The sequence below is a fragment of the Oligoflexus sp. genome, from assembly GCF_035712445.1.
Lineage (GTDB): Bacteria > Bdellovibrionota_B > Oligoflexia > Oligoflexales > Oligoflexaceae > Oligoflexus.
This window is the reverse complement of sequence record NZ_DASTAT010000002.1, coordinates 1-57,249: the sequence shown is the minus strand read 5'-3', so window position 1 is coordinate 57,249 and position 57,249 is coordinate 1. Positions and strand designations below refer to the sequence as shown.

General features: G+C 54.9%; 52 protein-coding genes (1 of these 52 only partly in view). 28 read left to right on the top strand and 24 right to left on the bottom strand.

What is annotated here, in order from left to right; translation table 11 throughout:
* Positions 1-190, top strand: the 3' portion of a protein-coding gene (locus tag VFO10_RS00395; RefSeq protein WP_325136676.1) for a hypothetical protein. 77 nt of this gene lie to the left of the window's left edge; the window shows 190 of its 267 coding nt (coding positions 78-267); its start codon lies off the left edge, out of view; the stop codon is at positions 188-190.
* Here the strand turns inward: VFO10_RS00395 and VFO10_RS00390 are convergent, their stop codons facing one another.
* The 3 genes from VFO10_RS00390 to VFO10_RS00380 all read right to left on the bottom strand — a co-directional run bounded on the left by VFO10_RS00390 (position 191) and on the right by VFO10_RS00380 (position 2,754).
* Positions 191-1,360, bottom strand: coding sequence for an HD-GYP domain-containing protein (locus VFO10_RS00390; RefSeq protein ID WP_325136675.1), 1,170 nt, complete (start codon positions 1,358-1,360; stop codon positions 191-193). It lies immediately after the preceding gene.
* 200 nt (positions 1,361-1,560) lie between these two features.
* Complete coding sequence (locus tag VFO10_RS00385; RefSeq protein WP_325136674.1) at positions 1,561-1,995, bottom strand: hypothetical protein; 435 nt, start codon at positions 1,993-1,995, stop codon at positions 1,561-1,563.
* A 216-nt stretch (positions 1,996-2,211) separates the two neighbouring features.
* Complete coding sequence (locus VFO10_RS00380; protein ID WP_325136673.1) at positions 2,212-2,754, bottom strand: hypothetical protein; 543 nt, start codon at positions 2,752-2,754, stop codon at positions 2,212-2,214.
* A 207-nt stretch (positions 2,755-2,961) separates the two neighbouring features.
* Between VFO10_RS00380 and VFO10_RS00375 the strand changes: the two genes are divergently transcribed.
* Both VFO10_RS00375 and VFO10_RS00370 read left to right on the top strand, forming a co-directional pair.
* A complete protein-coding gene (locus tag VFO10_RS00375) occupies positions 2,962-3,408 on the top strand; it encodes a hypothetical protein (RefSeq protein WP_325136672.1) in 447 nt (148 codons plus the stop codon).
* 127 nt (positions 3,409-3,535) lie between these two features.
* Positions 3,536-5,197 (top strand): TldD/PmbA family protein, encoded by a 1,662-nt coding sequence (locus VFO10_RS00370; RefSeq protein WP_325136671.1) that lies wholly within the window; start codon positions 3,536-3,538, stop codon positions 5,195-5,197.
* Positions 5,198-5,206: 9 nt separating this feature from the next.
* Here VFO10_RS00370 and VFO10_RS00365 read toward each other — a convergent pair whose 3' ends face one another.
* From VFO10_RS00365 to VFO10_RS00355, 3 genes are read right to left on the bottom strand one after another with little or no spacing between them, the layout of a single operon-like run.
* Positions 5,207-5,989 (bottom strand): ABC-2 family transporter protein, encoded by a 783-nt coding sequence (locus tag VFO10_RS00365; RefSeq protein ID WP_325136670.1) that lies wholly within the window; start codon positions 5,987-5,989, stop codon positions 5,207-5,209.
* Positions 5,990-6,778: a hypothetical protein gene (locus VFO10_RS00360; RefSeq protein WP_325136669.1), complete on the bottom strand. Its 789-nt coding sequence runs from the start codon at positions 6,776-6,778 to the stop codon at positions 5,990-5,992.
* Positions 6,765-7,706: an ABC transporter ATP-binding protein gene (locus VFO10_RS00355; RefSeq protein ID WP_325136668.1), complete on the bottom strand. Its 942-nt coding sequence runs from the start codon at positions 7,704-7,706 to the stop codon at positions 6,765-6,767. The genes VFO10_RS00360 and VFO10_RS00355 overlap by 14 nt, the downstream gene beginning before the upstream one ends.
* A gap of 256 nt (positions 7,707-7,962) precedes the next feature.
* Here VFO10_RS00355 and VFO10_RS00350 point away from each other — a divergent pair, with 256 nt between their 5' ends.
* The 3 genes from VFO10_RS00350 (at position 7,963) to VFO10_RS00340 (ending at position 11,407) form a co-directional block, all read left to right on the top strand.
* The gene (locus VFO10_RS00350; RefSeq protein WP_325136667.1) at positions 7,963-8,430 is read left to right on the top strand and encodes a hypothetical protein; all 468 of its coding nucleotides are present in this window, start codon (positions 7,963-7,965) and stop codon (positions 8,428-8,430) included.
* A 17-nt stretch (positions 8,431-8,447) separates the two neighbouring features.
* A complete protein-coding gene (locus tag VFO10_RS00345; protein ID WP_325136666.1) occupies positions 8,448-9,437 on the top strand; it encodes a lytic transglycosylase domain-containing protein in 990 nt (329 codons plus the stop codon).
* Positions 9,438-9,550: 113 nt separating this feature from the next.
* Positions 9,551-11,407 carry a hypothetical protein gene (locus VFO10_RS00340; RefSeq protein WP_325136665.1) on the top strand — a complete coding sequence of 619 codons (1,857 nt, stop codon included), beginning with the start codon at positions 9,551-9,553 and terminating at the stop codon, positions 11,405-11,407.
* Positions 11,408-11,443: 36 nt separating this feature from the next.
* Here the strand turns inward: VFO10_RS00340 and VFO10_RS00335 are convergent, their stop codons facing one another.
* The 4 genes from VFO10_RS00335 to VFO10_RS00320 all read right to left on the bottom strand — a co-directional run bounded on the left by VFO10_RS00335 (position 11,444) and on the right by VFO10_RS00320 (position 15,077).
* A complete protein-coding gene (locus tag VFO10_RS00335) occupies positions 11,444-12,025 on the bottom strand; it encodes a YigZ family protein (protein ID WP_325136664.1) in 582 nt (193 codons plus the stop codon).
* A 27-nt stretch (positions 12,026-12,052) separates the two neighbouring features.
* Complete coding sequence (rpsU, locus tag VFO10_RS00330) at positions 12,053-12,253, bottom strand: 30S ribosomal protein S21 (protein WP_141736758.1); 201 nt, start codon at positions 12,251-12,253, stop codon at positions 12,053-12,055.
* Positions 12,254-12,384: 131 nt separating this feature from the next.
* A complete protein-coding gene (gene aat / locus VFO10_RS00325; RefSeq protein ID WP_325136663.1) occupies positions 12,385-13,005 on the bottom strand; it encodes a leucyl/phenylalanyl-tRNA--protein transferase in 621 nt (206 codons plus the stop codon).
* Positions 13,006-13,046: 41 nt separating this feature from the next.
* Positions 13,047-15,077 carry an HD domain-containing phosphohydrolase gene (locus VFO10_RS00320; RefSeq protein ID WP_325136662.1) on the bottom strand — a complete coding sequence of 677 codons (2,031 nt, stop codon included), beginning with the start codon at positions 15,075-15,077 and terminating at the stop codon, positions 13,047-13,049.
* 122 nt (positions 15,078-15,199) lie between these two features.
* On the opposite strand from VFO10_RS00320, the gene VFO10_RS00315 reads away from it, so the two are divergent.
* Positions 15,200-15,925, top strand: a complete 726-nt coding sequence (locus tag VFO10_RS00315) for a 3'-5' exonuclease (RefSeq protein WP_325136661.1) — start codon at positions 15,200-15,202, stop codon at positions 15,923-15,925.
* A 44-nt stretch (positions 15,926-15,969) separates the two neighbouring features.
* Here VFO10_RS00315 and VFO10_RS00310 read toward each other — a convergent pair whose 3' ends face one another.
* The 3 genes from VFO10_RS00310 to VFO10_RS00300 all read right to left on the bottom strand — a co-directional run bounded on the left by VFO10_RS00310 (position 15,970) and on the right by VFO10_RS00300 (position 19,450).
* The gene (locus VFO10_RS00310; RefSeq protein WP_325136660.1) at positions 15,970-16,251 is read right to left on the bottom strand and encodes an HU family DNA-binding protein; all 282 of its coding nucleotides are present in this window, start codon (positions 16,249-16,251) and stop codon (positions 15,970-15,972) included.
* A gap of 97 nt (positions 16,252-16,348) precedes the next feature.
* Positions 16,349-17,266, bottom strand: coding sequence for a metallophosphoesterase (locus VFO10_RS00305; protein ID WP_325136659.1), 918 nt, complete (start codon positions 17,264-17,266; stop codon positions 16,349-16,351).
* A 63-nt stretch (positions 17,267-17,329) separates the two neighbouring features.
* On the bottom strand, positions 17,330-19,450 hold the full coding sequence (locus VFO10_RS00300; protein WP_325136658.1) for a lytic transglycosylase domain-containing protein: 2,121 nt from the start codon (positions 19,448-19,450) through the stop codon (positions 17,330-17,332).
* 285 nt (positions 19,451-19,735) lie between these two features.
* On the opposite strand from VFO10_RS00300, the gene VFO10_RS00295 reads away from it, so the two are divergent.
* The 6 genes from VFO10_RS00295 to VFO10_RS00270 all read left to right on the top strand — a co-directional run bounded on the left by VFO10_RS00295 (position 19,736) and on the right by VFO10_RS00270 (position 26,269).
* Positions 19,736-20,596, top strand: coding sequence for a hypothetical protein (locus VFO10_RS00295; protein ID WP_325136657.1), 861 nt, complete (start codon positions 19,736-19,738; stop codon positions 20,594-20,596).
* Between the two features lie 173 nt (positions 20,597-20,769).
* Positions 20,770-21,507: a hypothetical protein gene (locus tag VFO10_RS00290; protein WP_325136656.1), complete on the top strand. Its 738-nt coding sequence runs from the start codon at positions 20,770-20,772 to the stop codon at positions 21,505-21,507.
* Between the two features lie 404 nt (positions 21,508-21,911).
* Positions 21,912-23,294, top strand: coding sequence for a TldD/PmbA family protein (locus VFO10_RS00285; RefSeq protein ID WP_325136655.1), 1,383 nt, complete (start codon positions 21,912-21,914; stop codon positions 23,292-23,294).
* The gene (locus VFO10_RS00280; RefSeq protein WP_325136654.1) at positions 23,294-24,643 is read left to right on the top strand and encodes a TldD/PmbA family protein; all 1,350 of its coding nucleotides are present in this window, start codon (positions 23,294-23,296) and stop codon (positions 24,641-24,643) included. Before VFO10_RS00285 ends, VFO10_RS00280 begins: the two co-directional genes overlap by 1 nt.
* An 18-nt stretch (positions 24,644-24,661) precedes the next feature.
* The gene (gene bcp / locus VFO10_RS00275; protein WP_325136653.1) at positions 24,662-25,138 is read left to right on the top strand and encodes a thioredoxin-dependent thiol peroxidase; all 477 of its coding nucleotides are present in this window, start codon (positions 24,662-24,664) and stop codon (positions 25,136-25,138) included.
* Between the two features lie 120 nt (positions 25,139-25,258).
* Entirely contained in the window at positions 25,259-26,269 is a 1,011-nt protein-coding gene (locus tag VFO10_RS00270) for a hypothetical protein (protein WP_325136652.1), read from the top strand.
* A gap of 4 nt (positions 26,270-26,273) precedes the next feature.
* On the opposite strand, the gene VFO10_RS00265 is transcribed toward VFO10_RS00270, so the two are convergent.
* The 3 genes from VFO10_RS00265 to VFO10_RS00255 form a co-directional block, all read right to left on the bottom strand.
* Entirely contained in the window at positions 26,274-26,726 is a 453-nt protein-coding gene (locus tag VFO10_RS00265) for a YbaN family protein (protein ID WP_325136651.1), read from the bottom strand.
* A gap of 11 nt (positions 26,727-26,737) precedes the next feature.
* Positions 26,738-28,615, bottom strand: coding sequence for an alpha/beta hydrolase family protein (locus VFO10_RS00260; RefSeq protein ID WP_325136650.1), 1,878 nt, complete (start codon positions 28,613-28,615; stop codon positions 26,738-26,740).
* A 209-nt stretch (positions 28,616-28,824) separates the two neighbouring features.
* Positions 28,825-29,328: a hypothetical protein gene (locus VFO10_RS00255; RefSeq protein ID WP_325136649.1), complete on the bottom strand. Its 504-nt coding sequence runs from the start codon at positions 29,326-29,328 to the stop codon at positions 28,825-28,827.
* Between the two features lie 302 nt (positions 29,329-29,630).
* Here VFO10_RS00255 and VFO10_RS00250 point away from each other — a divergent pair, with 302 nt between their 5' ends.
* From VFO10_RS00250 to VFO10_RS00235, 4 genes are all read left to right on the top strand, one after another.
* Positions 29,631-30,449: a TIGR02147 family protein gene (locus VFO10_RS00250; RefSeq protein WP_325136648.1), complete on the top strand. Its 819-nt coding sequence runs from the start codon at positions 29,631-29,633 to the stop codon at positions 30,447-30,449.
* A complete protein-coding gene (locus tag VFO10_RS00245; protein WP_325136647.1) occupies positions 30,446-32,137 on the top strand; it encodes a Kelch repeat-containing protein in 1,692 nt (563 codons plus the stop codon). Before VFO10_RS00250 ends, VFO10_RS00245 begins: the two co-directional genes overlap by 4 nt.
* Positions 32,138-32,293: 156 nt before the next feature.
* A complete protein-coding gene (locus VFO10_RS00240) occupies positions 32,294-33,838 on the top strand; it encodes an ATP-binding protein (RefSeq protein ID WP_325136646.1) in 1,545 nt (514 codons plus the stop codon).
* Between the two features lie 19 nt (positions 33,839-33,857).
* The gene (locus VFO10_RS00235) at positions 33,858-34,817 is read left to right on the top strand and encodes an alpha/beta hydrolase (RefSeq protein ID WP_325136709.1); all 960 of its coding nucleotides are present in this window, start codon (positions 33,858-33,860) and stop codon (positions 34,815-34,817) included.
* Positions 34,818-34,893: 76 nt separating this feature from the next.
* Here the strand turns inward: VFO10_RS00235 and VFO10_RS00230 are convergent, their stop codons facing one another.
* A complete protein-coding gene (locus tag VFO10_RS00230) occupies positions 34,894-35,307 on the bottom strand; it encodes a hypothetical protein (protein ID WP_325136645.1) in 414 nt (137 codons plus the stop codon).
* Positions 35,308-35,499: 192 nt separating this feature from the next.
* Complete coding sequence (locus VFO10_RS00225; RefSeq protein ID WP_325136644.1) at positions 35,500-36,207, bottom strand: energy transducer TonB; 708 nt, start codon at positions 36,205-36,207, stop codon at positions 35,500-35,502.
* Between the two features lie 112 nt (positions 36,208-36,319).
* Here VFO10_RS00225 and VFO10_RS00220 point away from each other — a divergent pair, with 112 nt between their 5' ends.
* The 3 genes from VFO10_RS00220 to VFO10_RS00210 all read left to right on the top strand — a co-directional run bounded on the left by VFO10_RS00220 (position 36,320) and on the right by VFO10_RS00210 (position 40,320).
* Positions 36,320-38,557: a TonB-dependent receptor plug domain-containing protein gene (locus VFO10_RS00220; RefSeq protein ID WP_325136643.1), complete on the top strand. Its 2,238-nt coding sequence runs from the start codon at positions 36,320-36,322 to the stop codon at positions 38,555-38,557.
* A complete protein-coding gene (locus VFO10_RS00215) occupies positions 38,557-39,348 on the top strand; it encodes a hypothetical protein (RefSeq protein WP_325136642.1) in 792 nt (263 codons plus the stop codon). Before VFO10_RS00220 ends, VFO10_RS00215 begins: the two co-directional genes overlap by 1 nt.
* Positions 39,349-39,438: 90 nt before the next feature.
* Positions 39,439-40,320, top strand: coding sequence for an Hsp33 family molecular chaperone HslO (locus tag VFO10_RS00210; protein WP_325136641.1), 882 nt, complete (start codon positions 39,439-39,441; stop codon positions 40,318-40,320).
* Between the two features lie 134 nt (positions 40,321-40,454).
* Here VFO10_RS00210 and VFO10_RS00205 read toward each other — a convergent pair whose 3' ends face one another.
* Positions 40,455-40,628 carry a twin-arginine translocase TatA/TatE family subunit gene (locus tag VFO10_RS00205; RefSeq protein WP_325136640.1) on the bottom strand — a complete coding sequence of 58 codons (174 nt, stop codon included), beginning with the start codon at positions 40,626-40,628 and terminating at the stop codon, positions 40,455-40,457.
* A 253-nt stretch (positions 40,629-40,881) separates the two neighbouring features.
* Between VFO10_RS00205 and VFO10_RS00200 the strand changes: the two genes are divergently transcribed.
* Positions 40,882-41,967, top strand: coding sequence for an L-threonylcarbamoyladenylate synthase (locus VFO10_RS00200; protein WP_325136639.1), 1,086 nt, complete (start codon positions 40,882-40,884; stop codon positions 41,965-41,967).
* A 2-nt stretch (positions 41,968-41,969) separates the two neighbouring features.
* Here VFO10_RS00200 and hflX read toward each other — a convergent pair whose 3' ends face one another.
* The 3 genes from hflX to VFO10_RS00185 all read right to left on the bottom strand — a co-directional run bounded on the left by hflX (position 41,970) and on the right by VFO10_RS00185 (position 45,111).
* Positions 41,970-43,319 carry a GTPase HflX gene (gene hflX, locus VFO10_RS00195; protein WP_325136638.1) on the bottom strand — a complete coding sequence of 450 codons (1,350 nt, stop codon included), beginning with the start codon at positions 43,317-43,319 and terminating at the stop codon, positions 41,970-41,972.
* A gap of 143 nt (positions 43,320-43,462) precedes the next feature.
* Positions 43,463-44,155, bottom strand: coding sequence for a hypothetical protein (locus VFO10_RS00190; protein ID WP_325136637.1), 693 nt, complete (start codon positions 44,153-44,155; stop codon positions 43,463-43,465).
* Positions 44,156-44,211: 56 nt separating this feature from the next.
* Positions 44,212-45,111, bottom strand: coding sequence for a LysR family transcriptional regulator (locus VFO10_RS00185; RefSeq protein WP_325136636.1), 900 nt, complete (start codon positions 45,109-45,111; stop codon positions 44,212-44,214).
* Positions 45,112-45,482: 371 nt separating this feature from the next.
* Between VFO10_RS00185 and VFO10_RS00180 the strand changes: the two genes are divergently transcribed.
* The 7 genes from VFO10_RS00180 to VFO10_RS00150 all read left to right on the top strand — a co-directional run bounded on the left by VFO10_RS00180 (position 45,483) and on the right by VFO10_RS00150 (position 55,299).
* Positions 45,483-49,415, top strand: coding sequence for a S8 family serine peptidase (locus VFO10_RS00180; RefSeq protein WP_325136635.1), 3,933 nt, complete (start codon positions 45,483-45,485; stop codon positions 49,413-49,415).
* A 164-nt stretch (positions 49,416-49,579) separates the two neighbouring features.
* Entirely contained in the window at positions 49,580-50,797 is a 1,218-nt protein-coding gene (locus tag VFO10_RS00175; protein ID WP_325136634.1) for an acyl-CoA dehydrogenase family protein, read from the top strand.
* Positions 50,798-50,817: 20 nt separating this feature from the next.
* Complete coding sequence (locus VFO10_RS00170) at positions 50,818-51,654, top strand: SDR family oxidoreductase (protein WP_325136633.1); 837 nt, start codon at positions 50,818-50,820, stop codon at positions 51,652-51,654.
* Positions 51,651-52,706, top strand: a complete 1,056-nt coding sequence (locus tag VFO10_RS00165; protein ID WP_325136632.1) for a phosphotransferase family protein — start codon at positions 51,651-51,653, stop codon at positions 52,704-52,706. Before VFO10_RS00170 ends, VFO10_RS00165 begins: the two co-directional genes overlap by 4 nt.
* Positions 52,707-52,708: 2 nt before the next feature.
* Positions 52,709-53,401 (top strand): histidine phosphatase family protein, encoded by a 693-nt coding sequence (locus tag VFO10_RS00160; RefSeq protein ID WP_325136631.1) that lies wholly within the window; start codon positions 52,709-52,711, stop codon positions 53,399-53,401.
* 9 nt (positions 53,402-53,410) lie between these two features.
* Positions 53,411-54,181 (top strand): SDR family oxidoreductase, encoded by a 771-nt coding sequence (locus tag VFO10_RS00155; protein WP_325136630.1) that lies wholly within the window; start codon positions 53,411-53,413, stop codon positions 54,179-54,181.
* A gap of 173 nt (positions 54,182-54,354) precedes the next feature.
* Complete coding sequence (locus VFO10_RS00150) at positions 54,355-55,299, top strand: Tim44 domain-containing protein (protein WP_325136629.1); 945 nt, start codon at positions 54,355-54,357, stop codon at positions 55,297-55,299.
* Between the two features lie 63 nt (positions 55,300-55,362).
* On the opposite strand, the gene VFO10_RS00145 is transcribed toward VFO10_RS00150, so the two are convergent.
* A complete protein-coding gene (locus VFO10_RS00145) occupies positions 55,363-56,655 on the bottom strand; it encodes a hemolysin family protein (RefSeq protein ID WP_325136628.1) in 1,293 nt (430 codons plus the stop codon).
* A gap of 147 nt (positions 56,656-56,802) precedes the next feature.
* Complete coding sequence (locus VFO10_RS00140) at positions 56,803-57,156, bottom strand: hypothetical protein (protein ID WP_325136627.1); 354 nt, start codon at positions 57,154-57,156, stop codon at positions 56,803-56,805.
* Between the last annotated feature and the right edge of the window lie 93 nt (positions 57,157-57,249).

Below are 57,249 nucleotides of genomic sequence, written 5' to 3'. Positions count from 1 at the left end.
GCTGGTCGGCTGGCGCCTCTTTGTGCCGATGCTGGTGATCACGGTCGTTTATTTCATCGTTCGCCAGATCATTCAGAATAAAAAGCTCGCAAAAAAACCGGATCCCGATACGCTCGGATCCGGTCAACCCATTGCGATCTGTCCTGACTGTCACAAGCCGCGGGGATCCTGCCCCAAATGCAAAGACTGATCAGGCGCTGGTTTTGCGGATGCGCGTGCCGATGCCAGGATCGACAATGATGATCTTGCCGTTCGGCTGCTTTTTCTCCAAAGCCTCAAAGCGCACCAAAGTCTTCTGAACATTCTTCTCAAAATTTCTGAAAATGATCGGGTCGTAGTCCGCGGCCGAGTCCTGCATGATCTTGAGGGCGTCGCGGGCGTCATAAGCTTCCTTATAGACCCGCTTCATCAGAAGCGCGGAATACACATCCGCAATGGACACCACGCGCGAGAAGAGATGAATGCCGTCTTCCTGCTCTTCGGCACGGCCCTTGCGGCCGAAGGGGTAGCCCAGACCATTGAATTTCTCATGATGCTCCAGCGCCACCCGCGCGACGTTGCGATCTATGACCGAGCCCTGATCGATGGCCCGGCAGATCTCTTCATAACCCAGGGTGGTGTGGGATTTCATGCGTTCATATTCATCGGGCGTGAAACGGCCCGGCTTATTCAAAAGTGAATGCGGCACACAGGTTTTGCCCACATCGTGATAAAGGCCGCCCTGAGTGATCAGGACGGAATCCTCGCGACTCCTGCCGAGCATGGTGCGTGCGATCACGCCGGATAGCATGGCAACCGAGGCGCTGTGATCATACAGTGTGGGATCAGCCCGAACCATGCGGCTCAGGGTTCCGACCGCGACCTCGCATTCCATCAGATTGTTGACGAGTACGCCCGCCGCTTCGCGCGCCTGCGCGGCCACCACGGGGCTAAGACCGCCTCGCACCATCATCTGGCTGGCGCGACTCAGGTTCACGAAGGAGCGGATCACCTGGGCATCCAAAAGGGGATCGCGCCGCAGCAAAAGATCAATCTTCTTCTCACGCACGTCACTGATCAGGGCCTCGAAGCGCTTGAAGTCCTTCTGGGCCACGCAGATATCGACGTTATGATAATCGCGGTTGCGGGCGGCAATGATCTGATGAACCAGCTGATGAGAGAAGGAGGCGGCATCTATGAATTCGATCATTTCATCATCGACTCGGAAGTAGATGGTGAAATCTATACTTTTGATCTCAAGGAGGTAATGAAAGAGTTCGAGGCTTATGCTCTGGAATTGATGCATATCCGCCTGCGAAACATGGAAAATGCGGCATCGGGTTCTTGTCTCTTTCGAGATGGTATACCGCTTCATTTTCATCACCATCATCCTTTTTCGATGTGTGATCAAAGGATCGGATGGGGCCCTTTCATCTTGAGTATCCGGCCAGTCAGGTGATTTTCATCAGCTCTTCCCAAGGGATCAGGAATCGTGACGAGCGGTAAAATTTTGCGCGAGTCCGCAGAGAATCGGGAAAAACTAAAAAGCCTCCCCGGGAAGGGAGGCTTCTGACCTGAAGCTTATTTATGCTGGACGGGATCATCGTTCTGACCCGCGTCATCATTCTGATGTGGGCAGTCCTTGCCGCTGTCATCATGATTTTGGCTGGGGTTTTGACCCGGCTCATCATCACAATCATCGTGGGGCGGAACCACCGGACAGTCCTTGCTTCCACCTTTGCAGTCATCCTTGGGAGGGACTGGAGTCGTGGTCGGCGTTGGCGTTGGTGTTGTCGTCGGGTTCGGTGTTGGGCAATTCGCATCGCCTTCCTTGCAGTTCGGATCAGGAACCACGCAGGTCTCACCTGGTTTGCAGGTTACAGGCGGCTCGACGACGACGACGTCGGCTTGCTTTTTGTCCTTTTTCTTGCCTTTGCCGTTAAACTTGGCATTGCCGCAGGCACTGCTCATGAAAACGAGGGCCAGCAAAAGGCTGTGAATCAGTGGTTTACGCATCTTAAAACCTCATAGGGTCGAGAGTGATTCAGTTCTGTGTGAAGACGCCTTTTAGACGTGCCGTACTTCTAGCACAAAAACCGGGCAAGTCAACTAAATTTGACCAGCCTAAAGGAGGCGGAACCCAGCCGGCGCAGCGTTTTGCGCCTTATGCCGGCCTGGGGGCCGCGGAAATCAGCCGACTGCCGGGAAGGTCCCGATCAGTTGTGACTTTGCTTAGTGTTGACCTGGGTCATCGTTCTGACCTGGATCATCGTTCTGACCTGGATCATCATTTTGTCCTGGATCATCAGGACCTTGGCCGGGGCAATTGATGCCATACCATGTGCATTCATCAGGAATCGGCGGCTGGCAGGTACCCTTCTTGCCACAATTGGGATCCGTAGGGGTCCCAGGGGTTCCTGGGGTGCCAGGGTTTCCTGGAGTGCCAGGACCGGGCGTGCCCGGGGTTCCTGGGGTGCCGGGCGTTTCGGGATTGCCAGGATTGTCAGGAATCTCGCTGCCTGGGTCGTCAGTGCCGGGCGTGGTTCCAGGGTTTGTGCCTGGAGTTTCGGTTCCGGGTGTTGTACCAGGATTTGTAGGATCGGGAGTTGTTCCAGGAGTTTGGCCTGGATTTTCACCCGGAGCGGTTTCCGTGGGAGCCTCGTTCTGGTCACCGTTCAGACCACTTTTTCCAGTGAATTTCGCGGTGTTACAGGCGGTCGAAAGAGTCAAAAGAGCGATCAAAGCTAAAGAGCAGGGGAAACTGGGCAACTTCATAATCCACCTCAAGATAAACAGCAACAGCTTCAGGTCTAAATTGCGCAACGTCAGTTCGACGTTATGAGGTAGATACCCTAGCCCCGCCATGAAGTCAACATCATTTTGACATGCTTTGAAGATAAAGATAAAAGTAAAAGCAAAACAAATGGTTAGGGAAAATTTTTCCCGGTATGATAAGTAACCTTCGTGAAATGGGAGTTTGGAATGAAACGCATCACCCTTATAGGAATCATCATCGTGGCCCTGGTGGCCATTATCGCCATCAGTGTTGCTATCAATACTGGTGAAAAATCGCCTATTTACGTCGCCGGAACCGTCGAGCTTCCCAGTGAAATGCGGGCCGAAGCCGAGGGCATTCAGACCATGTTTGTCACCGTGTTTGATGAAGAATCCCCAATGCCTATGCCCTATGGCGCGATGAAGGAAAGGCTGCCGGCTGACCTCACGAAGCCCATTGAATTCTCGCTGACCAAGGAAAAAATGCAGATCATGAACCCCGATTCCCGTATGCCTCGCTATATGCGCGTCAAAGTTCGCTTTGATAAGGACGGCATGGGGGGCGCCGATCAGCCGGGTGATTTGGTAGGCATAGTCGAGCACGTTCAGTTTGGCGCTGATAACGTTCGTCTCAAGATTCAGCAGAAGATCTAAAACCTAATCCTTTTATCCCTCCTTATGACGGGTCATGATGGCGTCCAAACGGCCGCTTGCGACCCGTGGTCCCCTCGGGTAGAAACGAATACCTTGGCCACCAACTCCTTGATGGGAGTGTCCCAAAATGATGCGCAAAATGGCTCTCAAACTTGTCGACGCAATGGACGTGGAACTCAGGCGCTCCATGGAGCAACTGCGGGCTCCGCGGCATCCGCGTCCCTACTATATGAGCTACCTTGTCCGTGATATCGAAAACTACACGGTCTGGGCCCGCTATGGTTCTCTTTACCAGGATAAACGTGATCACAAGCGCGTGTGCTATGCCGATGTCCGCGTGGGCAGTTATCGATACGATAACACCAGCAAGGGCGGGCTCAGTGATAACAATGAAGAGAGCGAAACCAACTATGAAGTTACGGAACTGCCGATCGAGAATGATCTCGACAGTTTCCGCTTCAGTCTCTGGCGTTTGACCGACGCCAAATTCCGCGATGCGGTGAGCAAATTTCACGGGAAAAAATCCCGCGACGTGAGTTTCCTCGACCAGAATCGCAGTCTGCCGTCCTTTCAAAAACTCGCGACCGAGACCAGCATTGCGAAACTGCGAAGCTTCGAAGTGGATCAGGAGCATTGGAAGCAGTTCGTGAAAAAGGCGAGCGTCGTCTTTAAGAAATTCCCCGAGATCAAAAATTCCTATGTGGAATTCAGCACAGACCTCGTCACCAAGATCTTCGTGAGTTCCGAAGGCGTGCAGCGCGTCTGGCAGGAACCGCTCTTCAGCCTGACCGCCTATTTCTGGTACCACACCAAGGAACTGGACCAGGATTACAGCATAGTCCGGCATGTGGCGCGCATGAACGAGCTGCCGGATCTGAATACCTTTAAAAAGGCCATTGAAGACAAGGTCGCGCAGTTCCGCGACGTGGCCGGTGGCGATGAGATGACGTCCTATGCCGGGCCTGTGCTCATGGCCCCCAAGGCCGCAGGCCTTTTCCTGCATGAAGTCGTGGGCCATCGTTTGGAAGGCAGCCGCCTTCTTTCCGAAAGTGAAGGCCGCACCTTCCGTGATAAGGTCAACCGCCGCATCATGCATCCGGATCTGACCCTGATCGATGATCCCGGAATCGCGGCGGTGGGTTCACAGTCGCTGATCGCTCATTATCCTTTTGATGATGAAGGTGCTCCGGCGCGTCCGGCGAGCCTGGTGGAAAAGGGTGTGCTGAAAGGCTTTCTGACCACCCGCAGTCCTTTGCAAAAGCGCGGGCATCAATCCAATGGCCATGCTCGGAATCATGGCGACGAGCGTCCGATCAGCCGCATGGCGAACCTTGTGGTGCGAAGTCACAGCCAGCACAGCTGGAATGATCTGAAAAATATGCTGATCGCCGAAATCAAACGCAGAAAACTGCCCTACGGCATCATCCTGCTCGACGTCGAAGGCGGGGAAACCGAGACGGAAGCCTATAATTTCCAGGCTTTTTTGGGTCAGATCGCGGTTGCGGTGAAGATCTATCCCACTGGCAAGGAACGCTATGTGCGGGGCGTTGATTTCGTCGGCACACCGCTCAGCAGCCTGAACGATATCATCGCTGTCGGCCGCGACCTTGTCGTCGACAATGGCTTCTGCGGCGCGGAATCCGGGACCATTCCCGTTTCCACCGTGGCACCGGCCATGCTGCTCTCGAACCTTGAACTCCAGGCCAAAAACCCGTCGAAGGTCACGCAGTACGCGATGGATCTGCCCTGGTTTGATAAAAAGCTCGCCCGCAAAAAATCGCGGGGCTGAGCCCTTCGTTCAGTTCTGCACACCGACCAGGTTCAACGCCTGGTAACGTTTCACTCCATAGCGATAGACGCCCAGAGCCAAAAGCCAAAGCACGAAAACACCCGCAGCGGCCTGGGCGAAGTCGATCACAGTGCCGGTTTCAATCCAGCTCATGGGCATGAGGGAGATGGCGGCGACGGGGCTTAAAAGGATCAGCGTGCGACCGATGCCGGTCGGAAAGATTTTGCCGACGGGATAGCCGCAGAGAATGATGGCCAGATTATTAAGGAGATGAGCCATCGCATTCCCACGCGGCAGGAAGAAGGCGAGACTGCCGGAGAGAACGAACAGGGAATAATAGGCGAAAATAGCCAGAATACTGGCGAAAAAAGACCGAATGGCGATCCCGGTTTCGCCCATGCCGATGAGCAGGCCGATACCAGCCAGACCCAGAATCAAATCGCCGAGAGCGGACGGATGCAGGGCGTGCGTGCCCACCAAAAGCAAAGGATGCCGTGGTGTGGCGAGCTTGGATTCAAAATGCCCATTGACGATCAGATCGCCCATTTCAATCCAGCCGCCAAAGAAAAAGCAGAGCACACCATAGGACAGCATCATCAGAACATTCAGGGCTATGTAGTAATGCAGAAGGTCCTGATTCTGTTCTTTTCCCGCAAAGAGCATGCCCCACATGCCCAAAAGAAAGATGCCGTTATTCAGCACCATGCCTATGGTCGCCGCCAGGAGGTTCGGAACATTCGAGATATGGGCGCTCATGTTGTAGCGCAGGGCTTTTCCAAGAAAGCGGAGCATTCATCCTCCCCAGCTCTGGTGGCGTTTGCGCGCATAATGAAAGAACAGGATATTGCTCACGAAAAAGATCAGCATCCAGACAAGGACCCTGGTCAGCCAGGCTGCAGGGCTTAGCTGATAGAACTCGCCTTTCAGACAGTAATGCCCCACCTGAAAGAATAGATCGGAGGCCGGACTCTGCAGAAAAATGCTGCGTCCCGGTTCGCCATAATCCGCCAGCGGGCAGAAGACTCCACCCAAAGCTAGGAATATTTTCGTGATGGGCAGAACCAGATAACGGGTTTCCTGCCACAGGAGCTGCGCAGACGCGAGTATGCTGGCCATCAAAGCTTCCATCACTCCCAGCAGCGGAAGAAGAAACAAAAGACGCAGAAACGCCTCCCAAACCAGCCGCGGGGGTACATCCATCAGCAGAAGGGCAGGGACCGCGCAGACGCAGTAGATGAGGCGTCCACCCAAGGTCGCCCCGAATTGCCCGGCGAAGGTCAAGCCCAGCCAGGAGCGTGGGCGCGCGAGGCCCATGGAAAAATCCGCCTGCGATCTTTGCAAAAAAGCCGAACGCAGGAAAGTCAGGAACAAAAGCTCGGCGATCGCGATATAGACGTAAATCTCGGCGCGCGTGTAGTTACCCTGATAGGCGTTGAATTTATTCCACATCGCCGTCAGAACGAGGATCAAAAGGGGGTAAAGCAAAAGATAGGACAGCGATTGCCCCAGATCGGAGAAACGCTCCTTGAGCTGGAAAAAACCATAGCGGCCATAGAAGTTCAAGGTTCTAAGGACGGGCATAGCGGGCTCCCAGAACCTCTTCCAATGTCACCTCACTGATGCTGATGTCCTGGAGCGATTCCCCATAATGCTGCGACAGCGCGAAAAGGCTTTCGGACATGGGCTGCTCATGAGTCAGGACTTCATAAACATGCGAGAAGGGATTGTCGGCTTTCTGCAGGCGAAAGCGTGAGCCTTCGGTCAGTATGGGTTTATGCGCATCGTTGGTCGTCACGCGGATGCGCCGCAGATTCTGCAGCGGGCCTTTCAGCGCTGTCAACGGTCCATCGAAGACCTTGGTCCCATGGTCGATGAGTATGGCCCTTTCGCAAAGAGCCTCGACATCCGAAAGATCGTGGCTCGTCAGCATGAAGGTGGTTTTCTCATATTTCTGCCAGTTGCGAATGATCTGCCGCAAACTGTTCTTGGCCACGATATCAAGGCCGATGGTGGGTTCATCCGCGAGCAGGACCTGCGGCTTATGCAAAAGGGCGGCAGCGATTTCGCAGCGCATTCTTTCGCCCAGACTCAAAGAACGAACCCGACGCTTGACGTAAGGCTCCAGAGCGAAGGCCTCGACCATCTCGCTCAGCCGCTGCTGCTTGAAAGGGCCGCTCAGAAAATAAATCTCGGCGGAAAGATCCAGACATTGTTCCACCGTCATGTGTTGATAGAGCTGCGAACGCGTACCAAAGACGAGCCCGAGTTTTTGGTTGGCTTCCTGGCTGCCGGCGTTGAAGCCCAGAATGCGCGCTGAACCGCTGCTGGGGCTCAGGATGCCACAGAGCATTTTGATGGTTGTGCTTTTACCCGCCCCGTTGGGTCCCAGGAACGCCACTGTTTCGCCGGGCTCAATCGAAAACGTGAGCGAGTCCACCGAAGGCGTCTGGCTTTTGGGAAAGGTTTTTGTGAGTTGAAGCGCTTCGATAGCAACGCTGGCAGCAGACATGAGCGGCTTTCCTTCTCGGCAGAACAGGATGGGACGCATCTTCTATCCTGACTTGGATTCCGGCCCCTAGCAATCCTTAAATCCAGGCGTCGTCCTCACTTTTGATCTGTACCTTGGGAGTTCCATGCTGCATGATTTTAGCTGCATGTGGTTCCTCCAGTAGACAGTGGTCAGGACTGCAATTCCCCTTCCCATTTGCCTGGGATTCGGTTAATCAGAACTTGATAGAGGCCGCGTAGCCAACGGAGAAACACCTATGCTGGACCGGGAACCTCCCATTTTCAGCCCTTATGACCCTATGAGCGCCGGCCGAATGGCCCCTGCGCCTGCTCCCAAACGTTCCTGGCTGTCCATGGCAGCCCTGACCCTTCTGGCCATTTGCATGACCTTTGCTGGTTTAATTTTAGGCTTTGTTGTGGGTGATTCCTTCGGTCGGCGTAATGCTCAGTACGACAATCCTGACTTGCGCGAATACTATGCAGGCAAGTGCTACGATTACTGGGAAACTCAGCTGAAACAGACCCTGACCTCGACTCTGCAGCAGGATGCAGTGGAGCGCAAAGGTCAGGATCAGAAGCTGGATGAGATTTTTACTAAAATGCAGGATCTGGAGCACGCCATGGCTGAATTCACAGCCGGACGTGGTCTGAGCCAGCAGCAGACAGTGGAAGCTGAGAAAAGCTCAGTTGCAGCCACGAAGGCGGCAACACCCAGAAAAATGTGAAAGGGAGGTCCTATGCCATGGCTACGAAACTGCGTGGTCTTTCGTCTTCGCTCCGCCATCTCCTCGTCTTCGGCAGTTTCCTTTCAACCCCGATCGCCTGGGCTGAAGCCCGTCCGAAAGAGCTGTTCCCAAGCTCTCCCGTAATTCAACGCCAGGTTGATTTCTGGGAACGCATTTTCACCGAATTCAAAAGCAACGAATTCGTCCTCCATGATCGCGATAATCTTGCTGTGATCATCGGTTCCATCAAGGTCCCGTATGATATCAATGCCAAGGCGCGGAATATGGATCTGCCTATTATTTCACCTGATGATGAGATCGAATCCTACAGACAGGCGTTGCGACGCTTCGTAAGCGAAGGACCCAGCGCGCGTTTGAAAGGCAAGCGTGAGCAGGAAATCTGGAACGCTTATGTTAAGAAAAACGCGCACAGAAGTCTTCTGACCGGCAAAGCTGTGCTGCGGGTGCAGGGCGGACTCGCCGATACATTCTACGCGGCATCTCAGCGTGCGGAACTTTATCTCCCACTTATGGAGAAGATCTTCCGTCAGGCACGATTGCCAACGGATTTAACGCGCATCGTGTTCGTGGAATCCATGTTCAATTTAAAGGCACGGTCCAAAGTCGGAGCGTCCGGATTCTGGCAACTCATGCCAGGAACTGCCCGGGATTACATCAAGGTAACGCGTACGCGTGATGAACGGAACTCTCCCCTCATTGCAACCCGGGCTGCAGCCGGGGTCCTGCGCAGCAACTATAATGCTCTGGAGGCGTGGCCTTTGGCCGTGACGGCTTATAACCACGGACCGGGCGGTATGAAACGTGCAATGGCCAAATTGAAAACAAAGGATTTGTCGGAGATCATACTGCTGTATGACTCTCCCAGCTTTGGATTCGCGAGCAGGAATTTCTATTCGGAATTCCTCGCTGCCACGAAAGTGCATCGCGAGCTGGTGGAACAGCCCGCACTTTCCAGAGTGGCAGGAGAAAATCCGGATAAAGGCTGACCTCATGTTCAGCAGTTGACATAAGCCCTGCAAATTATTACTAACATCCGATCGGGAACGAAAGGCACTTCGCTCCCGATCTTCATTCACACACTCTTTGAGTTGGGAATTCCATGGACGGATTACACAAGCTCAAGACCCCTGGCCTTTTTGCGTCTTTGTTCTTCCAGGTAACGTCGATCTACCTCCTGTTTCAGGCCACGGGCCTGCGCAGCACCACACTTGCTGATGAAGGCATGTCGCGCCGCATTCGCGAAGGACAGGTGTCCACTGAAAGTGTGAGCCGCCTTCAGGAAGTGCAGTGCAGCCAAGGCATTGCCGGGTATCAGTGGGGCGCGATGGGGAGCCTCCTTCTGTCGATCGGTTGCCTGAGTCCTTTGGTTATGCTCCGTCGTCCGGAAGAAAAGGAGACGAAGCAGGACGAGAAGAAAGCGGTGCTTCCACGCGAACCGGAAATCCCGTATCGCCCGGAACCCGAGGTGTCTGAGTCGCTGGTCGCTACCACCGGCATGTACAAGAATCTGAAAAAGGGTCTTGATGAGCTGGAAAACTGCCTGAAAAACCAGCCTGTGACGGTCGTGGGCGATGGCATGCTGGTGAAAACCGTTCATGAAAACGTCCGACTGCTGGAGAATCGCAACCGCGCGACCTACGAGAGTCTGATCGCCGGTCATGACGAAATTCAAAAAGCCGCGACCCGTCTGCAAAGACTCATGGAGCAGTGCCGCGAAAGCGCCAACTACTCGGCGACCAACAGGGTGGATTGGAAGAAGAACAAGCTCATAGATATTCTGAGCCAGATGCGTCAGAACCTGGACATCGTCGTCGATCTCTCGAAGAACATCAACAGCGTGCATGCCTCCACGCTGCGCCTCCTCGGTGAGTCGCTGCATGGTGAGAACATTCTGAATGACAAGATCACGCGCGCCCAGGAGCATCTGGAAAAAATCCAGAACAGCGCTCATGGCGGCAACAAGATTCACGACACCATCATCTCCATCATCGGCGAATCGCGTGATAACATCACCGGCGCCAGCAAGTTCGTGGGCTCCTTGAATCAGAAGTGGGATTCCCTGGTGCACATGACCGAGCAGATCGATGAGGTGGCGGAAAAAATCAACGCGCAGTCCCTGGCCGCGTCCTTGGAACTCGTTCGCGGACAGACCAACAGCCAGGGCGTCACCGACCTCTTCCCACTGGGCACGGAACTACGGGGCCTCGCGGCCAAGTTCCATACCTACGCGCGGCACATCAAGGATGCGATCCACGATGTGCGGGATGAAGTGAGCAAGACGGCGACTTATTTGTCCCAGGCGGGAGCCAAGGCGGATCAGGCCTTTGTCTCGGTGAATCAGTGCGGTGAATACTATCGCAGCAGCGTGGCGGCCGTGAAGCACAGCGCTTCGGAACTGGTGCTTTTGCAGCAGGAAGTGAATATTCACATGAAAAAGCTGCAGGAAACCCGGGTGATGGGCATGACGTCCGCGGATCTTCTGGGCCAGATGGATCGCAATCTTCAGGGTCAGAACGGATTCGGCATCAAGATCATGGAAGAGACGAGCCAGATCACGGTGCATTCCGAGAAGATCTCGACGCTGCTTGCCAAGCAGTACCATGAACTCAATCACTGCCAGAAGATTCTGGCGAGCAGCGCCCCGATGCTGAGCGATACGATTCGCTTCACCACGGAGACCAAGCAGACGATCTCCACGCTGGCCGCTTGTCTGGAGCGCGTGCAGACCGCCGACGACGTTCGCGACAACGGTCCGCGCACGGATGAAGTGCTGGTCGCCAAGATCGAGGATTTCAAGCAGCTGATTGCCAGTATGAAAGATAACGCCGAACCTTCACAGTCGAGCCCTGTGATGCGGCCCCAACCGCCGCAGCCGCAAGGCTATCCCGCTCCGCAGCGGACACTGGCTGTGCAGCAGCAGCAACGAACACCTGCGACATGGCGGGTTATGAACTGATCGCCCATGCGGGCCAGGTCGCTCCCAGCGGCCTGGCTATTTTTTTAGATAGGGCGTGAGGCCTTCCAAAAAGCCGATTTTCTCCGCTTCCGGCATCTCCAGCTCGACTTTAAGATCCTCGGCGAATTCACGATGCAGAATCGCAGCTTTATGCTTGCGAGCCAGATAATCGAGACGATTCTGTTCGGAATAGGGCAGGTTGATTGCAAGCGTGATCAGCGGAATATGCTCCGCCGTCTCGGCTTCCAGAATCAGCTGCTTCGCAGTATTTCCATAGGCCCGCACCAGGCCGCCGGCGCCGAGCTTCACGCCCCCGAAATAGCGAACGACGAAGACCACGACATCCATCAGGCCCTGACCTTCGATATGCATCAGTATGGGTTTGCCGGCCGTCCCGGATGGTTCCCCGGCATCGGAGAATCTCTGCTGCAGCTGACCCTGTTCGAAGAATTTATAGGCAAAGGTGATGTGAGACGCATCTGGAAATTCCTTTTCCAGATCCGCCTTGTGACGCTTAAACGCATCGAGGGATTGGCACGGAAAGCCAATCCCAATGAATCGCGAGTGCTTTTCTATGAGTTCAATGCGATGAGGTCTGAGTAGGACGCGCTGAGGCACACCTTCAACTTATCGTTGCAGGGGAAATCAGGCCAGACCCAGTTTTCTCAACTGCTTCATCAGACGCTTGCGAGCAGCAGCCTGCTTCTTCTTGCGCTTGATGGAGGGTTTTTCATAGTGCTGGCGTTTTTTGAGCTCCGAAATAGTTCCGGCTTTTTCGACTTGCTTTTTCAAAGCTTTCAAAGCTCTTTCGACGCTGTCACCCTCTTTAAGTCTTACTCCTGGCATAAACTCCCCAAGATATATAGCATTCAACATTCCTCGACCCTGTAGGCAGAGGGAAATTTGGAGCCCAATCCTAAACAATATTACTGGCGATTTCCAGGAAATATTTACCCCATAGCATGTTTTTCGCCCTTTTAAGGGTCATGGTCGGGCTTAAGGTCAGGCAGCACGAGGGGTTCGAAGCTGACTGACTGACGCACGGCACGCTGCAAACGCTGTTCGTAGTCGCGAGCCGGTATCTGAATGGCGCCTAATGTGCGTAAATGAGGCGTGATGAACTGCACCTCAAGGAGGCTAAAGCCCTTGGCGCGCAGATGTTCGACCAGAAAATAGAGGGCGGCCTTGGACGCATCGGTCACACGATGGAATTTGGACTCAGCGAAAAAGGCTCCGCCAATAGCCACGCCATAGGTTCCAGCAACGAGTTCGTCATTCTGCCATATTTCAAGCGAGTGCGCGTCGCCGTGCCGATGAAGCCTTTCATAGGCCTCGGTGATTTCCTCGTTGATCCAGGTTTCCGGACGCTCAGCACAGCCGGCCATCACGCCAGAAAAATCCTTGTCGATGGTCACTGTGAAATTGCCGCGACGAATAGACCGTCTGAGGGAGCGCGAGCAATGAAAGCCATCCAGGGGAATAACGGCCCGCGGATCCGGATTGAACCAGATGATCTCCTCGGTTTCCGGATGCGGCATTGGAAAATAACCGTGTCGATAGGCGGCAAGCAGGAGTTCAGGAGTCAGTATGGGTTGCATCAGCGGCCTTTGTCTCGGAACATGGGGGAGTTCCTTCAGTCTTAAGATGCCTGCTGATTTTTATCAATAACAGCCTGATAAACCTGGGATTCGACGAAGACTTTGAAAAGGTCCGAATCGACTTTGCCGGCCTTCACTTCCATCTCGATGATCTCGATAGCGCGAGGCACCGGAACCGCTTTTTTATAGGGTCGATCGGAAGCCGTCAGAGCATCGAAGATATCGGCGATGGTCATCATCCGCGTCTGCACCGGGATTTCCTCGTCATGCGAACCACCGGGATAACCCGTGCCGTCGAGTTTTTCATGGTGCTTGGCGGCGATCTGCGGGACGTTCGGGAAGGAACGGCCCCAGGGGATTTTTCTTAAAAATTCGTAGGTGTGGACCACATGGCTTTGGATTTCCGCAAATTCCTCGCGGGTCAACGATCCACGGGACACGGAAAGGGCTTCAAGCTCCCGATAGTTCAGGAAGGGGCGCGTGCGCTGACGGCCGTCTTTGAAGGACATATTGGCAATATCCTTCAGCCGTTCGAAGCCACCCTGTTCCAAAACGGTCGGTTCGTTGGACTTCAGAATGAACTGCAGGAAGTCCTCCAGCTCATTGATGCGATTTTCATAATGCGCACGGAAGGTCTCGGGACCAAAACCGGGCGCGATGGTGGTCTTGCCACTCAGAAACCCGATGTATTCCCGCAGATACTCGATCTCGAAGCGGGAGCGGATGTGCTCGAAGCGTTCCAGGAGCAGATCGAGTTCCCAAGGGTAGAGCTTCTTGGCTTTGATTAGAACCTGTTCGCGCACGCCCAGCTTGCCGAAGTCATGCAGGAGCGAGGCGTATTCGATCTCTTTCAGCTGCTTTTTATCGAAGCGAATGTCCTTGAAGCGGCCATTGTCGATCTTATTGATGATCTCGGCCAGCCCCACCGTGAGCTTCGCGACCCGATGCGAGTGACCGCTGGTGGTCGGATCCCGCTGTTCGATCGCGGTGACGGCGGCGTGCACGAAGCCTTCGAAGAGCTGCTCTTTTTCCAGAGTCAGCATCGCGTTTTCAAGGGCGATACCGGCCTGCTGGGCGACGATTTCCGCGTATTCGACATCGGTGTCATCAAAGGGCAGCACGTATTCCGTGAAATCCTTGATGCCCTTCAGATTCTTCGTATTCGGGCGCTTTCGGTTGATCAGCTGGATGACGCCGATCACGCGGTAGCTGATATCATACATGGGAATGGTCAGCATCGAACGGCACTGATAGCCCGTGCGCAGATCGAAGGTCTTATCATGCTTGGCGTGATAAGGATTTTTGTTCGGATCCTCATCCAGATGATAAAGGTCGGGGATATTGATGGCCTTCTGATAGATCACGGCGCTGCCGACCATGGAATGCTCGCTCACGGGAATGACGAATTCCTCAAGCTCCTGGAAGACGGACTCGTTCTGCGTGACCTTGAAGATGATCTTGCTGTCGGATTCACGCTGATCATTCCAGTCCACGGTATAAATGGACCCGGCATCGGCATTGGTGATTTCCCGGGCTTTCTGCAAAATGAGCGAGAGCAGCTTTTTGCTGTCACGGACCCCGTTCAGTTCACGGGACACGCGCAGAACATATTTGACGTGCTCGTTGGTTTCCTTGACGTTCTTATTGGTCCGCTCCGAGCGGAGCACCATGGACTGCAGACGATGGAAGTTCTGCACATCTATAACGAGCTGGCGAATCCGGCAGGGTAGGGCCAGCGAGCGAAAATTGGCGCTCTCAAGGGCCGCGGGCAGATTTTCGAGGTCCTCATCGGTTCCGGTGCAAATAAAGCAGAGGCCTGAATCGTTGGCTTTTGATAGAAAGACACTGACAGACGCAGCGTCCTGCCAGGCACGATCTTCAAAAAAGATCAGAGTAATGTCATCCTTTTGCAGGCTGACCACTCCATCCATGGGAACTTCAAATTGAAATCCCGCCAATTCCGGAGCCTGGTTCAATGCGGCCGTAAGTTCAACAAAACTGCCGACCTGGATCGGGGCTGCTGTCTTGCTGCTTTTGCCGTGGGGCTTATGCTCTTTGGCTTTTGAAGTCATGGGTGCTCGCTATAAGATGAGATCCCCAAAAAGGGCCGGCGGCCGGGATCGTCCTCATGCCTTTATTTTACATCAACCTGACGGTGCTAGCAAAAGAGGCAAAAACAGCCTAGGAGTTAGAGATGGATTACGGTGTGGTTTTGGATTTGGAAACGACGGGAATTAATTGCGAAACCGATCGCATTATCGAAATAGGCCTGATCGAGTTCGGCGTGGGCGAGACGGGTAAGCCGGCAATCACGACCATGTACAGTGGGCTCGAAGATCCCGAGCAGCCCCTGACGCCCGAGGTGCAGAAAATCACCGGACTGACGGATGAGATGCTGAAGGGGCAGGCTATCGACTGGGCCATGGTGCGCCGGATTCTGGAACGGGCTTCGATCGTGGTCGCGCATAATGCGGAATTCGATCGTAGTTTTATGCAAAAAAGAAGCGAGTATTCCGGCCTTGACCTGCACTGGGCCTGCAGCCTTAAGCATATCGACTGGGAGCAAAAAGGCTATCGCACCCGCGCCCTGAATTATCTGGCCGCGGATCATGGTTTCGTGAACCCCTTCGCCCACCGCGCGCTCTTTGATTGCGCGACGACCTTCCGCATCATGGAGCCTTATTTCGCCGAACTCGTTCAAAGAAGTTACTACCGCGAGGTGAGAGTCTTTGCCACCCGTGCGCCTTTTGAAACGAAGGATAAGCTCCGGAACAATCGCTATCGCTGGGATAATGAGAAACGCGTCTGGTTCAAGGATGTGCTGGAGGATCAGCTGCCGGTGGAACGCGAGTTTTTGAAAACAGACGTCTATACCGGGATGCAGGACTTCCATCAGGAAGAAAATCTCGGCGGCTGCTAAAGGCTATGCGTTCCCGCGAATGGGCGGGAACGCTTAGATCTGGCTCATTTCGCTGTGTTGACGGCTTGCTTGAGCAAGGCGCCTGGACGGAAAACGGGAACCGTGCGGGCGGGAATCTGAATCTCTTCGCCCGACTGTGGATTGCGGCCCAGACGGGCTTTGCGCTTCGAGATCGAGAACGTGCCGAAGCCGACCAGTTTCACACCTTCTTTTCTCTTAATGTTTTTTTCAACAATCGAAGTGAAGGCATTCAGAAAGCGGTCTGTATCAGCTTTTGTAGCTCCAGTTTGCTTCGCCATGGCGTCAATCAGCTCGGAACGGTTCATTGAGAACTTCCTCCAAAACTAGCAGAGAGTGATAATTTTCCCTGAAGGTAGCCTGATTGAACGGGCGAGGCAAGTGTTTTGCGCTTATTGAATAAATTTAGCGGTCGGGAAACGAGTACAGCTGCTTCAGATCACTATCGAAGAAGGTGAATGCGCTACCGGCCTTGCTGACCTTGACGCTCAGGAATCCATGGTTCGATTGCACGAAACGCGTCCCGGGATCATCTTTTCTGACTTCATAGAGCGATGCGCCGCCGCCACCGGCGATAAACAGTTCCAGCGCACAATCCGCGTCCTGGCGATGCTCAAGATGATGGGAATGTCCCGCGATGTAAATGGCCCCCGTTTTGCACATGAAGGATCGCAAAATCCGTCCAAGGATTGTGGTGCCGTACTTTCCGCTGGAACTCAGGATCGGATGATGACCGATCACGATGCGGAAGGGGATGCTGGAATCCTGCAAAGATGTACGCAAAAAATCCAGAACGCAGTGCTCCGAGAAGCCACAGATATCGGCGACGTTGGTATCGAGCGCAATTATTTTTGCCAAATCACCAAATTGCACGCTGTAGAAGCGATGGGGCATGCGCCATTGTTTTTGCTTGGCCGTATAGGCGATTTGCGCGGCAGGATGGCCTTTATAGTCGTGATTGCCGAGGATGGGATAAAAAGGAAGCTGGCTCAGGCATGGCGTTCCATAGGCGTCGTGGAATTTGGTTTGCCACTGGGGATCATCGACCGATTGCACGCCCACCGGATAGAAGTTGTCCCCTAACATGAACACAGCTCGTATGGGATGAGTCAGGCAGTAACGCTCCAGGGCCTCGGCGAGTTTGAACTGCGCGGGCAGCCCGCTGCCATTGTCACCAAAGAAGATGAACTCCATCACGTCGGCGCCGGGTTCTTTCAAGACTATGGGATTTTCTTGGCGAAGGGGAGCGCGGAGCCGCCAGGTCAGGAAACCAACCAGAATAGAGGCGAAAAGAAGCAAAAAGAAGAGCGGGACACGGCGCATGTCAAAGATCCTCGTGACGTCGGAATTCTTACGAGGATAACAGCGCCGCGCCTGACTTGAAAATCAAAAGATTTGCGTGTCCGGGAACTCAGTGGGCAGCTCTTTATACAGGTAATTGGGCTCGCTCTGCGGCTCGGCCTGATAGTAGCTGCTGTAGGTGTTCAGTACTTTTTTGACGTAATTTCTGGTCTCCGCGTAGGGAATGAATTCCACAAAGGCATCGACTGGACAGTTCTGGCATTCGCGCAGCCACTTGTTGACCACCTGGGGTCCTGCGTTATACGCGGCGACAGCAGGCACTTCGTGACCATTATAGTAGTTCAGAAGCAGGGCCAGGTAGAGGCTGCCATAAAGAAGATTGGTATCGGCCGCCTGCAGCTGATCCAGGCGGAAATCCTGGTCATCGAGCAGTCGGGCGAGGCGCACGGCGGTATAGGGCATCAGCTGCATGAGGCCCTGGGCTCCGGCGGTGGAAAGAGCCCGCGAATTGAAGGCGCTTTCCGATTTGATGATGCTCAGGATCAGATAGGGATCCATCGCCGTGACTTTGGCAATCTCATAAACATAATTGGCAAAGGGAATGGATTCGTTCTTCGCGCCACTGGCCGGAACGGTGACCGCGGCTTTGATATCCTGCGAATCCAGGCGATCCATCGGCTTGAATGCCGCAAGCAAGGCCTTGGGCGACACGCTCTCATCATTCAGCGGCGCGGCTTCTTCTTCAGAATCGGCCACAGCGGCCTTATTTTTTTCCGCCAGTTTACGGCCTTGCGCCAGCGCGCTCTTGGCCAGCATTCCGTAATACCCGGGCTGCTGACGTTCAGTCAGATTCTTAAAGAGCTGCTGCGCTTCTTCCAGCTGACCGCCGCTGATGGCCGCGCGTCCACGCCAGTAAAGGGAGGCGTCGCGACGGAATTCCGTTTCATTGAAAACCTGCTCGCCTTTGCTGCTCATGAAACGACGTGCGGTATCGAGGTTGCCACCGGCCAGGGAGTTCCAGAAGTAATACCAGCGGTAGCGCGGATGATCCTTGCGCTTCATCAGCTGGCTATAGATCTGGGCCGCCTGCGGAAACTGCCGCGAACTCATCAGGCTTTTGGCCTGGGATTCCTGGAAGAGGACTTCGATCGCGCTCGCATTTTTGTTGAGCGTGGGGAAACGGGTCAGAGCCGTCTGGTGATCGCCCTTTTCAGAAAGGATGAAGGCGTTCCAGTTGGTCAGTTCATCCCGCAGTTTTTGGGGGATGTTCGGCTGGCTCAGACCGGCCTGCGCCAGGGTCAAAGCTTCATCGTAGAGTTGAAGATAGGCATAAAGGCGAATCTGATCGATGATTTCCAGTTTTTGAGGCTGATCCTTGGCCGTGCGACGCATCGGGGTCGCGACCAGGCTCAGGATGCGTTTTTGCTGCTCGGGCTCCGCCGACGAATTGCGATAGACCTTCTTCAGAAGGGGGAAGGTGAAGGCATACGACGGCTGCTTTTTACCCTGGGCATGTTCAATCAGGCGATCCAGGCTGGCCTTCGCTTCTTCGCTGATTGGATATTGGTCCAAAAGACCTTCGAGCTGATGAAAGTAAGCAGCATGCTCGCCCTGAGCATAGTAAATGTCAGCCGCTTTACGCAGGAAACGATCACGGCGCACCGTGCGCGGATAGCCCGTGTAGTATCGCTTATAGGCCGCAATGAAGTCCGCGTTCAGTTTCAGGGCATCATCCGTGTCGAGCAGCATTTCCACAAGGGAAAGGCGCAGCGGCTCGGGAGGATTCGCTTTCAGCTGATTTTCCAGCTCGCGCTTGGTATCCAAATCCAAAAGCGCCGCATGGCGGAAACGAACCTTCATGTGGTCGATTTCCGCATCGAAGCGGCTCAGTTCGGGAACGGTGGGATTCCGTAATGATTCCGCGATGCCGAGGTAAGTACGCGAAAGCCGGTAGTTGCTGTCCCAGTAAAATGCGGCCAGCATGATCGCGGCCTGCAGGCGCTTGGCCGGCTCCATATCGCTCTGAACCTGTTCCGCCAGGGCATTCAGGGCGTTACGGGATTTTTCCTGCTGCTGTTCCTTCAGGGTATTAAGGGCCTTCTTCAGGGTTTGGTCATATCCTGAATCGGCGAAAACTTTCGATGAGTTACCCGGTGTTGCAAGGGTTGTTGCGAGCAGCAGAATGTGGGTCAGGTAACGGCGCATCAATTGGGACTCCTCGAGGAAGGGCTCAATAAAGTATCGGAAGCTTATGGACATGACTTTATCCAAGCTTCTTGAAGCCAGTTATTGTGGGGCGTTAAAGGGTGACATTGGATCAACCCTTATTTTACGGCAAGAATCTGACTTAGGAAAATTTTTCTCACTTCGAAGACCGTGGTTTTTTTCGTTAAGAAACTCTTAGAAAATGTCGAAAAGATAGGGATAAGAATCCATGCGATTAGGATGGGAGACTGGGCCTTGACAAGCTTATGGACGAAATCTGCAGCTATGGCTCTGCTTTCATTGACGTTTGCTTGCTCGGAAGAGGCGGTCAACCGTCGAGGGGAAGTCGCGGCTTCCATTCCTTTGCCGGCTTCACCGGATCAGAGCGATGGTGATGTGAAAACCGATAGCGGGAAGCCAACCGATTACGTTGGGCCGAACCTGACCGAGGCCAAAAACAATGCGGGCCTGACGCCTGAATTCAAAGCCAATATCAATCTGGTGAACAAGGTCTCCACGACCCAGATCGTGCTCTTTGGTAAAGATGGCAAATCCTGGCTCTATAATGCGGCCGCCGACGCGCCGCCGGCCCAGATGGATGCCGCGATCGTTCAGCCTTCGGGTTACAGCCTTTTCACCCTGCCCGATGGCAAATTCTGGCTCGTGGGCCCCCAGACCCTGGGGCGCAGGAAGGCCGGTGAAGCTGCCGGCGGTACGGTCCCGGTGGAAAACTTCAACACCTCGAGCATCAAAGGCGACTGGACGAAGGCTCGGGTTCTTTATGCTGCGGTCGACACCATCATTCTTCATCTTGATACCAACATCGCGATTCTGGCGATTCGCAACGGTACCCCTTCCGTGAGCCAATTCAGTAGCGCTCTGCCGGTTTCCTTGGAAGGAGGCATCATCGCGGCCGGGGAAACGGAATCGGGCGGCTATTGGTTCGCGGGCAAGGAAACGGTCGCGCTGCTGGAAATGTCTGGCCTCAGCCTCGCCTGGTCGCGGGCCAAGGTTCCCCTCACCGGACATGAAGACTACACGCAGCTCGCGATGCGCGTGGATTCAGGAAAGAAGGAAGTCAGCGGCGATGTGCTTGTTTTCCAAGGTGATAAGTACTGGTCTGTGACCGGCGCCGCGATCCAGTGACTGCGGGAGCCCGAGTACGGATCCCCCTTATGAGTTTTACACCCTGTCACGTTCCCGAATAGGCCTGTGGTCCTTCAAGGCTACAGGTCACGGCAAACCACCCTTTCAGCTTCGGCCGCTCCCTTCCCGATAAGTGTTCAAACCTGAAGATCACTTCTCTGAAGGGAAAGTTCATGACTAAGTTTTATTTGGCTATTCCAGTCCTTCTGTTGGCAGCCTGCGGCATTCCCAAAAATTCCCCGCAAAATACGGCCGATCAAAACAAGGCGAAGGTCCTGGGTGATAGCGGCGTTACAATTTCGCGCGAGGCTGAGTCATCGGATCAGCGCGATCTGACCGTCAACGTTGGAGACAAGACCATCGACATCAGCTACGGCGATGACGGTTACAAGACCTTCGATAGTCACGGGGCAACGCTGAACGATGAGGACAAGGCAGCCCTGAAAAAAGCTGCGGACGCTTTCGCGCAAGCCAATCAGCTGAGCGAGGCCTCGCCTGCGGATGATCAGATCACATATAAGATCCTCGATTACCTGTCGTATGCTCCTGCCAACTACACCTTCGAAAGCGAGCGCTATAACAGAGGTCTTTCTTTGACCAATGACGGCATCACCTGCATCAAGAAAAACACGACCGTGAAAGCGGAGTGGAGTACGCAGGCCGCCGGTTACGTCAGCGAGAATATTCTGGTCGGTACCAACTGGCCCAGCGGATACGGCTGCATGGGACGCTGCGGATCGGACTGCGGCGGCTGGCTGCCTTCATCATGGACCAAGGACTGCATGGATCATGACGCCTGCTCGTACCGCAACTCGGCAAGCGGTGGTGCTTCGGATCGGAACTGCGGTGATGAGTTCAACGAAGCCGCCGATGACTGGACCTTCGGTGTGATTCGCGGCTGTCGCGGTTGAAATAAAAAACAACAGGGCTCTCGCTGCGGCGAAAGCCCTGTATCACCATCTTCCTATAAGGTCTTGAGGAACTTCTTCAGATCCGCTTGCGCGACTCCGAATACATCTCCTGTCCGTCCTTCAAGAAACTCTTTTTTACTATCAACATTGCGAATGTCATAAGTGCCATGATAGCGCCCATGGATGCCATTGAAAAGATTTTGTCGTACATCGGGGCTGGGACGTCAGAGCGAGCCAGCACGAACGCAAGGCCCCGGGCCTCTGCAACCGTGCAAAGGCACGGGTCTGTCCGCATTTTTCGTTGCGACTTAATGACTGTGGCCAAAAGCGCCCGGACTGGTTAAACTCAGGGCTGAAGAGTGCTCAGTCTCATTGTGCCACTCACGATGGAGTAAAGCCAAACTATGTTAGATGTTCAGATAGCTCAGGAATTGATTCAAGAGGGGCTTTCTTTTGGTGCTGATTTCGTCGACGTTTATGTCGAGCAAACGGTCCACAGCGTCATCGCCATCAAAGATCAAAAAGTCAAAGATATAAAAACCGGAACTGATTTCGGCATCGGTATTCGCGCGCTGTTCGGCGATAAATCCGTTTATGGCTACACCAACATCGCCGAGCGCGAGGAGCTGCTGCGGATTGTGGCGCTCATCTGCGGCCTTGATCGAAAACCGGGGCAGGGCAAAGCCCGCAATCTTAAAGTGCAGCGTTCCGCCGATCGGCAGCCCGCCCAACGCGGTCTGGATCGTGACGCGGCGTATGAAGAGAAGATCGCCTATCTTCTGAAGGTGGATGAATACGCCCGCAAAAATCCGAAGATCGTGCAGATGGATATCGGCAGCCTTCAAAAATGGCAAACCGTGCAGGTCTTTGATTCGGAAGGCCTCGCGATGGAAGATCAAAGGCACTACACGCGACTGCCCCTGACGGCGATCGCGGCCGATGGCAGCAAGCAAGCCCGCGCCTTCCACGGTCCTGGCGGCGCGCGCGGCTGGGAATTGACCCGCGATCTGGACCCCCAGGAAATGGCGGATTTGCTCGTGAAAAGGGCTTTGACCGTTCTGCATGCCGATCCCTGTCCCGCGGGAAAAATGCCGGTCATTATTGATAATGGCTTTGGCGGCGTGATTTTTCATGAGGCCTGCGGCCATCTTCTGGAAACGACTTCGGTCGAGAAAAAAGCCTCGGTCTTTCACGACAAGATGGGCGAGATGATCGCACATGAAGCCGTCAGCGCCGTGGATGATGGAACCATCCCAGGTCTTTGGGGTTCCATCAACATGGATGATGAAGGCATGCCCACGCAGAAAACCCAGCTGATTCGCAATGGTCGCCTGGAATCCTTCCTGGTGGATCGACTGGGTCACATGAAAACAGGCTATGCCCGCACCGGGTCCGGCCGGCGTCAGTCCTATAAATTCGCACCGGCCTCGCGCATGCGGAACACCTATATCGAAGCCGGTCCGCATTCCGTGGAAGCGATGCTGTCCACTGTGAAAGAAGGCCTTTTCGCCAAAGTCATGGGCGGCGGAAGCGTGACGCCGGGCACGGGTGATTTCAACTTTGCAGTCGAGGAAGCATATCTGATCAAAGACGGCAAGATTGATAGACCTGTCCGGGGTGCGACTCTGATCGGTTCAGGCCCCGAGGTCTTGAGAAAAATTTCCATGGTCGGTCAGAACCTGGAGCTGTCTCCAGGCATGTGCGGATCGGTGAGCGGCTCCATTCCCGTGACCGTGGGACAGCCAGCTTTGAAGGTGGACGAAATTCTGGTGGGAGGGGAAGCCTGATGGAATGGAAACAAGGACGAGACATTTGTTTCAAAGTCCTCGACATGGCCCGCGATCTGGGTGTGCAGCAGTGTGATGTGATCCTGGAACGCGGTAAATCCTTCTCTTTGAATGCCCAGCAGGGGCGCATCGATAAATCCAAGGTGACAAGCACCCAGGTCATCGGCATTCGCGTGCTGCAGGATCAAAGGGCGGGAATCGCCGCCAGTGAATCCCTGGAAGACCCGGCCCTGAGGCTGCTCGTCAAGCAGGCTCTTGAAACCTCGCGTTATTCGAGCCCCGATCCCTACCAGGCGATCGAACAGAAAAATCCCAAGGACCTGATTGAAATCCAGCCGGGCATGAATCAACCCGATGATGCCTCGGTGAAGGAAAAAGTCGACCTGGCCCTGCGCCTCGAAAATGAAGTCCTGACGCGGGACCAACGCATACGCAATGCGCCGTATAACGGCTATGCCGATGGTGAGGGCGAGCATTTCTATGCGAATCACCTCGGGACCTTTTGCTATCAGAAGGAGCGCAGTTTTTCCTGCTACACCTCGGCTCTGGCCAGCGAAGGCTCGACGCAGTCGATGTATTCGGGTTCCAGCGTCAGTCGCACGTTCCAAGGACTGGATCCCGTCTACTGCGTGAAGCAGAGCGCGGAAACAGCCCTGAACCTTTTGAGCGCGAAAGCCGTCCCTACCGGGCGCTATGATGTGATCTTCGATATTGATGAATGGCAGAGCCTCATGGGGGCATTCCTGGGGGCCTTTTCCGCCAAGGCCGCGATGGAGGGCACCGCCTATTACCGTGAAAAGCTGGGGCAGAGCATTGCCTCAAGTGAGATCACGATTCGCGACTGTCCTCAGTATAAGGATGGTTTTTCTTATAGCGGCTTCGATGATGAAGGCGTGATTCGCAAAGACCTCGTGCTGGTGGAAAAGGGCGTGATGAAGAGCATGTTCCACAACAGCGCCACCGCCCGCTATTTCAAAAAGCCGAACACCGGACATGGGGCCCGCGGTCCCCGTGGATCGCTCGGCACGAGCAGCACGCAGCTGGTCCTCGATCCCGGTCGCACGGGAGTCAAAGACCTTTACGGCGGCACCGTCCTTAAGGTGATTTCCCTGAAAGGCCTTCATTCGGGAACCAACGCCATCTCGGGTTATTTCTCCCTTGCGGTGGAAGGTCTTCTGATGCGGGGAGGCAAAACCGAGCAGTACGTGAAGGATGTGACGCTCTCGGGTAACTTCTATGAAATCCTGCAGCAGATCCAGGCCGTCGGTGACAAGGTGGAACCCAGCTCGTCGTGGAGTTTCTTCAGTCCCGAGATCCGTTTTGGTGGACTCAGCGTCGCAGGCAGTTAACACAGGAAAGGATGTTGGATGAGCAGTTTCCTAGAAGTCGGAACCAAAGCCCCCGCTTTTTCGCTCCAGAATCAGGATGGAGACACCATCAGTCTGAAAGATTACAAGGGCGATAAGATCGTGGTGCTTTATTTCTATCCCAAAGCCATGACGCCGGGCTGCACGACCCAGGCCTGCGGTATTCGGGACAGCAAGCGCAGATTCAGCAGCAAAGGCATCGCGGTGCTGGGCGTCAGCCCGGATACACCCGACAAGCTGGATAAGTTTCGCGTCAAGGAAAAGCTCAACTTCGACCTTCTCTCTGATCCTGATCATGCCGTGGCCGAGGCCTATGGGGCCTGGGGCCTGAAAAAGAATTATGGGAAGGAATACATGGGCGTGATCCGCTCCACCTTCATCATTGGCAAGGATGGCAAGATCCTGCACGTGATGCCGAAGGTGAATACCAAAACGCATCACGATGATGTGCTGGATTGGATCCAGGAAAACGCCTGACAAATCCTCAAGCCCGCGGAACCTCGCGGGCTTTTTCATCCCCCGAGCTATGCAAAAATAAACTAAATTTTTTGTAAAAAATGCCGATAACGCTTCAACTCTACTGCGATTGAGGGGTGTATGAACTCTTCCAAGTTAACGCTTTGCCTGGTATTTTGCCTCGCATTAGGCGCCTGCAATAAGTCCGGCTTTCGCGGAAAATCGAGCACTGACGGCGGATCGGGTGACGTGAATGGTGCCGTCGATGCAGCCGCATCCGGTCCCAATGCTGTGACCGATACCATCACGATTTCCAAAAATGTGGACCTCGTCATTGCCCTGGATTCGAGCGGCAGTATGGATGAGGAGCGCGCTGCGGTATCGGTGAATCTGAACAAGCTGATCCTCGCATTGCAAAAAGGCAGTCTCGACCCCCGCATCCATCTGATCGCGGGCCGTGAGGAGGATGATGACGAGGCCCCCGTGACCGGACCCGTCTTCAGCTTCCCACCGGACGTGGACGCCGGCAAGGTTGCTCTGATCGTTCAGGAGATCGGCAGTCATGATGCGCTCGGGCATGTGAGCCAGACCCTTTCCGGGGCCTATGCCGCACGCTATCAAAACGTCAAAGGCATGGTGATGAATCCGCCGCTCGCCTTTCGTCCCGAGGCGAAACTCGAAGTCCTCGTGATATCCGATGACAATGGAATCAACGGTCAGGGCGCTGCAAATACCATGGGCGGAAATACGGCCAAGGACTTTGACCCCATGAATAAATGGAAGGCCACAGTCAGTGGAGTGATTGGAACGCCAACGTCCATGCAGGCTGCAGGGCTTTGTCAAATTGCAGCCGTGGGGCAGGAATATATAACGCTGGCCGCGCAGACGGGCGGCAGCATCCTCGATATCTGTTCCCCGGACTGGAGCATGATCATAGATCGCTTTACCAAGGACGTTCTGAAGCGCAGCCAGTCCATTCTCTTATCGCGGGAGCCCTTGAATCCGGATAAACTCCTCGTCACTCTAGGCGGCAAGGTTTTGTCGCAGGATGCCTGGGTTTACGATGCCGCCACACGACTTGTCACCTTGAGCGCCAAGGTCGCTGTCACTGCCGGGCTTGAATTGAAGGTGAATTACGAGGCGAAGCCGTAAACGTTCAAGGGTCCAGAGGCTGACCGTTCACCCGATCCGGATCCGGACGGGTGGCAATGAAGGCGGCCACGCAAAGGCCGATGACCGTCATCAGAATCTTGACGCCCATGATGGGAATGATGAAGACCACGGTGGGCGTCATGGAGAAACCGAGAAGACTGATGGCCAGTATTTTATTTTTCCGACGAATGCCGCCGGTGGTCTTCCAATCCCTGAGCGAAGGACCGAACCACTGGTGATTCATGAGCCAGTTGTAAAAGCGGGGAGAACTGCGGGCGAAGCAGACGGCTGATAAAAGCACGAAAGGCATCGTCGGCATGATCGGAGTGAAAACGCCGATGAACCCGAGCAGCAGAAAAAACATGGCAAGACCGATCATCGCATAGCGGCCGGTGCGGGACTGAATCAGCCGCACCTCGTGACTATAGTCGATCTCTTCCCGCTCTTTCTCGCCCAAAAAGGCCGTCCTTAAATGGATTGATAGGGTTGTTCGCGCTGACCATATTGCAGGGCGATGGAGCGGGAATCGCTTTCCATCAGACTCTTCACAAAAAAGTCCGTGACGCGCCGCGCATAATCATAGCGGGTGGTTTCGTGCTTCCAGCCATGACCTTCATGTTCGTAAATTTTCAGCTGCACCGCGGTGCCCTGTTTTTCCAAGAGGTTCTGCAGCTGCTGCATCTGCTCCACAGGCACCAGTTTATCCTGGGCGCCATGGAAAAGAGCCAAGGGCGTCTTGATGCGGCCCGCCCTGAGAAGGGGCGATCGCGCCAGCATCTCGTCACGCGTGCAGTCGCCGAGCGCCCATTTGAATTCAGCGCGTTTGAGCGGTGAACAGCGCTGCAGAATATCCGGCAAATCCAGAAAAGGATAAACCGCAACCGCCGAACGAATCAGGCGGGGGAAGCGAATCAGAATGTTCAGGACAGTCATGCCACCGGCGGCCCCACCCCAAAGCCCCACGCGCGTGGGATCAATGAAGCCCTGTTCCGCGAGGGATTTGACCGCAGAGGCCACGTCTTCCGCATCAATCTGTCCCCAGCGTCCGGCCAGAGCCCTTTGATAGCTTGAGCCATATCCCCAGCTGCCGCGATAGTTGACATAAAGGAACGCAAAGCCGAGCTGCGTGAAAAATTTCGCTTTCGCTGGCCAGCCCGCGCTCACCTGTTCAACAGGCCCCCCGTGCACCGCGATGATCAGCGGCAAAGGCCCACTCACATCCTTCGGTTGATAAAGGAGTCCGTGCACGGTTTCGCCGTCCAGACTCGGCCAGCTCACGCGCAGTGGTGATTGCGATTGCGTGCGATAAGGCTGCTTGAGGCGCACGCGATTGGCTTCATACCAGGTATCGACATCGTACTGCCATGAACGAAGCCCAGGCAGACTTTGACTCGACGCGCTGATCACCGACAGATGACGACCATCCGGCGAAAAGCGTGGTTGATCGAGCCAGCTGTCGCGGGTGCGCGGAGCCTTCCAGCGCTGCGGATAATCATCCTGCGCATAGTGATAATGAACAAAGTGCGAACTGCCTTTATCCGCCGAAATCCCAAGGACCAGAGGCCGATGAGGATGCAGGGCGAATTGGGGTTGCTCGGCGCCGCGCGGGGGCTTGGCGTGTTCGGATTGCGCGTGGCTCAGCTGGTGCCACTTTTGCTTCGCGATGTCATAGGACCAGAATTGATACCATTCGCCGGTTCGCAGAAGCGCGATCACATAACGCCCGCAGGGACTGAAGGCCGCTTCCGAACAGCTCATGGGTACCGTGCCAAGCTGTGGTGGTTGCAGGGGGCGGCCGACCCGCGGAACGGGACGCAAGTCCTGCATGTCGTAGTCCGCAAGATAGAGCGTTGCGGACTCCCAAGGCACGTCGTTCAAGGGCCAGGAGATATAGAGCATCATGGCCTTGTCAGGATGCCAGCGCACGTTGCGGAGAAAGCCAGGCACTCGCAGAACACTGCGAACCTCGCGATCCTGACGCAGGCGCGAGAAGATTTCGAGTTCCTCTTCGTGACCATGTTCGCTGATCCACGACAGCCAGCGCTCGCGTGGATCAATCTGCAGACCGAGGGACGGCGGAATGCGGGCCAGCACGATCTTGCGATCGTAGCCTGTTTGCCAGAGCACAAGTTCCTGCGCCCGAACCGGACGAAAGCGCGTGCCGTCTTTGTTCCACGAATACAGGGTCAAAGCCTGGGGAGCCAGACCGTAGATGCCGCTTTTAGCCGCAACAAAGCTGCCGCCGCCCTGATCAAGTTCAGCGTGAAAATCGATGGGTATTCGGGGATCTTCCGTCAAGGATGACGAGCCGTCCATATAGCGGACGCCATGGTCGCGTGCGGTCATAAACGCTAGTTGCTGCTCTGGTGTCCAGAGATATTCTCGCACGAAACTTTTTTCCGTCATGCTGAGTAAGGTGTCCGCTGTAATTCGCATGGTGCTCGTGCTCTCTTCAGCAATAAAGTCTCGCGCTGAAGATGCTAGCAGTGCGGGATCCAAAACACAAGGAATACAGAAGTTTTATGCAGATGGTTCTGGATCACGGTTGCGGAAATTCAGCGAAAGCCTGCGGCTTCTCCCTGCGAACGCAAAGTCAGTTGATTGGCGAGCAGCGTCAAGAGAATATCCCGCGCATTTGTCTCATCCACATGAAAGGCAGACTGCAGGCGCTCGATGCAGGTTTCAAAAAGCTGACGGCGACGCACGCCTGGAATGGATTCATCGCGTCGATCGACAAAGACCACGACCAGTGTGGTTTCGCAAGGTGGCTTGCAATTCCGATGCAGATAAAAGTCGTTGCCGAGGATGGGATAGCTCACCGTTCCTCGCGCTATTTCTTCCGTGCCGTAAAAAAAATCTTCGAAGGCCTGGTACACGAATCCGCATTTGGAGCAGGTTTTTGGAAAAGGCGTTTTCAGGCGGCTTTTCAAGAAGCCAAGAGACTTCGACAGCGTCAGTGAAATTTGGACGATTTCGTCGATTTCGCGGCGGAGCATCTCCTGGGCAGCATCATGGACTGAGGGTTTCGTCGCATCAGCGAAACTAGGTAAACTACTCATGACAAGAACCTCTTCGGCCGGAATTCTATTCTTCACGAAAATCCCTTCGGCACTTTTCAAGGCTCAGCCTTTCTGTCAGCAGTCCCGGCAGCTTGCGGCCGTTCATTACGGAATGCGTCGTGCCTCTTTTATGATTTCCTTACCCCGTCACTTCTTTCAGGTTGGTAATTATTTTCGATGAGGTTCAATCCGCCAATTGGACTCTTTCTGTTCGCGCAAAAGTTTACAGAACACTTTGTTCCCTCCCGCTGGACATAAGTGTTCTGTGTGCGTTAAGAACAAGATGAGGGAGTCATCATTCTATGGAAGCAAGAGCTACAGACTATCGTCTGATCCTGCAGAAGGAACTGACGAACCGCTGCGATCAAAATCCACGATATTCGCTGCGTGCCTTCGCTCGTGATCTGAAACTGTCGCCGTCACGACTGAGCGAGATTTTGAATCGGAAGCAGGGTCTTTCGCGAGGAGCCGCGCAAAAAATAGCGGGTGTTCTGGGATTCGACGAAAGGGAAACCCAGTACTTTTGTGACTTAGTGTCCATCAAGCACGCCAGAAGTGTTAAGGAGCGCGAAGAAGCCAAGCTGCGCTTACTCAAGGTGGACTTTGAAAAGGAGCGGGATAGTCGGTTTCAGTTGCAACTCGATGCCTTTAAGATTATTTCTGACTGGTATCACCTCGGAATACTGGAACTCATGAAGTGCAAGGACTTCCGGCACGATACCAAGTGGATCGCCAGACGCCTTGGGATCCCCCTGATCCAAATCGAATTGGCGGTTGATCGTCTGATTCGGGTGGGTCTTTTGAAAAAAGAAGGCGATCAATACGTTGCTATTCAAGAGGACGGTTGGGTGCCAGGGGGTGTTCCCTCGGGCAGTATTCGAAAGTTCCACCGCCAGGTTCTGGAAAAAGCCATTCAGGCCATGGCTGTGCAACCCGTCCAGGAACGCTTGTTTTCGACACATTTTCTGACTGTGGATCGCGCTGATCTTCCCGCGGCTTTCGAGGCCATCCAGGATTTTCAACGTCGTTTCTGCGCTCAGTTTCAGGGCGAACAGCCCAGGGAATTGCTCTACTGCATATCCATGCAACTCTTTAAGATTGTGGAGGAGGGAACGGTATGAAAAGGCTTCGAATAGCCGCGCTTTTAATCGGTTTAAGCCCGATGGCGGCGCATGCCCAGCTGAAGAACCTGAAACCATTGCCACAGTACAATTTCGACAAGGACATCCCTGTCACTGTTGGCATCGAACCGGACCTGCCCATGGTCACACCGGGTGGCAAGCTTGGCCACTGGGGTGTTGGCAATGGTGGCGACTGGCTTCGGATCAATTTTGCTCGTGCTCGCGAGTACGCGGCGAATATCGTACTGCGCATCAATCCCAATTCCCTGTCGCGAATTCAAGCGGCTAACATCCGCGAATGGATCCTGAAGAATCAAAAATTTCTGGCCGCGGATATTCTGCAGTCCGAACACGTGTGGGTGAACGAGGAAAAACCTTCCTGCGCGTTCACGGTTCCACCCGGAGCCGAGGGCAAGATCCCGACGGCGAATCCTATTCAGCTGTCGTATCCGACCTGCCGTTCCGGGGCGAGCGCGCCTTTGAACTTCATGCAGATCGCTCAGCTTCTGATTCATGAAGCCACGCATCATTTCAATGCGGATGAAACCACGGCGGACCTGATCGCCATCGGAATCATGGACGCCTGGCAGAGCGGTCTTATGGATTCGCTTCCTTTGGGCCTGACCAATGCACCCCCCAGCATGCAGAAACACACATCTGTGTGGACAGGTGAAAGCATGATCGTGGTCGGCGGTTTCCGTGATGAAATCCCGGCTTATCTCGACACCGCTTATTCCTACAATCCCGCGACGGGAGAGTGGACCGACCTGAATCCTCCCGCCTGGTTCACGGCGCGTGGACAGGCGAACGCGATCTGGACCGGCAGCGAAGTCTTCATCTGGGGCGGCTATAACAGCAGCGGTCAGACGACGACCTGGACTTTCAATGGCGCTCTTTATAACCCAAGCACCAAAGTTTGGACTCAGGTGGCCGCTCCGGATTTCTGGAAGCCCGCGCAGCCCTTGGTCACGACCTATCCTGTGCAGACATCGGTGTGGACAGGTGACAAGGTCATCGTTTGGGGCGGATATGACAGCAGCAACTACGCACTAGGCGCGACCTTCGATCCCGCAACGCGCACCTGGGCGAAGATGAGCATCGGTGCCGGCGCTCCGCGCACGCAGCAGGGTCATTCCGCAGTGTGGACTGGCAGCAGCATGATCGTCTGGGGTGGTTATTCCGGAAACAATGTCGTCACGGATTACGGCGCTATCTATAACCCGGCGACCGACAGCTGGAAGACCATAGCGGACAAAGCTCAGGGCGCACCCTCGGCCCGCGCGGGTCATCAGGCGGTGTGGACGGGGAACGCCATGGTCATCATCAGTGGCGGTGGAACAGCCACCAGCACGGATCTGACATCCACCGGCGGTCTTTATTATCCGGCCACCAACAGCTGGACGACCTATCGCAGTGAGCTCATGACCGAACGCTTTGGCCATCAGGTGGTTTGGAACGGCGAAGAGATCCTTCTGATCGGCGGTCAATCCAAGCGTCTGGCCACGTTCTTTGGTGAAGTCTATGCGTTCAATCCCTTTACCTTGCGCTGGCGCATACTACCGGGTTCGGTGACGCCACCGCCGCGCTCGTTCTCGTCCATCGTTTGGACGGGCAGCAGCGCCCTGGTCTGGGGCGGTTATGCTGGGGGGAATAAAACCCAAAGGTCCGGCGCCCAGTATTTTCCCTGATTTCCTCTAAAATTCCGTAAGTTAAAACGCGCAGCCCGTCCCTCCGGGCTGCGTTTTTTTTGGGCCGATTCTTAATAACTGTAAGGTTTTTGCAAATTCAACCGATCCGCTTATCCATAAGAATCCGCGCATATTGCGCCGAGGGCGAGGTTCACGATGGAAGGCAGTAACGGGGAAAAATTACTGGTGAGCGATGCCATGGACGGCCAGACATGGACCATGGCGTGCGACATCAAAGTTGAAGATGCCCTTACGCAGCTTCTGCAAAAGCAGATGGAAAGCTGCGTCGTGGTCGATAAGAACGGGACCCTTCGTGGCTGCCTGGACCTGCGCGATCTCAGTGCCGCCCACATGGACGGGCGTAAGCGTAAAACCCTGGCTGATATCCTCACGCAGCCCCCTTTCCAGGTCAGTCCCCAGGCGGAGCTTCTGGCTACTCTGAACGAAATGAAGAAGCGTGGCCTTCGCACGGTGGCGGTTGCCGATGGCGCGAAACTCGTGGGCGAATTGCGCTTCAGCAGTATCGGATCCCGTCTGCCCGCGCTGGTGGAACGCCGGGAAAAAGAGATTGAAGAGCTGCGGGAAGATCGGGACAGGAAGGATGAATACCTGGGCCTTGTCTCCCACGATATGCGGGCGCCGCTCACGGTCATCGCGCTTTCCACGGATTATCTTTTATCGGAAGAAAGCGCCAAGTCGCTCAATCAGGATCAGAAGTCCTTCGTTGAAAGGATCCGGCGCAATGGAGAACAGGCCTCGTCGATGATTCATGACATCCTGGATGTCGTGCGTCTTGAACATGGCTTCCGTCTTGAGTATCACGTCGTGCGCTTCGCGGACCTCTTGAACGAAAGCATCCAGAATCTCCAGGTCATCGCGGCGAAAAAGAAAATCACCTTCCAGATCACCCATGATCAGGATATTCAGGTGAATCTGGACCCCAATCGCATGCGCCAGGTTATTGAAAACGTCATCATCAATGCGATAAAATTCTCTCCACAGGGTGGTCAGGTCTCTATCCGCAGCTGGCTCGCGCAGAAAGCCGATGGCGCGCATCTGGCGTTCCAGGTCCGCGATCAGGGCCAGGGCATTCGGAAAGAGGATGAGGCCAAAATTTTCGAGGCCTTCGTGCAGACCGGCACAGCCAAGCAGAGCAAGGAAGGCATTGGCCTCGGCCTTGCGATCGTGCGCAAGTTCGTGGAGTTCCACCAGGGTACGATTGAACTCGATGGCGGTTGGCAAAAAGGGGCGAGCATCACCATCTCCTTGCCAAATGCCTCGCTGGCCACCTCGATCGCGCCGCAGTCGCAGGCCGCGCCCCAGGGACCTGTTATCCTTCTGGTCGAGGATGATGAGTCCATCCGTGAATTCTATAAGCAGTCGCTTGAAGACTATAAATACCATGTTCTGGAAGCCGGTGACGGAGCGGAGGCATTCGCCCTTCTGCAAAAAAATCATGTAGACCTCGTGCTCTCTGATATCCGCATGCCGAACGTCGATGGCCTCGAACTCCTGGCCCGCATTCGGACCTCGGGCAACACCATGCCCGTGATTCTCTGCAGTGGTTACTACGTGGGTCTTGAGAATGATTTGACCCGCAGCGATCATAGACCCAATCGCATCATTGATAAGCCTTTCAAAGTGAAGGACATGGTGGAAGCGATTGAAGAGCAGCTGCGACGCTTGAAGCAGGCTTCGTAATCCCAGCGGAGAAGATGTGATGAAACTGGCCCAGACTTTGCGCGAGGAAATTGTCCGAAGCATTCCAGCTCACTGGAAGGAGAACTTCGGCGAGGATTTCTATGAGCAGTATCTGAAGCTGCGTCTTAAATTTCTGAAAGCCCGCGTGGAGTGGTATGGGGCCGAGCACAAGATTGAATACATGATCGCGGAGCAGGGGCGGGCGGAAAGATTGATCTTCCTGCCAGGCTTCGCGGATACCAAGGAGAATTTCTACAACTCCGCCCAATTCCTGGTGAATGAATTCGATGTGATGGTGCCCGATCTGCCAGGCTTCGGCCGCAGCTTCAAACGCAAGGGCGAGACCTATAACCTTTCCAACTATAAAAAGTGGATGGTGGAATTCATCGAATCCACGGGCTGGACGGATTTCCATCTGGTCGGCAACTCGCTCGGTGGTGCGGTGGCCGTGGATCTTGCGCTGGTCATGCCGGAAAAAATCAAATCCCTCACGCTGGTCGATTGCGCCGGCGTGGTGCTGAGGGATCAGCCGTCCATCTATAGGGAGTTCCTGGAAGGGCGGAATATCTTTTCCATCCATTCCGAGCTTCAGTTCGATTACTTCTTAAACCGTGTGTTTCACACGCCGCCGGTGATTCCGCCCTTCGTTTGGAATCATCTCTATCGCGAGTTCCAGAAACATTCGAAGTGGCACAACAAGGTTCTGTCTGATCTTCTGGAAGGGGTGTCCACCCTGGATGATCCACGTCTCGATGAATTCACTCTCAATCATCGTTTGAAACATATCGCAGTGCCCACCATGATCGTGTGGGGAGACGAGGATACGTTCTTTCCGCCAGCCACCGCGGATTTCATTCACAGCCAGATTCCAGGGTCGGTCCTTTACCTGCTCGCCGATCGCGGGCATGGTCCTCAGGTCGAGGCCCCTTTGCAATTCGCTCAGCTCATCAAGAAATTCATGCGCCGTCAGCTGCGCTGATAACGGAAAAAAAACGCTTGAACGGGAAACGGCTTGAAAGGTCTTTTCTCGTGTTTCTCTACATTCTCGTGTGTCTCTACATGTGCCATTGATCACGAACCGACGGGCTATCCTGGTTATCCCAGTTCAAAGCCTCGGCCCGTGAGCGGCTTCGAAAGCGTGGCAGCGGTCGGCCCGAATCCGTCGTGAGCCTCGTGTGACAGCCGCGATGCAGAAGCTTGGGCTTGAAGCTCGCGCGCACACGGCTCCCAGGCGGATGCTCCCGGACACGCGGGTGATCCCGCACAAATCCAAGCTCCAGGGCCATCCTTTTCATACGTAAGGAATAAATTCCCCAGAACGCGAGGACACCGACCGGCAGTCCCAAGGTCAGACTCATGGTGGGAATGTCCCCCTGCGACCGCCACGCGGCCAGGAGCGTAACTCCCAACATCCCTCCAGCCAAAGACAAGGCAGACTTGGTAAAATCCCGATGATCAAACGTAAGCATAGTGGTCCCTCCTCTATGCAGGCTCCTTCTCGTATCTTCGGACTCTGATCCAAAAATAATGAAGAGGCTGATTGATCACGGGTTCTTCAGGCTTTTTTGTTTTCCTTGTTTGGGATGAAGGCGAAGGGACCAGATCAGGTTCTGCCGAATTCGAGCCTCAGCCCCTCGATAGGACTTGAAAATTCACGGGGCTTATTCCAGGGTCAGTCTGATTTTCAGTTCCGTCCATCCTGCGAGCGGCTGCCCCAGGGGGTTCTTGCGCGGTGAAAAGCGGGCATTGCGCGCGGCATTCAAAACTCTTTCATCCATGCCGTAGCCGATTTTTTTCCTAAGCTCGGCATCGACCACCTTGCCTTGCGTATCGACATAGACGTCGATCACAAAGGACCCTTCCAGGCTATTTTCCTCGGCTTCCGCTGTGTATTCGGGCTTGTTGAAACTGCCATCTATGAGCCTCGCGTCGGCGCTCAGATCGCGATCGAGTTTCCTTATCTCTTCCGGGGACAGGCGCTTGCCTTCATCCGGCACCATGGTCGTGTTGCCGGCCGGGGCGCTGAAGCTGCCTTTGCCGCCTTCCGCGAAGGATTCCTTGCTGAGACCCATCACCGGCTGGGGCGGGGGCGTGTTGTCCACAGGTTTGGCCTGGGCCGGAGTCGCCTTGGGCTGCGGCGCAGGCTTTGGTTTGGGCGCTTCCGTAGGTTTGGGTTCAGGAGCAGGAGGTGGCGCAGCTTCCACGGGTTTAGGCTTTTCGACCACATTCACCGAAACCTTCTTATAGGTCTTCACCGGCTCTGAGGACGGAATATATTGAACGACGGACAGGAATGAAAGGTGAATGAGCAACGATGCACCCCAGATGAGAAGGGTGCGGGAAAGACCTGACTGTCGCAAGATGTCCATGCACGATCCTTTAGATGGGATGCCCGGTGTTGACTTGACCGCAGCAGACGCGTCCCTATAATACCTCAAGTGATCGTAATCCGATAATAACGGAAAGCAATGAGGCGTCCTCATGTCGATGATCAGCTTAAAAAAACTACAGACTATGACACTCCTGTGCTGCTGTGCGGCTGCGTCCCAGGCCGTGTCCCAAACCGAGGCGCCTCCACCGCCCCCCGCGGCTCAAACAGCCAAAGTCATCCTGAAGGTGATGGCCAAGGGTTCCGGGCGAATTTTGAAGCGTGCCGAGGTTCGCATCGGTCAGGAAACTCTGACGACCGGACCGGACGGAACCCTTGAGCTGACTGTGCCTGATCGCGAGGGTTCGATTCAAGTCTTAAGACAAGGCTACGAAGCTGTCTTCGTCGATTTTAAGGATCTCCGTGGGCAGTCGAAGTACAACGTATATTTGCCGCCCGGCAAGCCCGATGATACCGAGGTCGTGATCACAGGTCAAAGACGGCCGGAAACATCACGCAAAACGGTGACCGTCCAGGAAACATCCCGCATCGCTCCGGGTGGTGATCCGGCTCAGATTACCCAGCTGCTCCCTGGCGTCCAGAGCAATCCCGGGCGAACAGATGTGGTGATTCGTGGCTCCGGTCCCAACGACAGCCGTTACTATGTCGATGACATCGTCGTGCCCAGCATCTTCCATCAGGTTCAGAATCTGAGTGTGGTGCCCGCGCAGCAGCTGACCGATGTTGATTTTAATTCAGGTGGATTCGGCGCTCAGTATGGTGATGCCACGGGCGGCATTATCGTTCTTCGCTCGTCCGATAAAATTCCCGACGAGCCGCGCACGGAATTTGTGGTGAATGTTCCCTTTTATCTGGGGATCTATCATGAGCGCCCTTTGAGTGAAAACAGCTCGATCGCGGTTTCGGTGCGCAAGAGCACCTTGGAAGCGATTCTACCGAAAGTCCTGCCGAAAGACAGCGACGTGACGGTCATTCCACTTTTTGCGGATACCTATGCCCGTTATCTCACGAAAACCGAGAACACCAGCTACAAATTGACCGTGATCGGAAGCCAGGATGGTCTGACTCTTTCCGTCCCCTTCGATGCGAGTTCCGATACCGATGGCAAGGTCGATGTGAGCTTTAAAAACGGTTTCGCCGTGATCGGCTGGGAACGCGATCACAACATGGGCGAAGGCTGGCGTTATCGGACGACGCCGCAGTATTCCTACTCCCGCTTTCAGATCGGTTTCGGTGACGACAAGATCCTCATCAGCAGCAGTGAAGCACAGATGCCGACGGAGTTCACCAAGAGGCTGGATAAAGGACGGAATCTTTACCTCGGCTTCTCGCCGCAGTATACAGTCGGGACGTTTGACATCATGGCTCCGGCGCCTGCCAGCGATCCCTACTATGATCCTGAAGATGCACCGCGCATATCCGCCGATTCAACCTTTTCCTTCTCCAGTTTCGCAACCTGGGCCAGCATGGATTTGGCGGCAGGGCCTCTGGTTTATACGCCCGGGGTTCGCGTTTTCAAAACGGGTTTTGTCAAGGACGTGGGAGTGGATCCGCGTCTCGCACTTCGTTATCCCCTGGATGACAGCAACACGATCAAGGCCGCAACCGGCCAGTATTCGATCGCACCCGAGCCGCAGGAAACCAATGATGATTTTGGCGATCCTGACATCAGCTATGAAAAATCCAATCACTATGTCCTGGGGTTGGAAACGCGCTGGACCGACCGCTGGGTGTCGGAGTTCCAAACCTTCTATAAGAAAACCTATCGCCTCGTGGTGTCGGGTGGCCCTGAAAACTACCAGGACACCGGCAGCCGCCGCACCTATGGATTTGAAGCTTTTATTCGCAGGAATCTGACCGAGAAGTTCTTCGGCTGGCTGGCTTATACCTATTCTGTTTCGGAGGAAAGAAAATCCGATCAGGATGATTGGTTCACAAGTGAGTATGATCAGACGCATATTTTGAATCTGGCCGGCTCCTATAAGATCAGCGCTTACTGGGACCTGGGCACCCGCTTGAAGTATAATACGCAGAGCCCTTACACGCCGGTGTCGGGCTCCGTCTATAACAGTAACCTTGATAAGTACCAGCCGATCTATGACACGAAAAATCCTTACAGTGCCCGTGCGCCTGCCTCGAACTCCATCGCGATCTTCGCGACCTATGATGCGCTTTATGATACGTATAAGCTCAAGTATCAGTTCGGTGTGGACTATCTGAGCGTGGGACGCCGCGTGGATAGCGTTCAGTATAACTACGATTATTCGGAAAAAGAGGAAATGTCGAGTCTGCCTCCCATTCCCTACATCCAGATCAGTGGAGAATTCTAATGCGAAACTTCTCTTTTTTAATAGGACTTCTCGCGCTGCTCCTGGGCTGCTCCGATCCTAAAACAAGACCCGAGACGGCCGATAAGCTGAAACCGATCCTTGTGCTCGTGAATCCTCCTGACGGTGCGGATGCTCCGCTGCAGCCGCTCAATGGTGATGCGTGGCAGCCGCCGGTATTGGGTCAGAGCGTGACGCTGCAGTTTCATTTCATCGGTCCTGCTGATCTTGCGCCGCTGACGCTCAGGACTGGAGAAGTTGAACCGCGGGTGTTAACCGTGCCCTTCAACGACTGGACGATCGCGGCCGCCGATCCTCATGATTATCCCGGTCTACGGCATGTGACGATCGAAGCGGTAGGGACGACGCCGACCGCTGACGAGCTGGTTGATTACTGGGCGCAATATCCTGGCGTCGACTTCGTGCGCCTCCGCTACACTCTGATCGTCAGTGACGGCACGCGTGAACTGCCGCTGGCGGGTGATTTCGTGGTTTATCGGGATGCGAACTCTCCGGGGGCCAAGGACAATCTCTTTGGTTCCAGCATCGACAGCCCGGCCGCGAATGTCCCCGTCACCGATAAAAAGCTGACCATTTCCAGTACGCTTCAGTTTCCCGAGGACGAAGATATCAAGATCGGCTGGTACGCAAGCGCCGGGGAAATCAAGAACCGTCGGGCCGCCAGCACCGAATGGGAGCTGCCTGGATCGGGGGAATACACCCTGATCCTCACCGTTCGCGGCAAGGAAGCCCGCAATGGTGATATCCAGATCCGACCCGTAACCCTGCCTTGATGGCGTGAATGGGTATCCTGCTTGCCAAGCGTCAGAAGTTCAAATAAGAAAGCCCTGCAGAATTCATTCGTTTATGCAGGGAAAAACAGCATGGCGGACCTCAAAAAGTACCTTTCCAAAGACGGCACCATCCGCATCGCGACTGTGATCAGCACCGATACAGTGAACGATGCTTTTCGTTATTTTGAAGCCTCGCCCCTGGCCAAAACCCTGATGGCTCGCGCCATCACCGGCGCGATACTGATGGCCAGTCAGATGAAGGAGCGCCTCAGCACGGCTCTTCATTTCATCGGCGAGGGTCCGGTTCAGAGTATTTTCGCATCCGCGCATTATGAAGGCGGAGCCAAGGTTTACTGTGAAAATCGCAACGCGGAACTTCCCGAGGGCGTGACGCAGCTCGGCGCCGGCCTCGGCTCGGGTCGCCTGGATGTGATTCAATCACGGCCCTTCGAACGTGAGCCTTTGCGGGGTACAGTTGAGCTTTATACGGGCGAGATCGGTGATGACATCGCCTATTATTTGAATCAATCGCATCAGATCCCTGCGATCGTCTCGCTGGCCGCGCGTCCTGCGGAAAAAGGCGTCGAGATCGCGGGCGGCTTCATCATCGAGCTGATGCCGGGTTATACCGAGGAAACCATCCAGAAGCTGGAAAACCTTCAGCCGCTGATGGAATCCACGGCGAAAAAATTACAGCACGGCGCCAAGCCCGAAGATTTGATCGACATCTATCTGGATCATTTTGAATTCGAAGAGGTCATCCATCCATATAAACCGCATTATCAGTGCGGCTGCAGCCTCGATCGCGTGGAGCGCTCCCTGATGCTGCTCGGGCCCGGCACCCTGGATGAAATGATCGAGGAAAAGGAAACAGCGGAAATCGCCTGCGAATTCTGCGGCTGCAAGTATGAGCTGACCGTGGATGCCTTGCAGAAGCTCAGGAACAGCCTGGATCAGACGCCGGTCCATTGATCATCGACGTGGACATGATCCGACATTGGATGAATTTGCGAAAATCAAAGTTCGTATGGTGGATGGGCAGCTTGTGGGGATGGAGTGATCTGAGCAGCCGGCAGAAAGCCGGCTTGCTTCAGATGAAGAAAGAATCAGCTTTTGCTTTCAGGCAATTTAGCTTGATCTTTTTCTGCGTCCGCCATGGACTTCTTAAAGTTACGAATTCCCTCGCCCAGGTTCTGGCCGAGTTTAGGAAGTTTGCTGGTGCCGAATAGCAAGACCACTACGCCAGCAATCATGAACATTTCCATAGTCCCGATAGGCATACGTTCCTCCTCAGTTCCTCAAATGAATAGCACACGTATCGGCAAAATCACAAAAAAATTGAGTAAAAAAGCTGATTTACGTTTTTTTTAGACGCCGTGTCCCGATCATTATTCAGGTTTTTGGCTAACCTGGCCAATCCTTTAATAAAGGAAAGGCAGGAAATTGCAAATCCGCAACCGCGTTCTTGTGAATTCTTTACAGTCGTGGCATCTCTGGGGTTCTTTGAACGCGGACACACCGAGGATCGACGCTATGACAGGCTTTCCCAAGATCTGCATGCCCACACCCGAGGCCATACGGGCTGCGGCTCACGCTCTGAATAATGCGCAACTTGTGGGAATGCCTACAGAAACTGTCTATGGGCTGGGAGCGGCGATTGATCAGGATGCCGCACTTGAGGCCGTTTTTGCCTATAAACAAAGACCTTTCGAAGATCCTCTGATCGTTCATGTTTTGACGGCTCAGGATGCCTTTTCGCTTTGGAATTTGAATGCGAAGACCCGGCCTTTGGTGAAGGCTCTGGTTGAAACCTTTTGGCCCGGACCGCTGACGCTCGTGGCCCGCGCCCAGGATGGAGTCTCACGCCTCGTGCGCGGTGGTGGGGATGCTGTCGGTGTGCGGTCGCCCGCGCATCCCGTCGCGCGCGCTCTGCTGGAAGCGGCGGGAGTTCCCGTGGCGGCTCCGTCTGCGAATTTATTCGGTCATGTGAGTCCCACGCGGGCCCAGCATGTGGCGGATGATTTTCACGATCGACCTTTGCTGATCCTGGACGGCGATCGCAGCACGATAGGCATCGAATCCACGGTGCTGAAAGTGGATGATGATGGGCACCTCAGACTTCTGAGGCATGGCGCCATCGGTGAAGCGGATATTCTGGATGTGCTGAAGAAAAATAATTTAGCGGCCTCGTTCAGCAGCAAGGTCCCAGGCCAGATCGCGAAGAAGATCGAAGGGCCAGGCCAGTATCTTCGCCACTATGCTCCGCATACACCAGCCTGGATGCTGTCGCGATCCGAGAGCATGCCCGCAGGCTATGAAACGCGTGAGATCCTGACTTTGGAGGCAGCCGCTTGTTTGGATTTCGCGCAGCGTTTCGCCGCCAGGCGGAAGGACTTTCACAGCTATCAGGATTTGTCGGAGGATGCTTCGATCGAAGGCGCAGCGCGGACTCTTTTTCAGCAGCTCAGGACCTTTGAGAACCAGACCGGGCATCAGGTGATCCTTCTGCCCGAACTCGATCCGCATCAGCCCGAGCAGCAGGCTGTGTATGATCGCATCTTCCGCGCCTCGGAAGGCAAACGCGCCTTTATCATGGGGCGCGAACTGCATCTCAGCTAGGTTCAGCCGCCCTTGCTCAGCTGCTTTTCAATCCAGGCATGCACCTCTTCGGGGGCTCGGATCGTTACGATCGTGCCCTCGTCCTCATGCTTTTCTTCCAGAACCCGCGCGCGTTCCCGAATCATGCCGAGCACTTTTCCCTGGGTATAAGGAATCAAAAGAACCTTATCCAACATATCCGTTTCAAAGAAACCGAGGATCAATTCGCGCATGCGTTTGATGTCCTCGCGATTCCGGGTCGATATGAAAACCGCCTTCGGATATTCCTGTTTCAGCTCGGCTATCTGCTCCGCATCCAACTGATCGACTTTATTCAAAACGAGCAGACTCGGGGTCTGATCCGCACCGATTTCCCCCAGTACGGATTGCGTCACTTCCAACTGGGAGCGGAAGCTCGGATCGGAAGCATCCACCGTGAAAAGGAGGAGCGAAGCGTTCAAAGCTTCATCCAAAGTCGAACGGAAGGACGCGACCAGATCATGCGGCAGCTTTTTGATAAAGCCAACCGTGTCGGACACCAGAATCCGCGGTACGGTTTCCGGCTGCAGGGCCCGCACGGTGGTGTCGAGCGTGGCGAAGAGTTTATCCTCGACCAGCACTTCACTGCCAGTCAAAGCCCGCATCAGGGATGATTTGCCTGCGTTGGTGTAACCGACGAGCGCGACACAGGGCGCTTCGCTGCGTTGCGCCCGCCTTGTGGTCTGTTCATGCCGAATGGATTCGAGCTGCTGCCTGAGTTCGGCGATGCGGTCGCGAATGCGCCGACGATCCAATTCATGCGCTGTTTCCCCTGCGCCCTTGGCCCCGATGCCTCCGCCCTGGCGATCACCGCCGACGTGCGAAGCGCGCAAACGCGGAGCCATATATGCAAGCTTGGCGATTTCCACCTGCAGTCGGGCTTCGCGGCTGCGGGCATGACGACTGAAGATTTCAAGGATCACACCGCTGCGATCCAGGACCTCGACGCCCGTGGCATCTTCCAGGTTTCTAAGTTGGGTCGGCGTCATGTCACAGTCGAAGATCACGACCGTGGCCTTGGTTTCCGGGGCATACGTGAGTTCGGGACGATCGTCTTCATCATCATCCGCGCCGTCTTTTTTAAAGCCGCGCACGATCCCGGAGCCTCCGGTCCAGGCGGCGAGTTCTTTCAGTTTGCCTTCACCGAAGATCGTGCCGGTGACGACGGATTTCCGCTTCTGCGAAACCCGGCCGACGGTCACGAATCCTAGCGTGCTGCAGAGGCGTTCGAGCTCATTCAGCGAGGCATCATGATCCGCGTCGGAGACGCCGGGAAGCTGCACCGCTGCCAGGACGGCCTTGGGCTTTTTTTCGGGATTGGTGTTCTGGCTCATGGGATTTCCTCATTCGGGTGCAAATACCTGCGGATCCCGTTTGTATATTATCCACGAGAGGAAGAGCATCGGAAAGTGAGTATGTGACAATTTGGCATGGAAAGTGGGGGGGAGGCGCAACCCATGGGCTGCGCCGGGATTCATCAGATGAAGTAGCGGAATTTCGCCAGGATCAGGCCCAGGCCGGACTCGCTTTCCTTGATGGTGCTGGAGGCCCCGCCGGATTTCACATCGGCTTTGATATTGGACATGGTGTAGTCGATGCCGAAGACGTACTCAAAGTTCTTGGCCAGGGGAATCACGCCCAAAAGGTCAAGATAGAGGGAATAACCCGAGCCATCGGCTTCCTGCGTGGTGCCGCCGCTTGTGGATTTTTCGGAGCCCATCACAAGAGCCGGGTTGAAATCAAATTCGAAGGTGAGGCTGGGGGTCAGGAGGCGACTATAGAAATAGTAGCCGCCGATGCTGGTATCCGACGACTCGTCGCCGTCTTTGACGTTGTTCGAGTTATAGCTGAAGCTGATGCCGGCTTCCTGATTGCCGCCGAAACCCTTGCCGATAAGGAAAGACCCGCCTGTGGTCACAGGATAGGCATAGGCCGCATAGCCGTCCCAGAAAGCCGCGATTTCAATGCCGGCCGGGAAAGTCGTGAAACCCGAACTCTCTTCCTTGACGTTCGTGCCGGTTTGATCCGATTCCGTGGTCTTCATATCGTAACGCCAAACGCCATGGGACAGACGAATTTGGGCTGGTTCAGCCTCGGCCGCCATCAAACATGCTGTCGGCATTAAAGCGCCAAGACCTGCCACGAGGTTTCCGAGCAAACTCCGTTTCATAGAGAGATCCTTCCTGTAAAATAACTAGGGTTTCTCTCAGCTTAGATATTTTGGCACTAAGTCACAATCAAATTCTGGCAGATATTGCGTAACCATAAAGACGCTTTATCCTGATCCTGCCTTTCATGCCAGTACATATGAATCGCGGGCATGGAACAATCCAGAGGCAGAGGCACACAGGCCAGATCCTCGATGAGTCCGCTTTGCTGCACGAAACGTCCTGGAACGGTCAGAAGAAGATCGGTCGAGGCCGCAGTGCGCGCCGCCGCCCAAAGATGCTGACAGCGCATGGCGATGGTTCGAGGACATCCCCGCCGCTGCAGTTCAAAATCTTCCATCGAAAGACCTGCGCGGCGCGAAGACACCACAATGTGCCTTGCGCTCAGATAATCTTCCAAACCAAGGGGAGCCTGCAGCCGCGGATGATCGCGGCGTCCGACCACAACCCATTCATCTTCCATGAGCTTCTGCGACCTGAGCTGGGAGGACACCGGCAGCCTTACGTCAAAGGCGAGATCCAGCTGACCAGCGGCCAGCTCCTTTTCCAGGTCCTGACGTTTGATGCGAATGCTGCTGACATGAGCCAGCGGCGCTTCCTTCATAAAAACCTGCATGAGTTGCGGCAGAAAAAAAGCTTCCAAAGGGTCGCGTGTCGCAAGGACAAAATTCCTTTGCGTCTCCTTGGGATTAAATTCAGCCGCCGCGGCCGGCAGACCGCGATGGAGCTGCTCCAAAGCGCTTTGAATCTGAGGCCAAAGACTCCGGGCGACAGGCGTCGGTTCCATGCGGGGACCACGCCGGACGAAAAGCGGATCCTGATAAATTTCACGCAGACGCGAAAGGCTGTGGCTCACTGCCGGCTGACTTAGGCCCAGAAACTGTGCAGCACGCGTGATATGGGCTTCCTGATAGATGGCATGAAACACCACAAAAAGATTCAAGTCTATGGATTGCAATCGCATCCGCTCCTGTCCTTTCCAACTTTAAACCGTCGTGATTAATGCCCTCTTCTTCCCGACCAAGCGCAAAGTCCTTCGTATACGGGGCTTCACTGGTATTGTCTGAAATTCAAGCTTTTGTCCACAACGAGAGATTTTTTCTGTAACCTTGACAGGAGATAAGCGGAATCCTCGCTTATCCATCTCTTAATATTTGACAGTCGCTTAAACCCTTCAGTAAAGTGCGATTCAGCATTTCAGGATTTTGAACTGGCACAGCAGCTCGTAGGAGCGCGGCAAAGTTTCTTCGTATTCACGTTGGGGAAGTTTTTGCTGTTGATTCATCATCATGCTGTTCCTCTGCCCTTTTTTCAAAGGATTGGAAACCCATGCAAACGAATCGAGGTTCGGCGCGTCTCAGTCGATCTTTGTGTTTCAGCCTGCTCCTTGCTGCGGGACTGATCAGCTGCCAGAAACGTTCGTCATCCCCAAGGCCCACTGTGGAACAGGATCCGGGTGGACTGATTATTCCAACCCAACCTTTGCCGCCTTTGGATGCCGGTGATGGCGTGATCAAGTGGCCAAACGGGCAGATTTCCATTGCCATGAAAATCAAAAATCGAAATTACATCCAGGTCAATGGCCTGATCGCGCCCGTGACCTATGGGCAGTTTCTGGAACGCGGCAGTCCCATGCATGATGCGGAAGTCAAAGAGGCGATTCGTCAGAGCCTCGTCAGCTCCTTGAATAAACTTGAAGCGGACGTGCGCGAAGAATTCGTGCTGAAGGATATCGTTCCGGAAGCTGGCTATTATTCCATGTGGATTCCGTATAGCGAAAGCCTCTGGACTCGTCTGCAGGCGGTCAAGGAACTGCCTGTTCCCATGACTCTGGAAGCCGTTGCGACCGATCCGAATGAACTGCAACGCATCGCGAAGCAATCCGAGCAGATCAACCAGATGATCGTGGCGGGACAGGCCAAGGACAAGACGGATGGATTTTCCGGCCTTGTGCGTATTGGAGTCACCAACGAATGGCTGCAGGCTTTGGACCAGGAACTGGGTGAACGTGCGGATGGTTCCCTGGTGCGCGTGGGGATCACGGACACGGGTATCACCTATAATCATCCTTCCTTCCTGGATAAGGATGGCAAACCTCGTATCGTTTACATGAAGGACTTTACGCAGGAAGGAAAGGTCTATTTCCCAAGCACAGCACGATTCTCGGTACGTCTCGGGACAGCCGCGGATGCCACACGCATAGGCGCGCGGGAAGAGAATCTTCTGATCGCTGAAGATGTAGCCGCGCACATCAATGCTGTCGCGGCCACACCGGCAGCGGATGGGCTCAATCTGGTATCTTTGCCCAAAGGCGCGGCTATCGTGGTTCCTGCTGATGTGCGCCGTGCGGTTCAGGAAGGCGCCAGCATGCGACTGGCCTTCATGCCTGAAGTCGGTTTCGGCCCTTCCTTTGATTTGAATCGCAACCGCAAAAGCGATGACCTCTTCGGTCTGATTTTCGTCTCACCCCAAGGCAGCGTGGGTTGGGAGACGAGCAAGGTCTACATCGCTCTCGATCCGATCGGAACCCTGCCGAAAAATAATCAAATCCTGCTCAATGAAAGATTGGAACTCGGCAAGGCCATCCCGCTGCGGGATTTCAACAAGACCCGTGACGTGGCGCAGAGCTTTGCGGAAAAATTCGGACTCGCCTTTGAATCCATGAAATTGAAAAGCAACGACGGTCAGGATGTGGACACGATAGCCGTGAGCATCGTCGGCTACGATTCCGGTCTGCATGGTTCGCATGTCGCCGGCATCACAGCTGGTCGCAAAACGCTCCTGAATGACTCCGACCTTACACTCGCACGCGGCGTGGCTCCCAATGCGGAGATTCTTTCGGGTCGCGTCTGCGCCAACACCCGAGGCTGCTCGGCATCCTCGGCTATTATTGATCTGGCCCTCGAAGCCAAGGTCGATGTCATCAACATGTCCCTCGGTGGTCTGAGCAATGTCAACGATGGCTATGATACCCAATCGCTTCTGATCGATCGCCTGAGTCAGATCAGCAACACGCAGTTCGTAATTTCAGCTGGCAACTCAGGCCCCGGTCTGCAGACAATCGGCTCGCCGTCCACGGCCCGTCATGCGATCAGCGTGGCCGCCAGTGCTTCGACCGATATCATGGGCCGCCAGAGTCAGATTGCGATTCCAACGGCAGATGGCAAAGATGAAGATTTCGTGATGGGCTTCAGCAGCCGTGGGCCACTCGGCAACGGTGGTTTCAAACCGAACGTTACGGCGCCCGGTACTCAGCTGTCCGCTGTGTCTTTGAATAAGGCCGGTCGAGCCGGAACTGACATCATGCAGGGCACCTCGATGTCCGCTCCAACCGTGACGGGTGCCTACGCGCTGCTTTTGGATGCTGCCCGCCGCTACAACAGGAAACATCCCGAGGCCCCTCTGCCCACCGATAACGTGAGCCTGCGCAAGGTGCTGATCGGTTCCGCCCAGCCTTTCGATGCGAAGATTTTCGATCCTGAGACGCAAAAAGCAAGTGAAGGCCAATACACCTGGATCGATCAGGGAACGGGTATCATCAATCTGCCTGCAGCCTGGACGGCACTGAAAAAACTCGCCACGCTGCGCATTCCCACCGGCATCAATATGGGCGGCAAGGATATCGAGCCCGTCTATGAAGTGCGGACTCTCATGACCAACCGCTACGGCAAGGTCTATGATGGCAAACCTGTGGAAGGCAATCCCGTGACACCTTACGGGGCTGGTCTTTGGATTGATGCGCGTTCGCAACGGGTTCTCTATTCGGTCGGCATCGCCCGTCGTCTGCCGCTGCTGGCTGATGGCGCGATGACCGCTGAGCAGCAGGGCGATGCTTATGCAAAACTCGTATCAAGTGGAGAATTTTTCAAACTCCATACCGAAATTCACGGCTCGTCGATTGAATGGCTGAAGGTCAATACTCTGGCCGCAGCGAATCCAGACGACAGCAACCGCTGCGATGCGACGTCGGGAAGTTCGCGTCTTACCCTGGTCGGCCAGGGGGCGCTGGATGCCGCCAGCGTCGGTGGAACCCAGGAAAGCGTGATCTATGTTTGCATCGATCGTGAAAAACTCGCGCGTCTGCCCAAGGGTGATCATGGTGCTTTGATTCGCGCCTATCGTCAGTCGGCCGATGGCAGCATGCAGGAAAATGTCCCGGCCTTCATCATCCCTGTTTACCTGTCTGTTCCGCATGAAACCCTGACTGCGGGCAAGGCCTATTCGGTGAATCAGGATAAGGTCAAGGCCCTGGGCCTCAGTCGCAACTATGTCGAGGTTCCTGCCGATATCAGTTCGCTGCGGGTCACCCTGAGCGTGAACAAGGCCGCTCAGGATCCTTTCGGGCAAGCGCAGAATTGCTCCGGCGTTTATCTGAACGTCTTTGCCGCGGATAATACGCTGCAGCCCGAGGAACTCTCCAATGCCATTGCCTATAACTGCACAGGACCCGGTTATACCGTAGGCCCCGATGATGAACTTCGTTCGCGTTTTGTGGGTGAAGTGGTCGCGCCGAAACCCGGCATCTGGGATATGCATGTCGAGGGTCTTTCACGTTACCCCTTGAGCAGCTATCAGCTGCGCGTGGATTATGTGAAGGCTGCGGCGCAGCAGAAGGAAGTGAAAGGCGGACTAGAGGCGCTGAATGGTTCTTTGAATATCGAAATCAAGGAAGGCTCAGTTCCAGCCAACGTGAACCCTGCGCGCTCTTCCTACATTCTGAATCAGGCGATTCAGACTCTGGATGCCAAGGTTAAAAATGCCGAGCAGGTGGAAGTTCCGAATCGCGCCGGTATTCTTCTCCGCAGCTATCCCGCATCGGTGACCAGCGTCACCGTCACCACCGGCGGAGCGGTCGGCAATGACCTGGACCTTGAAATCCAGGAATGCATCGCAGCCGGAACGGAATGCAAAGCCGTCGCCAACAGCGGTGGCCCAGCCGATGATGAAACGGCGACCTTCACACCCAAAGTCGGCCGCAGCTATAAATTCGTGGTGGATGGCTATAAGGTCCCAGCCGGTGAGGTGACGTTCCAGCTGAGTGAAACCATCAGTTTTGCTCAGGGTGCGGTGGGAACTCTGACTGCCAGTCAACTGGGTTCGGATCGCTTCTGGAATGTGGTCTATAGCCTGAACAAAAACGATCCCTTCTTTCAAACGGACATCTTCCTGAAGGATCCCTCCTACGAAGTTCGCGGCAGCATTCGCGTATCATCCAATGATCTGACTCTGGCTGTGGTGCCGGTGCAGGTGCGACTGCGCTAAGCCTCACGCGTTAGAGCTTATGGCTGGGGCGGGGTTTTCCTCGCCCCCTTTTTTATGCAGGTCGCGTTATAATCCCGATCAATGAAGTCCCATGAAGAGTATTTATTTGCCTTCAGAGCCATGAGAGCCTAGGCTGATGCATTCTTTCGAGCCGAGGATCAACTATGGATTTTTCCCTATCAGAGCGTGCGCAGACGCTCAGCCAAAAAATACGAGCTTTTCTCGATCAACATGTGTTACCCCAGGAAGCCCTTTATTTTCAGCAGTTGGGAGCTGACGGCCCGCACTGGCGCGAGTGGAAAGTTCCAGCCATCATGGAAACATGGAAGGCCGCCGCACGCGAACAGGGTCTCTGGAATCTCTTCCTGCCGCCGCATGGCACAGCAGGGCTCTCCAATTGCGACTATGCTCCCCTTGCGGAGATCATGGGGCATTCGCCGATCGCCCCCGAGATTTTCAATTGCAATGCCCCTGATACGGGTAATATGGAAGTCCTTCATAAATATGGCAGCGAGGAGCAGAAGGAACGCTGGTTGAAGCCGCTGCTTGACGGTCGCATTCGATCGGTATTTTTCATGACAGAACCCGAGGTCGCTTCCTCCGATGCCACCAACATGCAGGCGACCTGCCGTGTGGAAGGCTCGGAAATCGTCCTGAACGGGCGCAAATGGTGGAGTTCGGGCGTGGGTCATCCGGCCTGCAAGGTCGGTATTTTCATGGGCGTGTCCGATCCGAATGCGCCCCGGCATCAGCGACATTCCATGGTGCTGGTTCCTTTGGATGCACCCGGCGTAAAAATCGAGCGCATGCTGCCCGTTTTTCACAGCTACGATGCTCCCTATGGTCATGGCGAGGTTTCGTTCCATAATGTTCGCTTGCCATTAAATGCCTTGATCGCAGGACCCGGCCGCGGCTTTGAAATCGCTCAGGGACGCCTGGGACCCGGCCGCATTCATCACTGTATGCGGGCCATCGGCGCGGCCGAGCGGGCTCTGAAACTTCTTTGCCAGCGCGCGAGCCAGCGTGTGGCCTTCGGCAAGCCTCTGGTTGAACTCGGCGGCAATCGCGACATCATCGCCGAGGCGCGCATGCGTATTGATATGGCTCGTCTTTTGACGCTGAAAGCCGCGTGGTTGATCGATAAGGTGGGTGTCCACAACGCTATGAGCGAAATTTCCCAGATCAAGGTGGTCGCCCCAAATGTGGCCCAGGACGTCATCGACCAGGCCATTCAGATTCACGGCGGCGCAGGATTATCCGATGATTTCCCTCTCGCCGCGCTTTATGCCTATGCCCGGGTCCTCAGAATTGCCGACGGTCCGGATGAGGTGCATCGGAATTTGATTGCCAAATTGGAATGGAAACGCCAAGGCTTGGGTTAAAACTTTTGGAGAGGAATGTTATGAGCCAGGAATCAAGAAAACGAGTCGCGATCACCGGAGCGGCCAGCGGCCTGGGACGTTGCCTTGCCCTGCAGTATGCGCGGGAAGGTTGGAATGTGGCCCTGGCCGATATCAATGATCTGCGTGGCCAGGAAACCCAGAACGAGATCCTCGCCATGGGCGTGGATGCATTTTACACCCATGTTGATGTGCGTGAAGAAAATTCTCTGCTGAAATGGAAGGATGCCATCGTCCAACGCTGGTCGGGCCTGGATGTGGTCATCAATAATGCAGGTGTCGCCGTGCATGGCGGCATCGATGAAACGCCGGATGAAGATTGGGACTGGATCATCGACATCAACCTGATGGGCGTGGCCCGCGGCTGCCGTATTTTTACCAGCCTCTTCAAAGCCCAGGGTTATGGCCATGTGGTGAATGTCGCCTCCATTGCCGGGCTGATTCATTCTCCTGAAATGAATAGCTATAACGTAACGAAGGCCGGCGTGGTCGCGCTTTCAGAAACGATGAAGGCCGAGCTGGAGCCTTTTGGAATCAAGGTCAGCGTGGTCTGTCCAGGATTTTTCCCTACGAATCTGACCGAGAATACGCGCTCGCCCAATCCCAATATTAAAACAGTGATCAATAAACTCTTTCAGAAGTCCAAACTCAAGGCCGAGGACGTGGCCCGCATCGTCTTTGAAGGCGTGAAGGCAGGCCGCTTCTATATCCTGCCGCACAAGGATTTTGCCGCGATTTGGTATATGAAACGTTTCTCCCCTTCAGTTTATTTCTGGGCCATGTCGAAGATGGTGCGCAAGCGCCCGGAGTTCCGAAATAAGGCGAGGGCTGCTTCATGACCTTGATTGATCAGGCGGGTGCGCCGCGTCCCGGTGAAGAGTTGGATGCTGGAGCCGTGGAAGCGTTCATGAAAAAGCAGCTGCCGCAGCTGAGCGGGCGCTGTGAGATCACGCAGTTCCCAGGTGGCGCTTCGAATCTCACCTACCTCGTCCAGTTTGAAGAGCAGAGCTTTGTCCTGCGGCGGCCGCCTTTTGGGACCAAGGCAAAGTCCGCGCATGATATGGGTCGTGAATTCCGCGTCATGCAAAAGCTGAAGCCTGTTTACCCTTATGTGCCGAATATGATCGCCTACTGCGAAGATGAGAGCCTTTTGGGGGCTCCCTTCTATGTGATGGAACGCCTCGTTGGTTTTATTCCGCGCGCGGATTTACCGGCCGAACTCGGTTTCGGTCCCGAGCAGCATCGGGCGATCTGTCTTGAGTTCGTGGATAAGCTTGTGGAACTGCATCGGGTCGATTATCAAAAAGCCGGTCTTGCCGATCTTGGCAAGCCCGATGGTTACGTCACGCGTCAGGTCGAAGGCTGGTCCCAGCGATATCTGGCTGCCCGCACGGATAATGTGCCCGATTATGCGGTCGTGCGGCAGTGGCTTCACGATCACAAGCCGGAACAGATCCGCACCTGCGTGATTCACAACGATTATCGGTTCGATAATATCGTCTTCGATGCTGAAAAGCCCACGCGTGCCATCGGTGTTTTGGATTGGGAAATGGCCACGCTCGGTGATCCCCTGATGGACCTTGGCAATAGCCTCGCGTACTGGGTCGAGGCCAAGGACGATCCTTTCATGCAGAAAATGCGGCGGCAGCCGACTCATCTGCCGGGTATGCTGACCCGTGATGAGATGGTGCAGCTCTATCTGAAGAAGATGGATCTGCCCGAGGTGAATTTCACCTGGTATCGCGTTTATGGACTCTTTCGTCTGGCGGTGATTGCGCAGCAGATCTACTATCGCTTTCATGCCGGGCAAACCAAGGACCAGCGCTTTGCCCAGTTCCATCTGATGGTCGCGCATTTGGAAAAACTCTGCCTCGGCGCGATCAAGGGGTAAGCATGGGCTCTTTGTATCTTGTGCGTCACGGTCAGGCTTCCTTTGGTGAAGCCGACTACGATGCCTTGTCCAAGGTCGGTGAAGAGCAGTCCCGCGTCCTGGGGCAGACCCTGGCGCGGAGTGGTCTTCGTTTTGATCGCGTGCTGCAGGGGACGATGAAACGTCACAGCGAGACGGCAAGGTTATGCCTCGCAGAAATGCCCGAGGCCAAGGTCCCGGAGCTGGCGCCGTGGCTGAACGAATTTGATCATCAGGCTATCCTCTGTGGTCTGCATCCTGATTTTGCGGATCCTCATAACGTGAAGGCGTTTTTAAAAAAGCATCCGGAACCGGCCAAGGCCTTTCATAAGGAATTTGAAAAGGCCATGCAGCGGTGGATGCATGGGGGCTACGATGCTGAGTATCCCGAATCCTATTCGGGTTTCAAACAGCGCTGCCGTGACGGCGTCCAGGATCTTTTGAAAAGGAGCGGTGCGGACGAGAACATCCTTCTTTTTACCAGCGGCGGGCCGATCGCCTGCCTGATGCAGCTCGCTCTTGAGCTGTCCGATACGATGATGCTGAGGCTCAATGGAGCGATCGTCAATGCTTCGATCACGCGTCTGCCTTTCAAAGCCGATGTTTTATTTCTGAGCTTTTTCAACGATCACGCTCATTTTGGCAAAACCTCCTCGCCTCTTCTCACTTTCAGATAGGACAGGACCATGGATTTTAAAAAGCCCTTCGATCTTTCCGGAAAAATCGCCCTTGTCACAGGATCCAGTCGCGGGATCGGCGCCAGCATCGCGCGACTGCTTGCGGCCCAAGGCGCCCAGGTGATCGTGTCGAGCCGCAAACAGGACGCTTGCGAAGCGATCGTGGCTCAGATTCGAAGCGAAGGCGGCAAGGCTGAGGCCATCGCCTGTCACATCGGAGAGATGGAATCCATCGCCGCCCTTTTCTCGCAGATTCGCGAGCGGCATGGGCGTCTCGATATCCTTGTGAATAACGCGGCGGCCAATCCTTATTTCGGGCCGATACTCGATACGACTTTGGAGGCCTATCAAAAGACGGTGGACGTCAATATCCGGGGTTATTTCTTTGCTTCGGTGGAAGGCGGACGCCTGATGAAGGAGAAGGGTGGGGGCACGATCGTGAATGTGGCCTCGATCAACGCGGAAAATCCTGGGATGTACCAGGGGATTTATTCCGTGACCAAGGCTGCGATCGTGTCGATGACCAAGTCCTTTGCCAAGGAATGCGCGGCGTTCAATATCCGCGTGAACGCGCTGCTGCCTGGTGCGACCGATACGAAATTTGCTGCGACGCTCGTGAAGAATGAAAAGATTCTGAATCAGCTCATGCCGCATGTGCCCATGCAGCGGGTGGCTCAGCCTGATGAGATGGCGGGCGCTGTGCTTTATCTGGTTTCTCCTGCTGCCTCTTATACCACCGGCAGTTGCCTGACTGTGGATGGTGGGTTTTTGATTGGCTAGGTCTTCGCCGGAAGCGGGGTCTTCGCGGAAAGCGGGGTCTTCGCGAAGAAGCAAGTTCTTCGCAAAAAACGAAGTAATCGCTCACGATTATCTATTACACGAATGAATCAAGATTGTGTTAGCTTTCTGGGACAGGCTCGCCTCGCGAGCTGTCACCTGAGAGGTATAGATCTATGCTTTTAAAAAAAATGGGATTGATGATACGAGCCTTGCTCATTGTGTTCAGCTTCAGCCTTCTCTCCATGGGTGAAGACGCCGAAGCCCGCGCAGGCGGCAAACGTTCCTTCGGTCAACGTTCGCAGCCGACCGCGCAGCCGCGTTCGCCGAATCCTCCCCCGGCTCAGCAGCAGATGCAGCCGCCTTCCAATCGGGGCAGCTTCATGAAAGGTCTGGCTGGTGGTTTGGCCGGGGGTCTGATCGGCAGCATGCTGTTCAGCTCCATGGCGCAAGGCGCGGGGTTGGGTGGAGCCGGTGGCGGCATCGGTCTCTTTGATATCATCCTGATCGCTGGTCTTCTTTATCTGGCGTACCGCTTCTGGAAGAACCGCCAGAATCAAAATCGCCCGGCCTTTGCAGGCGGCGCCCCTTCGATGGGATACAGCCCGCCCATGGACGCGGCTTCGGCAACGATGGCTCGCAGTAGCGCAAACTACGGCAGCGGCTCCTCGGGTGCCGGTTACTTCGGTCAGGGATCCAGCGCGAGCCCTTACATGGCCTCAGGACCTCGCCTCGATCGCGAAACGGTGGAAGATATCTTCTTCCGTGTTCAAGGCGCCTGGACGCGTCGTGACCTGACCCCGGTTCAAGACTATGTGGAACGCGATGTGGCGCGCGTTTTGGATGCTGATCTTCAGGATCTGAAAGACCGCCGCGAGATCAATCGTCTGGAAAATATCTCGGTGCGAAACCTTGAGTTCAGCGAGCCCTGGTATGAAGGCGATCGGGAACTGGTTCGCGTTCGCTTTACCGCGAGTCTCCTTGACTACACCGTCGATGAAAGTACGGGTGCCCTGAAAAGCGGCAGCAATACCGAACCGGTGAAGTTTGATGAGTATTGGATTTTTGCGAAATCTCAGGGACGGAGCAGCTGGCAGCTTGCAGGGATCGAACAGATCTAAGCCTTCGTCCGGCGTTTGCTCTTGGATGAGAGGATCCGGGTCCTGGCCCGGATCCTGTTTTTTTTAGGGCAGCTTTTTGATCTTGGTCAGGCGGTTCTTTTTCTTTTCGATTACCTCGAAGGTTCCCGCATCGGTCCGAATCTTTTCCCCGAGGCCTGGCATATGGCCTAAAGCCGTCATCACATAACCGGCGATCGTCGTCGATTCCTCATCCTCCAGGTCCCAACCGAGCTGCTGATTCAGGTGCTGAAGCCGCGTATCGCCGCGCAGGATGATGGAGCCATCCGGCAAGGTCTCGATTTCCATGGTCGGATCTTCGTTATTATCCTGAACCTCACCAAACACAGTCTCGATGATATCTTCCAGCGTGATGATGCCGGCTGTGCCACCGTATTCATCAATCACTGCAGCGATCTGCGTTCTCTCATCCTGGAATTTTTCGACCAGAGCATCCAGGCGGTAAGATTCGGGAACGAAAATAAGAGGCTTCACCAGCTCGTCGATGCGCTGCGAGCTCGTCTTCTGACGTGAGAGCTGAAAGAGATCATGCGTGTAAAGAACACCGACCAGTTCATCCACCGATCCGCGGTAGACGGGCAGCCGCGTATAGGGCGAACGCGAGGCTTCATCCAAAAGGTTTTCCATCGTTTGATCCAGGTTCATCGCCTCCATGCGGGAACGTGGCGTCATCACCTCGGACACGGCTGTTTCGCTGAAATGAAAAGTCTTCTGCAGCATGCTGCGCTCAAAGGCATCAATGTGCCCCGCCGCATGGCTTTGCCTGATCAGAAGCTGCAGCTCGGCAGGGGAATGCACGGAACCATGCTCATGGCTCGTATGCAGGCCGATGGCGCGCAAAAGAAGATGACCGAGTCCGTTGAGGCTCCAGATCAGGGGCTTGAACACGAGAATGGCGAGGCGCATCGGACGTGCGAGCAAGAGCGAGGTCGGCTCCGGATAATTGAGCGCGATTGATTTGGGTACAAGCTCACCGAGGATAACATGCAGAAAGGTGATCAAGGTGAAGGAGATGGCAAAACCGATCGCATGCTGGGCCTTGTCGGAAAGATCAGGCGTGATCCACTGAAAGACAGGCGATAGGATTTTCATCACCGCCGGCTCACCGATCCAACCCAGGGCCAGACTCGCGATCGTGATGCCCACCTGGGTGCCGGCAATGTAACGGTCAAGGTCGGACAGAGCCTTCCGCACATATTTGGCGGCCCCGTGGCCCTCCTGAGCCAGCTGATCTATCCGGGTTTTGCGCACGGTGACCAGGGCGAATTCCGCGGCCACGAAAAAACCGTTGGCTGCGACCAGGATGAGGACGCCGAATAAACTCCACAAAATACTCATGATTTTACGATCCTTGCAGAAAAGATATCGGCGCTCACCCTAACAGAGGTGGCGGATAGCTGCAACGATCGAGCTGAAAATGAGAGGGAGGGGGAACAAAAAAGGCTTCGACCCGGACGTTCGGACCGGGCGAAGCCAGGAGATGACTTAAGGTTGCCGTAACATGGAGGCACGCAGCATCAGGCGGCGGTCTTTCAACACGTACTGGTTGATGACTTCGCCATCAGTCACGTTATAGCTTTTTCTTTCGCCGCTCTCGTTCGCGACATCGACCGTGGTCACAGGATCCACAGCAGGAGTCGTGCCCGCTTCAGCCTCGACGATGATTTCCAAAGGCAGGGGGGCCGTGCCTTTCATCAGGAACATCGAACCATTCAAGCCGATGGTTTCGGCCAGAAGTTTTGCGAGGCCTGCTCGACCAGGGGGTGTAGAGATGCCACCACCTGTTCCGGCGTGTGCCGTTAAGCTTATGAAGCAGGATAACAGCAAAACCTTTTTCATGCTCAGGCCTCCACTTTCTTATCAAGGATTGGTCCGACAAAGAGGGATGATGCGGTTACAATAGAACCTTTGAATTCTTGAGAATTTTCAATG

Bases quoted from the DNA above. Each gene is read 5' to 3' on its own strand.
- VFO10_RS00340 (WP_325136665.1), top strand. From the start codon at position 9,551: ATGGACGGATTACACAAGCTCAAGACCCCTGGCCTTTTTGCGTCTTTG.
- VFO10_RS00245 (WP_325136647.1), top strand. From the start codon at position 30,446: ATGAAAAGGCTTCGAATAGCCGCGCTTTTAATCGGTTTAAGCCCGATG.
- VFO10_RS00180 (WP_325136635.1), top strand. From the start codon at position 45,483: ATGCAAACGAATCGAGGTTCGGCGCGTCTCAGTCGATCTTTGTGTTTC.
- VFO10_RS00175 (WP_325136634.1), top strand. From the start codon at position 49,580: ATGGATTTTTCCCTATCAGAGCGTGCGCAGACGCTCAGCCAAAAAATA.
- VFO10_RS00220 (WP_325136643.1), top strand. From the start codon at position 36,320: ATGTCGATGATCAGCTTAAAAAAACTACAGACTATGACACTCCTGTGC.
- VFO10_RS00345 (WP_325136666.1), top strand. From the start codon at position 8,448: ATGGCTACGAAACTGCGTGGTCTTTCGTCTTCGCTCCGCCATCTCCTC.
- VFO10_RS00190 (WP_325136637.1), bottom strand. From the start codon at position 44,155: ATGAAACGGAGTTTGCTCGGAAACCTCGTGGCAGGTCTTGGCGCTTTA.
- VFO10_RS00270 (WP_325136652.1), top strand. From the start codon at position 25,259: ATGAACTCTTCCAAGTTAACGCTTTGCCTGGTATTTTGCCTCGCATTA.
- VFO10_RS00285 (WP_325136655.1), top strand. From the start codon at position 21,912: ATGTTAGATGTTCAGATAGCTCAGGAATTGATTCAAGAGGGGCTTTCT.
- VFO10_RS00375 (WP_325136672.1), top strand. From the start codon at position 2,962: ATGAAACGCATCACCCTTATAGGAATCATCATCGTGGCCCTGGTGGCC.
- VFO10_RS00380 (WP_325136673.1), bottom strand. From the start codon at position 2,754: ATGAAGTTGCCCAGTTTCCCCTGCTCTTTAGCTTTGATCGCTCTTTTG.
- VFO10_RS00235 (WP_325136709.1), top strand. From the start codon at position 33,858: ATGAAACTGGCCCAGACTTTGCGCGAGGAAATTGTCCGAAGCATTCCA.
- bcp (WP_325136653.1), top strand. From the start codon at position 24,662: ATGAGCAGTTTCCTAGAAGTCGGAACCAAAGCCCCCGCTTTTTCGCTC.
- VFO10_RS00310 (WP_325136660.1), bottom strand. From the start codon at position 16,251: ATGAACCGTTCCGAGCTGATTGACGCCATGGCGAAGCAAACTGGAGCT.
- VFO10_RS00320 (WP_325136662.1), bottom strand. From the start codon at position 15,077: ATGACTTCAAAAGCCAAAGAGCATAAGCCCCACGGCAAAAGCAGCAAG.
- VFO10_RS00255 (WP_325136649.1), bottom strand. From the start codon at position 29,328: ATGAGTAGTTTACCTAGTTTCGCTGATGCGACGAAACCCTCAGTCCAT.
- VFO10_RS00290 (WP_325136656.1), top strand. From the start codon at position 20,770: ATGACTAAGTTTTATTTGGCTATTCCAGTCCTTCTGTTGGCAGCCTGC.
- VFO10_RS00150 (WP_325136629.1), top strand. From the start codon at position 54,355: ATGCTTTTAAAAAAAATGGGATTGATGATACGAGCCTTGCTCATTGTG.
- VFO10_RS00170 (WP_325136633.1), top strand. From the start codon at position 50,818: ATGAGCCAGGAATCAAGAAAACGAGTCGCGATCACCGGAGCGGCCAGC.
- VFO10_RS00390 (WP_325136675.1), bottom strand. From the start codon at position 1,360: ATGAAAATGAAGCGGTATACCATCTCGAAAGAGACAAGAACCCGATGC.
- VFO10_RS00385 (WP_325136674.1), bottom strand. From the start codon at position 1,995: ATGCGTAAACCACTGATTCACAGCCTTTTGCTGGCCCTCGTTTTCATG.
- VFO10_RS00165 (WP_325136632.1), top strand. From the start codon at position 51,651: ATGACCTTGATTGATCAGGCGGGTGCGCCGCGTCCCGGTGAAGAGTTG.
- VFO10_RS00210 (WP_325136641.1), top strand. From the start codon at position 39,439: ATGGCGGACCTCAAAAAGTACCTTTCCAAAGACGGCACCATCCGCATC.
- VFO10_RS00360 (WP_325136669.1), bottom strand. From the start codon at position 6,778: ATGCCCGTCCTTAGAACCTTGAACTTCTATGGCCGCTATGGTTTTTTC.
- VFO10_RS00215 (WP_325136642.1), top strand. From the start codon at position 38,557: ATGCGAAACTTCTCTTTTTTAATAGGACTTCTCGCGCTGCTCCTGGGC.
- VFO10_RS00350 (WP_325136667.1), top strand. From the start codon at position 7,963: ATGCTGGACCGGGAACCTCCCATTTTCAGCCCTTATGACCCTATGAGC.
- VFO10_RS00205 (WP_325136640.1), bottom strand. From the start codon at position 40,628: ATGCCTATCGGGACTATGGAAATGTTCATGATTGCTGGCGTAGTGGTC.
- rpsU (WP_141736758.1), bottom strand. From the start codon at position 12,253: ATGCCAGGAGTAAGACTTAAAGAGGGTGACAGCGTCGAAAGAGCTTTG.
- VFO10_RS00160 (WP_325136631.1), top strand. From the start codon at position 52,709: ATGGGCTCTTTGTATCTTGTGCGTCACGGTCAGGCTTCCTTTGGTGAA.
- VFO10_RS00140 (WP_325136627.1), bottom strand. From the start codon at position 57,156: ATGAAAAAGGTTTTGCTGTTATCCTGCTTCATAAGCTTAACGGCACAC.
- VFO10_RS00260 (WP_325136650.1), bottom strand. From the start codon at position 28,615: ATGACCGCACGCGACCATGGCGTCCGCTATATGGACGGCTCGTCATCC.
- VFO10_RS00250 (WP_325136648.1), top strand. From the start codon at position 29,631: ATGGAAGCAAGAGCTACAGACTATCGTCTGATCCTGCAGAAGGAACTG.
- VFO10_RS00145 (WP_325136628.1), bottom strand. From the start codon at position 56,655: ATGAGTATTTTGTGGAGTTTATTCGGCGTCCTCATCCTGGTCGCAGCC.
- VFO10_RS00230 (WP_325136645.1), bottom strand. From the start codon at position 35,307: ATGCTTACGTTTGATCATCGGGATTTTACCAAGTCTGCCTTGTCTTTG.
- VFO10_RS00200 (WP_325136639.1), top strand. From the start codon at position 40,882: ATGACAGGCTTTCCCAAGATCTGCATGCCCACACCCGAGGCCATACGG.
- VFO10_RS00355 (WP_325136668.1), bottom strand. From the start codon at position 7,706: ATGTCTGCTGCCAGCGTTGCTATCGAAGCGCTTCAACTCACAAAAACC.
- VFO10_RS00155 (WP_325136630.1), top strand. From the start codon at position 53,411: ATGGATTTTAAAAAGCCCTTCGATCTTTCCGGAAAAATCGCCCTTGTC.
- VFO10_RS00365 (WP_325136670.1), bottom strand. From the start codon at position 5,989: ATGCTCCGCTTTCTTGGAAAAGCCCTGCGCTACAACATGAGCGCCCAT.
- VFO10_RS00280 (WP_325136654.1), top strand. From the start codon at position 23,294: ATGGAATGGAAACAAGGACGAGACATTTGTTTCAAAGTCCTCGACATG.
- VFO10_RS00240 (WP_325136646.1), top strand. From the start codon at position 32,294: ATGGAAGGCAGTAACGGGGAAAAATTACTGGTGAGCGATGCCATGGAC.
- hflX (WP_325136638.1), bottom strand. From the start codon at position 43,319: ATGAGCCAGAACACCAATCCCGAAAAAAAGCCCAAGGCCGTCCTGGCA.
- VFO10_RS00305 (WP_325136659.1), bottom strand. From the start codon at position 17,266: ATGCGCCGTGTCCCGCTCTTCTTTTTGCTTCTTTTCGCCTCTATTCTG.
- aat (WP_325136663.1), bottom strand. From the start codon at position 13,005: ATGCAACCCATACTGACTCCTGAACTCCTGCTTGCCGCCTATCGACAC.
- VFO10_RS00295 (WP_325136657.1), top strand. From the start codon at position 19,736: ATGGCTCTGCTTTCATTGACGTTTGCTTGCTCGGAAGAGGCGGTCAAC.
- VFO10_RS00315 (WP_325136661.1), top strand. From the start codon at position 15,200: ATGGATTACGGTGTGGTTTTGGATTTGGAAACGACGGGAATTAATTGC.
- VFO10_RS00225 (WP_325136644.1), bottom strand. From the start codon at position 36,207: ATGGACATCTTGCGACAGTCAGGTCTTTCCCGCACCCTTCTCATCTGG.
- VFO10_RS00300 (WP_325136658.1), bottom strand. From the start codon at position 19,450: ATGCGCCGTTACCTGACCCACATTCTGCTGCTCGCAACAACCCTTGCA.
- VFO10_RS00370 (WP_325136671.1), top strand. From the start codon at position 3,536: ATGATGCGCAAAATGGCTCTCAAACTTGTCGACGCAATGGACGTGGAA.